Origin of the sequence: Leptotrichia trevisanii DSM 22070 (assembly GCF_000482505.1) — a bacterium.
Taxonomy (GTDB): Bacteria; Fusobacteriota; Fusobacteriia; order Fusobacteriales; family Leptotrichiaceae; genus Leptotrichia; species Leptotrichia trevisanii.
Genome location: NZ_AXVL01000009.1, coordinates 57,672 through 115,342, shown reverse-complemented (window position 1 = coordinate 115,342; position 57,671 = coordinate 57,672). Strand labels below are relative to the sequence as shown.

Annotated in this window: 47 protein-coding genes (1 of these 47 only partly in view); 32 read left to right on the top strand and 15 right to left on the bottom strand. The window is 31.7% G+C overall.

Annotation, left to right across the window (positions count from 1 at the left end; all coding sequences use genetic code 11):
* The first annotated feature begins 413 nt into the window (after positions 1-413).
* Both K324_RS0102875 and nadN read left to right on the top strand, forming a co-directional pair.
* Positions 414-824, top strand: coding sequence for a hypothetical protein (locus tag K324_RS0102875; RefSeq protein ID WP_026747826.1), 411 nt, complete (start codon positions 414-416; stop codon positions 822-824).
* Positions 825-1,013: 189 nt separating this feature from the next.
* A complete protein-coding gene (gene nadN / locus K324_RS0102870; protein ID WP_026747825.1) occupies positions 1,014-2,807 on the top strand; it encodes an NAD nucleotidase in 1,794 nt (597 codons plus the stop codon).
* A gap of 83 nt (positions 2,808-2,890) precedes the next feature.
* Here nadN and K324_RS0102865 read toward each other — a convergent pair whose 3' ends face one another.
* Positions 2,891-3,547 carry a metalloregulator ArsR/SmtB family transcription factor gene (locus K324_RS0102865; protein ID WP_026747824.1) on the bottom strand — a complete coding sequence of 219 codons (657 nt, stop codon included), beginning with the start codon at positions 3,545-3,547 and terminating at the stop codon, positions 2,891-2,893.
* A 301-nt stretch (positions 3,548-3,848) separates the two neighbouring features.
* Between K324_RS0102865 and trxA the strand changes: the two genes are divergently transcribed.
* From trxA to K324_RS0102830, 7 genes are all read left to right on the top strand, one after another.
* Positions 3,849-4,160 carry a thioredoxin gene (gene trxA, locus K324_RS0102860; RefSeq protein WP_026747823.1) on the top strand — a complete coding sequence of 104 codons (312 nt, stop codon included), beginning with the start codon at positions 3,849-3,851 and terminating at the stop codon, positions 4,158-4,160.
* 195 nt (positions 4,161-4,355) lie between these two features.
* Complete coding sequence (trxB, locus tag K324_RS0102855) at positions 4,356-5,291, top strand: thioredoxin-disulfide reductase (RefSeq protein WP_026747822.1); 936 nt, start codon at positions 4,356-4,358, stop codon at positions 5,289-5,291.
* Between the two features lie 619 nt (positions 5,292-5,910).
* On the top strand, positions 5,911-8,103 hold the full coding sequence (locus K324_RS0102850) for an anaerobic ribonucleoside triphosphate reductase (RefSeq protein WP_051354378.1): 2,193 nt from the start codon (positions 5,911-5,913) through the stop codon (positions 8,101-8,103).
* Positions 8,104-8,135: 32 nt separating this feature from the next.
* Positions 8,136-8,660: an anaerobic ribonucleoside-triphosphate reductase activating protein gene (nrdG, locus tag K324_RS0102845; RefSeq protein ID WP_036095023.1), complete on the top strand. Its 525-nt coding sequence runs from the start codon at positions 8,136-8,138 to the stop codon at positions 8,658-8,660.
* A gap of 179 nt (positions 8,661-8,839) precedes the next feature.
* Positions 8,840-9,538, top strand: coding sequence for a 2,3,4,5-tetrahydropyridine-2,6-dicarboxylate N-acetyltransferase (dapD, locus tag K324_RS0102840; RefSeq protein ID WP_026747819.1), 699 nt, complete (start codon positions 8,840-8,842; stop codon positions 9,536-9,538).
* A 216-nt stretch (positions 9,539-9,754) separates the two neighbouring features.
* On the top strand, positions 9,755-10,897 hold the full coding sequence (locus K324_RS0102835; RefSeq protein ID WP_026747818.1) for a tetratricopeptide repeat protein: 1,143 nt from the start codon (positions 9,755-9,757) through the stop codon (positions 10,895-10,897).
* A gap of 90 nt (positions 10,898-10,987) precedes the next feature.
* On the top strand, positions 10,988-12,097 hold the full coding sequence (locus tag K324_RS0102830) for a S66 peptidase family protein (RefSeq protein WP_248615327.1): 1,110 nt from the start codon (positions 10,988-10,990) through the stop codon (positions 12,095-12,097).
* Positions 12,098-12,175: 78 nt separating this feature from the next.
* Here the strand turns inward: K324_RS0102830 and K324_RS0102825 are convergent, their stop codons facing one another.
* On the bottom strand, positions 12,176-12,826 hold the full coding sequence (locus tag K324_RS0102825; protein WP_026747816.1) for an RsiV family protein: 651 nt from the start codon (positions 12,824-12,826) through the stop codon (positions 12,176-12,178).
* 364 nt (positions 12,827-13,190) lie between these two features.
* Between K324_RS0102825 and nifJ the strand changes: the two genes are divergently transcribed.
* The 17 genes from nifJ (at position 13,191) to aroC (ending at position 36,104) form a co-directional block, all read left to right on the top strand.
* The gene (gene nifJ / locus K324_RS0102820; protein ID WP_026747815.1) at positions 13,191-16,754 is read left to right on the top strand and encodes a pyruvate:ferredoxin (flavodoxin) oxidoreductase; all 3,564 of its coding nucleotides are present in this window, start codon (positions 13,191-13,193) and stop codon (positions 16,752-16,754) included.
* A gap of 182 nt (positions 16,755-16,936) precedes the next feature.
* A complete protein-coding gene (recJ, locus tag K324_RS0102815) occupies positions 16,937-19,927 on the top strand; it encodes a single-stranded-DNA-specific exonuclease RecJ (RefSeq protein WP_026747814.1) in 2,991 nt (996 codons plus the stop codon).
* A 195-nt stretch (positions 19,928-20,122) separates the two neighbouring features.
* A complete protein-coding gene (locus K324_RS0102810; RefSeq protein WP_026747813.1) occupies positions 20,123-21,022 on the top strand; it encodes a diacylglycerol/lipid kinase family protein in 900 nt (299 codons plus the stop codon).
* 871 nt (positions 21,023-21,893) lie between these two features.
* Entirely contained in the window at positions 21,894-23,483 is a 1,590-nt protein-coding gene (locus tag K324_RS0102800) for a glycoside hydrolase family 57 protein (RefSeq protein WP_026747812.1), read from the top strand.
* Positions 23,484-24,126: 643 nt separating this feature from the next.
* The gene (gene rlmB / locus K324_RS0102795) at positions 24,127-24,825 is read left to right on the top strand and encodes a 23S rRNA (guanosine(2251)-2'-O)-methyltransferase RlmB (RefSeq protein WP_026747811.1); all 699 of its coding nucleotides are present in this window, start codon (positions 24,127-24,129) and stop codon (positions 24,823-24,825) included.
* A gap of 134 nt (positions 24,826-24,959) precedes the next feature.
* Positions 24,960-25,199 (top strand): type B 50S ribosomal protein L31, encoded by a 240-nt coding sequence (locus K324_RS0102790; protein ID WP_006806019.1) that lies wholly within the window; start codon positions 24,960-24,962, stop codon positions 25,197-25,199.
* Between the two features lie 543 nt (positions 25,200-25,742).
* Positions 25,743-26,063: a putative heavy metal-binding protein gene (locus tag K324_RS0102785; RefSeq protein ID WP_026747810.1), complete on the top strand. Its 321-nt coding sequence runs from the start codon at positions 25,743-25,745 to the stop codon at positions 26,061-26,063.
* A 244-nt stretch (positions 26,064-26,307) separates the two neighbouring features.
* Positions 26,308-27,327, top strand: a complete 1,020-nt coding sequence (gene aroF / locus K324_RS0102780; protein WP_026747809.1) for a 3-deoxy-7-phosphoheptulonate synthase — start codon at positions 26,308-26,310, stop codon at positions 27,325-27,327.
* Between the two features lie 22 nt (positions 27,328-27,349).
* Complete coding sequence (locus K324_RS0102775; RefSeq protein WP_026747808.1) at positions 27,350-28,351, top strand: tetratricopeptide repeat protein; 1,002 nt, start codon at positions 27,350-27,352, stop codon at positions 28,349-28,351.
* A 79-nt stretch (positions 28,352-28,430) separates the two neighbouring features.
* Positions 28,431-29,294, top strand: coding sequence for a prephenate dehydrogenase (locus K324_RS0102770; RefSeq protein WP_026747807.1), 864 nt, complete (start codon positions 28,431-28,433; stop codon positions 29,292-29,294).
* Between the two features lie 25 nt (positions 29,295-29,319).
* Positions 29,320-29,922, top strand: a complete 603-nt coding sequence (locus tag K324_RS0102765; protein WP_026747806.1) for a GNAT family N-acetyltransferase — start codon at positions 29,320-29,322, stop codon at positions 29,920-29,922.
* Positions 29,923-30,061: 139 nt separating this feature from the next.
* The gene (gene aroB, locus K324_RS0102760) at positions 30,062-31,153 is read left to right on the top strand and encodes a 3-dehydroquinate synthase (RefSeq protein ID WP_026747805.1); all 1,092 of its coding nucleotides are present in this window, start codon (positions 30,062-30,064) and stop codon (positions 31,151-31,153) included.
* Positions 31,154-31,248: 95 nt separating this feature from the next.
* Positions 31,249-32,025: a hypothetical protein gene (locus K324_RS0102755; protein WP_026747804.1), complete on the top strand. Its 777-nt coding sequence runs from the start codon at positions 31,249-31,251 to the stop codon at positions 32,023-32,025.
* A 16-nt stretch (positions 32,026-32,041) separates the two neighbouring features.
* Positions 32,042-32,578 (top strand): hypothetical protein, encoded by a 537-nt coding sequence (locus K324_RS0102750; protein WP_026747803.1) that lies wholly within the window; start codon positions 32,042-32,044, stop codon positions 32,576-32,578.
* Between the two features lie 92 nt (positions 32,579-32,670).
* Entirely contained in the window at positions 32,671-33,672 is a 1,002-nt protein-coding gene (locus K324_RS0102745; RefSeq protein WP_026747802.1) for a PDDEXK nuclease domain-containing protein, read from the top strand.
* A 12-nt stretch (positions 33,673-33,684) separates the two neighbouring features.
* The gene (gene aroA, locus K324_RS0102740; protein WP_026747801.1) at positions 33,685-34,980 is read left to right on the top strand and encodes a 3-phosphoshikimate 1-carboxyvinyltransferase; all 1,296 of its coding nucleotides are present in this window, start codon (positions 33,685-33,687) and stop codon (positions 34,978-34,980) included.
* 26 nt (positions 34,981-35,006) lie between these two features.
* The gene (gene aroC / locus K324_RS0102735) at positions 35,007-36,104 is read left to right on the top strand and encodes a chorismate synthase (RefSeq protein WP_026747800.1); all 1,098 of its coding nucleotides are present in this window, start codon (positions 35,007-35,009) and stop codon (positions 36,102-36,104) included.
* Positions 36,105-36,314: 210 nt separating this feature from the next.
* Here aroC and K324_RS0102730 read toward each other — a convergent pair whose 3' ends face one another.
* The 7 genes from K324_RS0102730 to argS all read right to left on the bottom strand — a co-directional run bounded on the left by K324_RS0102730 (position 36,315) and on the right by argS (position 42,047).
* Complete coding sequence (locus tag K324_RS0102730) at positions 36,315-36,782, bottom strand: hypothetical protein (protein ID WP_026747799.1); 468 nt, start codon at positions 36,780-36,782, stop codon at positions 36,315-36,317.
* Positions 36,783-36,799: 17 nt separating this feature from the next.
* Positions 36,800-37,432, bottom strand: a complete 633-nt coding sequence (locus tag K324_RS0102725) for an RNase H1/viroplasmin domain-containing protein (RefSeq protein WP_026747798.1) — start codon at positions 37,430-37,432, stop codon at positions 36,800-36,802.
* A 20-nt stretch (positions 37,433-37,452) separates the two neighbouring features.
* Positions 37,453-38,163: a 3-oxoacyl-ACP reductase FabG gene (gene fabG, locus K324_RS0102720; RefSeq protein ID WP_036095017.1), complete on the bottom strand. Its 711-nt coding sequence runs from the start codon at positions 38,161-38,163 to the stop codon at positions 37,453-37,455.
* 65 nt (positions 38,164-38,228) lie between these two features.
* The gene (locus K324_RS0102715) at positions 38,229-38,723 is read right to left on the bottom strand and encodes a septal ring lytic transglycosylase RlpA family protein (protein ID WP_026747796.1); all 495 of its coding nucleotides are present in this window, start codon (positions 38,721-38,723) and stop codon (positions 38,229-38,231) included.
* Between the two features lie 149 nt (positions 38,724-38,872).
* A complete protein-coding gene (locus tag K324_RS0102710; protein WP_026747795.1) occupies positions 38,873-39,727 on the bottom strand; it encodes a polysaccharide deacetylase family protein in 855 nt (284 codons plus the stop codon).
* Positions 39,728-39,748: 21 nt separating this feature from the next.
* Positions 39,749-40,042, bottom strand: a complete 294-nt coding sequence (locus K324_RS0102705) for a hypothetical protein (RefSeq protein WP_026747794.1) — start codon at positions 40,040-40,042, stop codon at positions 39,749-39,751.
* 280 nt (positions 40,043-40,322) lie between these two features.
* The gene (argS, locus tag K324_RS0102700; RefSeq protein WP_026747793.1) at positions 40,323-42,047 is read right to left on the bottom strand and encodes an arginine--tRNA ligase; all 1,725 of its coding nucleotides are present in this window, start codon (positions 42,045-42,047) and stop codon (positions 40,323-40,325) included.
* A 363-nt stretch (positions 42,048-42,410) separates the two neighbouring features.
* Here argS and K324_RS14180 point away from each other — a divergent pair, with 363 nt between their 5' ends.
* Positions 42,411-44,807, top strand: coding sequence for an autotransporter family protein (locus K324_RS14180; protein ID WP_051354376.1), 2,397 nt, complete (start codon positions 42,411-42,413; stop codon positions 44,805-44,807).
* 309 nt (positions 44,808-45,116) lie between these two features.
* Here K324_RS14180 and K324_RS0102685 read toward each other — a convergent pair whose 3' ends face one another.
* The gene (locus tag K324_RS0102685; protein WP_026747792.1) at positions 45,117-45,716 is read right to left on the bottom strand and encodes a histidine phosphatase family protein; all 600 of its coding nucleotides are present in this window, start codon (positions 45,714-45,716) and stop codon (positions 45,117-45,119) included.
* A gap of 44 nt (positions 45,717-45,760) precedes the next feature.
* The gene (gene cobS / locus K324_RS0102680; protein ID WP_026747791.1) at positions 45,761-46,528 is read right to left on the bottom strand and encodes an adenosylcobinamide-GDP ribazoletransferase; all 768 of its coding nucleotides are present in this window, start codon (positions 46,526-46,528) and stop codon (positions 45,761-45,763) included.
* 178 nt (positions 46,529-46,706) lie between these two features.
* Here cobS and K324_RS0102675 point away from each other — a divergent pair, with 178 nt between their 5' ends.
* From K324_RS0102675 to adhE, 5 genes are all read left to right on the top strand, one after another.
* Positions 46,707-47,177 (top strand): precorrin-2 dehydrogenase/sirohydrochlorin ferrochelatase family protein, encoded by a 471-nt coding sequence (locus K324_RS0102675; protein ID WP_026747790.1) that lies wholly within the window; start codon positions 46,707-46,709, stop codon positions 47,175-47,177.
* A gap of 45 nt (positions 47,178-47,222) precedes the next feature.
* Positions 47,223-48,191 carry a porphobilinogen synthase gene (hemB, locus tag K324_RS0102670; protein ID WP_026747789.1) on the top strand — a complete coding sequence of 323 codons (969 nt, stop codon included), beginning with the start codon at positions 47,223-47,225 and terminating at the stop codon, positions 48,189-48,191.
* 27 nt (positions 48,192-48,218) lie between these two features.
* Positions 48,219-49,577 (top strand): Trk system potassium transporter TrkA, encoded by a 1,359-nt coding sequence (gene trkA / locus K324_RS0102665; protein WP_026747788.1) that lies wholly within the window; start codon positions 48,219-48,221, stop codon positions 49,575-49,577.
* Between the two features lie 9 nt (positions 49,578-49,586).
* A complete protein-coding gene (locus tag K324_RS0102660) occupies positions 49,587-51,032 on the top strand; it encodes a TrkH family potassium uptake protein (RefSeq protein ID WP_026747787.1) in 1,446 nt (481 codons plus the stop codon).
* A gap of 138 nt (positions 51,033-51,170) precedes the next feature.
* On the top strand, positions 51,171-53,798 hold the full coding sequence (gene adhE, locus K324_RS0102655) for a bifunctional acetaldehyde-CoA/alcohol dehydrogenase (protein WP_026747786.1): 2,628 nt from the start codon (positions 51,171-51,173) through the stop codon (positions 53,796-53,798).
* A gap of 72 nt (positions 53,799-53,870) precedes the next feature.
* On the opposite strand, the gene K324_RS0102650 is transcribed toward adhE, so the two are convergent.
* From K324_RS0102650 to ppc, 4 genes are all read right to left on the bottom strand, one after another.
* Positions 53,871-55,223, bottom strand: a complete 1,353-nt coding sequence (locus tag K324_RS0102650) for a HAMP domain-containing sensor histidine kinase (RefSeq protein ID WP_026747785.1) — start codon at positions 55,221-55,223, stop codon at positions 53,871-53,873.
* 37 nt (positions 55,224-55,260) lie between these two features.
* Complete coding sequence (locus K324_RS0102645) at positions 55,261-55,941, bottom strand: response regulator transcription factor (protein WP_026747784.1); 681 nt, start codon at positions 55,939-55,941, stop codon at positions 55,261-55,263.
* Between the two features lie 130 nt (positions 55,942-56,071).
* Entirely contained in the window at positions 56,072-56,389 is a 318-nt protein-coding gene (locus K324_RS0102640) for a PepSY domain-containing protein (RefSeq protein ID WP_026747783.1), read from the bottom strand.
* 160 nt (positions 56,390-56,549) lie between these two features.
* Positions 56,550-57,671: the 3' portion of a phosphoenolpyruvate carboxylase gene (ppc, locus tag K324_RS0102635; protein ID WP_026747782.1), read on the bottom strand. The gene runs 1,680 nt beyond the window's last position; the window shows 1,122 of its 2,802 coding nt (coding positions 1,681-2,802); its start codon lies off the right edge, out of view; its stop codon occupies positions 56,550-56,552.

The window sequence follows — 57,671 nt, the reverse complement described above, 5'->3', positions numbered from 1 at the left end:
CTAAGTATTATTTTTGATTTCACTTAGTTTCATATTGTTCCTCTTTAATATTATAACTTTAATTTTTATAAAGTCAAGCGTTTTTTTGCATTTTTTTGCAAATATTTCATAAAAATAATAAAATATTTTAAATTTTAAATTATTTTATGCTGTTTTTTGCCATTTTAAAATTATTAAACTAAAAAAACATTCCTGCTTTGAAACGTATACTTTAAATTATATTTTAAATATAGTTTTAAAATTTAAAAAAATTAATGTGCATTTTTTTAAAATCAGGTTATAATATAGTGATATCATTTTAAAATCAAACTCAAAAGTTATGAATATGTTATATAAAATTTTATTTTTAGACGATTTGAGTATAGTTTTTAGAATAAATGTGGGATGATAGAAAAAAAGAAAGGATGGTTATTATGAAAAAAGTGGCAATATATTTATTTTTGATGATGAATATAATTTCGTTTGGAAATATAAAAGATCCCTTTAAAGATAAGAAATTTGATGATACTTTTAAAAACGTGCAGGAAATATTCCCGGGAGACTTTCGATGCAGATTTATTATAAAGCAGGTTTTACTCCGTTCATTTCACGAAGATAACAAAAATATGGAAATGATAGATACATTTAATTCTTCTTTAAGCACTTATGGAAGAATAATACAGGAGGAAGGATTATTCGGGAATGAAAAAAATCCCGTAAATGTTACCACAAAATATTATTCCAAATACTGCACAATTCCAAAACAGGAATGGTTAAATAACTTTGGTTCCCCGTCATTAAATAAATATTTTGATTTAATAAAAGAAAATCGTTTGGATAAATAAATTACAATAAAACTACTTTAAAACAGAATTTAAAAGTTATGATTTACTCAAATTTTAAGTCTCTTTAATTTTTAATGATTTGATTTTAAAGAAGTTTAAGTATATTTGAAAAATATTAAATTATTCTTGATTTTTAAAAAAGTTAGGATATAATCATATTGAAAAAATAAAAACTTATAAGGAGGAAACATGAAAAAATTAATTTTATTAGGGTTAGCGGCGGCTATAAGCATATCAGCTATGGGAGCAACTAGAAAAAAAACGGCTTCAAAAAACAGACTTTCAGCTAAAACACTGGAATTAAATTTAATCCACATTAACGATCACCATTCACATCTTGAAGAAGAAAAAATGGACTTAGTTCTTAATGGGAAAAAAGTCACTGTCAACGTTGGTGGAATGCCAAGAATGATTCAAAGAATAACAGATTTAAAAAAATCTAGTAAAAATAATCTGGTATTGCATGCAGGAGATGCTCTTTCTGGAACATTGTATTACACTTTGTTTAAAGGAAAAGCTGATGCGGCACTTATGAATGTAGGACATTTTGACTTGTTCACTTTAGGAAATCATGAATTTGATGATGGTAATACTGTCTTAAAAAATTTCCTTGATGAATTAAAGATACCTGTAGTTTCAGCTAATGTTATTCCTGATAAGGGAAGTATTTTGGAGGGAAAATGGACTCCTTACGTAATTAAAAAAATAGATGGACAGGATGTTGCCATTGTGGGATTAGATGTAGTAGGAAAAACCATTGAATCTTCAAGTCCTGGAAAAGATATAAAATTTCACGATGAAGTTGAAACAGCCAAAAAAATGGTAGCAGAACTTCAGGCAAAAGGAATCAACAAGATAATTTTCCTATCACATGCAGGATATGAAAAAAATCTTGAAATCGCTGAAAAAGTTTCGGGAATAGATGTTATTATTACAGGAGATACTCACTATCTATTGGGAGAAAGCTATAAAGAATATGGATTAAAGCCTGTTGCGGAATATCCTAAAAAAATAATGTCACCGGCAGGGGAGCCTGTATATGTTGCAGAAGCATGGTGTTATTCACATATGGTAGGAAATATGAAAATTAAATTCAACGATAAGGGTGTAGTTACTGAATTAAAGGCGGAACCTACAATAGTTATTGGAGATAACTTGTTTGAAGTTAAAAATGACAAAGGTGAAAAAAGTCAGCTTCAAGGAAAAGAAAAAGAAGATATTATCAAATATGTAAACAGCCGTAAAGATATAAAATTTGTCAAAGAAGATCCTGCTGCCCAAAAAGTGCTCGCAAGATATAAAGCAGAAAAAAATGAGCTGGGTAAAAAGGAAATAGGAAATATAACACAGGAAATCCCTGGTGGATCTGCAAACAGAATACCTAATGATAAAAATCCGGAAGGATCTTTAGCTACAACACTTGTATCTGAAACAGTTCTACACACGCTTAAAAATATGGGAACGGGTAATATTGACATGGTAATATTAAATTCAGGAGGGGTAAGAATATCTTTAACTCCGGGAAAAATTTCCTATGATGATGCTTATACATTACTTCCATTTACTTCAAATACTATTTACATTTTAAAAATGAATGGTGCAGAAATAAAACAAGTCATAGAAGATTCATTGAACTTTGCACTTGACGGAGGATCTTCAGGAGCATTCCCTTATGGAGCAGGAATAAGATTTGAAGCAACTAGGGAAGGAACTTTAGGGACAAGAGTTAAAAAAATTGAAGTGCTAGACGCAAAAACAAATAAATGGGTTCCAATTGATGCCAAAAAAACTTATACTGTAGGAACAAATTCATATATTGCTGCAGGAAAAGATGGATATACAACTTTTGGTAAAATCACCTCAACTCCAGGAAGAGAAGGGACAAATACACATTTAGGTGTTGAAACTTCATTTATAAACTATGTCAAGGAGAAAAAAACAGTTGGAAGGCCTGAATCTTCAAATGTAAAATTTAAATATTAAAAAAATAGAGGCTATCTCAAAAATTTTTTTGAAATAGTCTTTTTATTATAATAGCTCTATTTTATACTAAACCCCATTAGAAATTAGAAGTCACTATACTTCTGCCAATCATAATAACTCTGATTCAGGCTATAAGCATGAAATCCGTTATCATTCAAAAGTTTGGAAGCAAGATTTGCATAGGCACAGTTTCTTCCTCTGCAATAAACGATTATTTCCTTATTTTTTGGTAATTTTTTTAGATTTTCTTCAAGATTTTTCATTGGAATATTTATCGCATTCTCTATATGGCTTGAATTAAATTCATCTGCTGGACGTAAGTCAATTATCAATGTTTCTTTATTTTTTGCCATTTCATAAGCCTGTTCCAGTGTAATTGGACGAATTTTCATACAACTGTCATTAAATTCACTGTGTATTCGCTGAATATCCGAAAGCTGCTGCTCCCCTACCCCAATCAGAAGATACACCAAGTCAATTATCTGCGTATTTGCAATCTCATAAACAACATAATTCCCCTTTTTTTCACAAACAACCAGATTACCATCCTTTAAAACCTGCAAGTGTCTTGAAGTATTAGCAATACTCATTCCTGTTTCATTTGAAATACTTTCCACAGTTTTTGCTCCCTGCACAAGCAAATCCAGTATTTCAATTCTTTTCTCGCTGGACAGGCATTTCCCAATTTTTGACAATCCGGAATACAGGCTATTTTTATAATTTTCACATATTTTATCCATTTAATTCAGCTCCTTTTTACTTTCCGTATTTACACCAAATTTCTTTAAAATTAGATTCGAAAGTTACGATTATTTTAAGCCCCACGTTCATTTAATCTTAACCAATTTAATATTGAAGCAGTTTGAGCACATTTTTAAAATTTTGTAATAAAAATATTGACAATTTATTTTAAATATGATACTATTCAATTGATTAATTGAATAGTTGATTTTATAAAAATAGTATAACATAATTTTTTTAAAAAATAAACTGTAAATTACAAACTTAGTAAAAATAATTAAAGAAAGAGGTTGATGTAAAATGGCATTAAGTTTAAACAAAGATAATTTTGAAAAAAGTATTGCAAATGGAGTGGCTTTAGTAGATTTCTGGGCAGAATGGTGCGGCCCTTGTAAAATGCAGCTTCCTATTATTGAAGAATTTTCAGGGGAAATGGAAGGAAAAGCTACAGTTGGAAAAGTAAACGTGGATGAACAATTGGAACTGGCACAATCTTTTGGAATCCAAAGCATACCTACATTAATTTTATTCAAGGATGGAAAACCTGTTAAAAAATTAGTTGGATTACACTCAAAAGAAGCACTTTATGAAGAAGTAAACCAAGTATTATAAAAGTTAAATAAAATATATTACTTAAAGAAATATTTATAGAAAAAGTCTAGCAGTTGTTTTTCAATTTTGCTAGGCTTTAATATTAAAAAATAAATTTAATTATGATTTTACTCAGTCAATAAATTTTTTTAATTTTAGTGAGATTCAGTCATAATTTATAAAACGAAAAATTGCAAAAAAGGAATGGTGAAAAATATGTATGATTCAGTAATTATAGGATCAGGGCCCGCAGGACTGACAGCCGCAATCTATCTAAGCCGTGCAGGACTAAAAAACATAGTAATAAATGGAATGGAACCTGGAGGACAGCTTACAACTACAACAGAAGTTGAAAACTTTCCAGGATTTCCACAAGGAATTTCAGGCCCACAGCTAGTAGAGGACATAAAGGCTCAATCTAAAAATTTTGGAACTGAATTTCTGCAGGCAGTTGTAAAAGATATTGAAGATGTTGAAAATAATGGCAAAAAAACATTTAAATTACATTTGGATAACGGAAATATCATAGAAACAAAAACAGTAATCTTATCAACAGGAGCAAGTGCAAAATATCTTGGAATTGAAAATGAAAAGGAAAGTATAGGAAAAGGAGTCAGTGCATGTGCCACTTGTGACGGATTTTTCTATCGTGGGAAAGATGTTGTTGTAATCGGTGGTGGAGATACTGCGATGGAAGAAGCTGTATTTCTAACAAAATTTGTGAACAAAGTTACAATCATTAACAGAAGAGATACATTACGTGCTTCTGCTATTATGCAGCAAAGAGCAAGAGATAATGAAAAAATCGAGTGGAAATTAGACTACACCCCCAAAAAAGTGCTAGCTGATGAAAAAGTTACAGGAATAGAGCTTATAAACAACAAGACAGGTGAAACTGAGACTTTATCAACAGATGGAATTTTTGTAGCAATCGGAAGAACTCCAAATACAAAATTTCTTGAAGGAAAAATCGAAATTGACGACAGAGGCTACATTGTAACAAAAGGAAAATCCTCAAAAACAAGCACTAACGGAATTTTCGCAGCGGGTGATGTTCAGGACAACAGATACCAGCAGGCAATAATTGCAGCAGGAAGTGGTGCCATTGCAGGACTTGATGTAGAAGAATATTTAAGGGAAAATAACTTATAATTCTAAAATTTTAAAAAGTAAAATATTAAATATGTACCAACAAACTGGATAATAACAATTGGAAAGTTTTGAGGTACATTTTTTATTTGATGATTTACCTTGCTAAGAATATATTTTAAAACTATTAAAATAATTATTTTTTAATTTAGTTATTTAACTGTTTTAAATGAAATTTATTAACCCAAAAATCTAATACTAAATTCCATTAAAAAATAGAAACTATGTTAAGGACAAGAAGTTGTAATTCTTTGCTAATTAAACATTTGCTGTTTAAATGGGGAATAGTATTAGATTGTATTTGAAAATGTGGAAAAGTTGAGTTGAAAAATTTACAAAATATATGATTAAAGGAAAATAAATAAATTTTTTTTATCAAAAATAATGGGGTAAGAAATGAAAAAATTTTACAAGATTGGCTTTTTATGGAATTATATATATTTTTTATGAAACTTGAAAAACACAAAATATTGTGTTATCATTATGTTATCAAAACTATATATAGTGTTTTTTTGTTAAAATGATGATTGGGTTATTGATAATTAGAAGGGGACTGGGAATTGATGGTTTGTGAATTTTTAAGGATGAGAGAACAAGTGTAGAAAATGAGGGAGGAATAGAAATGCAACCACAATTGACAGAAAATTTAAAAAATATAATAGCAGGGATAGTGAATGTTGAGAGCAATGATACATGCAATGAGAATGCCAATATGTCTTCAATGACACCAGCAGGACAGATGATGAAGTTTGCAAGTGAAGTGTCAAAGATTTACGCTTTGGAAAATTTGGTGTCGCCAAGATTTAAGGAAGCTCATGAAAAGGGGCTTATTCATATTCACGACTTGGATTTTTATTCCAGCAAGACTACGACTTGTTTGCAGTATGACTTGGCGGATATGTTTGAAAAGGGATTTTATACAAAGCATGGATATATTCGTGAAGCACAGAGCATTTCCACTTATGCGACGCTTGCTACCATTATTTTTCAGACAAACCAGAATGAACAGCACGGCGGACAGGCAATACCCGCATTTGATTTCTATATGGCAAAAGGTGTGTTAAAATCGTTTAGACGGCACCTGAGAAGAAGAATTTTGAGCTTTGTTGAAATTAGAAATGGAGTGGAAATTACGCAGGAATATGAAAAAAATGCAAAAGAATTTCTGTTAAAAAATATTTCATCAATTAAGTGTAATGAAAATGAGATAAAACTGCTTGGAGAACATTTTAAAATAAATAAAAATGACTTAATAAAATTATTGGTAGAAGCATATGATGATACTAAAAATGAAACTTATCAGGCAATGGAAGGATTTTTACACAATTTGAACACAATGCACTCACGTGGAGGAAATCAAGTTGTATTTTCTTCGATAAATTATGGAACGGATACTTCTGAGGAAGGACGGATGGTTATTCGTGAGTTGTTGAAGGCAACTTCCAGCGGGCTTGGAAAAAATGAAACTCCAATTTTCCCAATACAGATTTTTAAAGTGAAGGAAGGGCTTAATTACACTGAAAATGACTATAATTTGGCTCAAAGCGATTTTGATGCGGCTTTGGAAAGTGCAAGAAATCAAAAAATTTCCTATGAGAATGATTTTGAAAATAAAAAAATAAATTTTGAAGCACCAAATTTTGATTTATTACTGTTGTCTTGTGAAACTTCGAGCAGAAGACTGTTTCCGAACTTTGTATTTTTGGATTCAGAATTTAATAAGCATGAAAAATGGAGAATGGATGATCCTGAAAGATATAAATATGAAATTGCTACAATGGGCTGCCGAACACGTGTCTTTGAAAATATAAACGGAGAAAAAAGCAGTCTTGGACGTGGGAATTTGTCGTTTACGAGCATAAATTTTCCTAGAATTGCAATTTTAACAAGAAAAAATGTGGAAAATGAGATTGCAGAAATGGAAAAGGCTGGCAAATTTGCAAATGAGGAAGAAAAAAATAATAAAAAAATTGAATTATTGACAGAGGAATTTCAGGAAAAAGTGCTGGAACTGACTTATCTTGCAGGAGAACAGCTTTACGAGCGTTACAATTTCCAGAAAACAGCTCTGGCAAAGCAATTTCCATTTATGAGAAGCAATAACTTGTGGAAGGGGCTTGGTGTAAAGGATGGAAATGAGGAAGTGGGGGAAGCGATAAATACAGGTTCACTTTCGATAGGATTTGTAGGTGGAGCAAATGCGATGTATGCCTTGTTTGACGCAGAACATGGAACAAGTGAAGTTGCTTATAAAACACTTTATGATACGATTGAAAAAATGGGATTTGTTGCAGATGAGTTCAGGGACAAATATCATTTGAACTATTCGATTCTGGCAACTCCTGCTGAAAGTCTGGCTGGAAGATTCCTACGTATTGATAAAGATGAGTTTGGAGTAATTAAAAACGTGACAGACAGGGATTATTATGTAAACTCGTTCCATATTGACGTAAAAAAGGAAATCAGTCTTTTTGATAAAATAAGAAAAGAGGCACCATTTCATAAATTAACAAGAGGTGGACATATCACTTATGTGGAACTGGATGGGGAGGCACGTAAAAATATGGGTGTTATGCTAAAAATTGTAAAAGTGATGAAAGATACTGGAATAGGCTATGGTTCAATAAACCATCCTGTTGACAGATGTAGGGATTGCGGAACGGAAGCGATAATTTATGACAAATGCCCAATTTGTGGAAGCCATAATATTTCCAGAATCAGAAGAATAACAGGTTATCTAACTGGAGATCTGGACAGCTGGAACAGTGCAAAACAGGCTGAAGAGCATGACAGAGTAAAACACGGGGTAAAATAATTTTGAGATTTGTGAGAAAGAGGTAAATTAAAGTGAATAAAGTCAAAGTCAAAACATCAGAAAAAAATTTGAAAAATGATTTTACATTAAGGCTTTTAATGACTTATAAGGAAACAATCGTTGATGGTGTTGGACTTAGATATTCGCTTTATTTTGCCGGCTGCTCTCATGCTTGTCCTGGTTGCCATAATGAGTATTCATGGAATCCGAAGCACGGAAATGTACTGACTTATGAAAAATTGGAAGAAATTGCCAAGGAAATAAATGAAAATACATTACTTGACGGAATCACAATAAGTGGAGGTGATCCACTTTTTAATCCAGTGGATATGTTAAAAGTGCTGAAGTTTTTGAAAAAAAAGACAAAAAAGAATATTTGGCTTTATACAGGTTACACACTTGAACAGGTACGTGAAGATGAACTTAGAAGAAAGTGCCTTGAGTATGTGGATGTTTTGGTGGATGGGCGGTTTGTGAAGGAGCTGTATGATCCAAACTTGAAGTTCAGGGGGAGTAGCAATCAGAGAATTATTAAAAAAGAGGATTTTTTTATTTGATTTTGTTAGGGAGCTTTTATTATGAAAGTTCTTTTTTCTTTTTTACCTACTTAAACTTTTTCAAAATTTATTTAATAGTTGTAAAAATAGAGAAAAGATGATAAAATAGTAAAAATATCAATGTTTAGAAATTTTTATAATTCAGAAGATAAAATTTAAAATCAAAATGGAGGAATAGAATGACAGAATTAGAAAAATCAAAGGAGATTATTCAATATATTGCCGATGCCAAGAAAACGACACCTGTGGAACTTTACACAGATGAAGAAATAAAAAATACCTATTCTTGTAAAGTTATTGGAAAAGAAGGGTTAAAAGTTGTATTCGGCGACTGGGAAGAAATTGAAAAAATTATTAATGAGAATAATCTGTCAAATTATTATTTAAAAAATGACAGAAGAAATTCTGGTGTGCCTATGCTTGATATTAAAAATATTAATGCCAGAATTGAGCCAGGAGTATTTATACGTGATAAAGTTAGCATTGGGGACAGAGCCGTTATTATGATGGGATCAGTTATAAATATTGGTGCTGAAATTGGTGAAGGAACAATGATTGATATGAATGTTGTGCTTGGCGGACGTGCAAAAGTTGGTAAAAATTGCCACATCGGAGCAGGAGCGGTGCTTGCAGGAGTTATTGAGCCGCCTTCAGCAGATCCGGTGGTTATTGAAGATGACGTTGTTGTTGGAGCAAATGCAGTTGTACTGGAAGGTGTGAGAGTAGGAAAAGGTTCAGTTGTTGCGGCTGGGGCTGTTGTTACGGAAAATGTGCCGGAAGGTGTTGTTGTGGCTGGAACACCTGCCAGAATTATAAAAGGTGTGGATGCAAAGACAGCTTCAAAGACAGAATTAGTTGACGCATTGAGAAATATTTAGCATTTTTTTAGAAAAGTGCAAATAAAAAAGACTTTATTAAATTTTTTTACACGACTTTATAAGCAAAATCAAATTTGATGATGGTACAATAATTCAGAAATAATAAATATTACAATATAACTTTAAAATTGAATTTAGAATTAAAAATATTCAGCTTTAGAGATAATTTACTATTGTTTTAGATGTAGTTTATATAAAAATAATTTAGGAGGAAAAATGAAGAAATTATTACTAATAGGAGCAATCTTAGTAACAGGAGCAATTTCATTCGCTGATGCAAAATCAGATTACGAAAGTGCGGTAAAATTAGCAGGGCAAAAAAAAATTACAGAAGCTGTAAAAGTGTTGGAAGGTGTTGCAAAAAGTAATGATGCCGGATATGCACAAAAAGCAAACTTGGAATTGGGAGCATATTATTTGCAAAATAATAATATAACAAAAGCAAAACCTTATTTACAGGCAGCATGGGGAAATGGACAATCTACAAGTCCTGAGGCTGTGGAAGCAGCTAGATTACTATATTTAGTAGGAATCCAGCAAAAAAACAAGACAGAGGCTGAAAAATACATCCTTTGGACAGATCAAAAATCAGGTGGAACAAATGCAGACATCGTATCAAGTCTAATTATTTTCTACTTTGATAACAACGAACAATCAAAAGGAACTGCAAGATATAATAAAGCAGTGCAATCTGCAAATAAAGATTTCGTAGCGGAAGTAAATTACAACATCGGGCAATATTATTTAACAAAAAATAACACAGCTCAAGCTAAATCATATTTACAAAAAGCATACACTGGAGCAACTGATCGTGTAAACGGAGCAGGAATTTTACTAGCTGAAATCGCTGTAAATGAAAAAAATCCAGCTCAAGCTGAAAAATATCTACTGGATATGAACACAGCAGCAAAAGGTAAGAATGGACAAATCTTAGGAATGTTAGGGACTTACTACCTGCAACAAAATAATCCTGCAAAAGCAGAAGAATATTTGGCAAAAACAGTAGCTGTAGAACCTAAAAATGCAAGTGCAAAAATCTTATTATTAGGAATTTATGAAGTACAAAACAACACTGCAAAGGCAAACTCAATTTACAACCAATTAAAATCAGCTACACCAAAAGTTACTAACAAACAAATTGGAACTTACTTTGGAAGCGTAGGGGCATCAGCATTATCTGAAAAATATTTACAAAAAGCAATAACTGAAGATAAAGATAACAGTGCAAAAGTTATTTTAGGACAGGTTTATGCAGGGCAAGGTAAAAAAGCTGAAGCAGTTAAAATTTTACAAGAAGCTGTAAATAACAAAGTAAACGGAGCAGCAGAAGTCTTGAAACAAGTTCAAGCAATGAAATAAATAAAATAAAAAATTGTAAACTACAAAATTATCTGATATAATTAGGCAAGGAATCTTAACTTTTAATGTTGAGGTAAATTGCCTATTTTTTTGAAATTTTTACTAAAAAATTTTAAATCTATAAAAAAGGAAGTGAGGACAATAAATAAAAAAATAGTATTGTTAGGTTTAATAATAAGTAGTTTGGCATTAAATGCGACAAATTATAGAACAGTAAGAGAAGCTGTAAAAACGAACGCTGCTACAAAATCAACAAATAATCAAAACACAAAAAATAACACGGCAAATGAAGTTATCATTCCAAAAGGTTTGAAGCCGGGAGATACAATCGGTTTGATTGCACCTGCAAATTATACTAATGAAAATAGCAATGCGGAAGTTGAGTATTTAACGAGTCGTGGTTTTAATGTTGTATATGGGCAGTCGTTTTATTCGAGATGGTATGGATTTGGAGGGACTGACAGTGTCAGGGCAAAAGATATAAATGATATGTTTGCAAATCCAAATATCAATGCAATTTTCGCTGTGCGTGGTGGATATGGTGGAATCAGAATTGTAGATAAATTAAATTATGATATAATCAAAAAAAATCCAAAAATTATTTCAGGATTTAGTGATAATACGACATTATTATTGGCAATCAATGAAAAAACAGGGCTTGTAACATTTCACGGGCCTATGGCAGATAATTTGAAAAATATTCCTCCAGTTACGGAAAATGCTTTTAATAAAGCCTTTACAAGTAATGAATCCTATAATCTGTTAGGATTTGATGATACATATACAATTATGAAAAGTGGGCGTGGGAGCGGGAAAATTACTGGTGGAAATTTATCATTGGTAGTTGCGACACTTGGAACGGATCACGAGATTAACACAGATGGAAAAATATTATTTCTTGAAGAAACAAACGAAGCAAGTTATCGTGTGGACAGAATGTTAAAGCAATTAAAGCTGGCTGGAAAATTTGATAAATTACAGGGAATCATACTGGGGGATTTTAAGAATCCAAAACAGTCAGATCCGACAGATATGACGATTGATGAAGTTTTTTATGATAATTTTGGAAAATTAAATGTTCCGATTGTAAAAAATTTCAAATCTGGGCACGTGCGTCCATTTATTGCTATACCAATTGGAGCAAAGGCAGTAATGGATACTTACAAGCGTGAGATTATGATAGAAAAGGCTACAAAATAGAACAAATAAAAATACACTATCTAATAAAGCAAAATTTATTTTTTAGTGTATTTTTTATTATTATTTTTTTGATTTAGATTATTTTAAGATTCCAATTAAATCTGTCAACAGGAATGGAATAAATACTTCACCATCAGCAAAATTTGAAGCCTCACCTTTATTGTAGAATAATACTAAAGAGTCATTTTGTAGATAGAAGTTCTGATTTTTTGCAATTGCATCAAAGTTATCTATTTGCGGCAATCCGAATTGTTTGAATCTGTTATTAATAACTCCTTTTAACTCTTCATTAAATCCGTTTGTGAACAAATCTTTAAGCTGTAATGGTCTTCCATTTTTTAAGTTATATGAAATTGCATTATAAAGTTTTGTTTTTTGCCCTGTATCAGTGTCTATAAGATTAATTGTGAATAAGACACTTAAATATGTGCTGTTGCTGGCTGTAACTTCATAAGTACCAGTATAACTAATGTGTTTTGTAGATTTATAGCCTGAAATAAACTTGTTCATAGTTGCGTTCATATTTTTAATGACATCTGAATTTCCACCTAAAAATGTTGGATAGGAAATTCTTGATTTTCCTAAAACTTTTGTTCTTTGGGCAGTTTTCACAATACTTTTAGATGTTGGGGAAAATCCTTGGAATGTAAAAGTTGTGTCAATTTTTTCTTTTGCAAATGACAGATTAAATAAAACCAATGTCATAAAGAGCAATGTTAATTTTCTCATTTTTATAATCACCTCAGAAATTTTGTTTTTTATTTTTTCACTAAAAAATTGAATTTTATTTCTAATCTCAATTTTGAAGTTATTTTAATATATTATATACTATATTTGATAAATAAGCAAACTTTTTTCACCATATATTTTGATTTTTCTGACGCAGGGGTATCAGACACCATGCCCTTAAAATTATAGAGGAAACATTTATTAATAGCAATTTGTTTTATAAAAATAAAAAATAATAGAAAGAAAAGTTAAAAAAGAATTGCAAAATTGTACTAGAAAATATATAATTATATATATGTAATTGAAATTTTATAATGAAGCAAAAAATGAAAAAATTATAAGATTTCTTAATTTGGAGGGAAAAATGACAAAAAATATGAAAACAATGGATGGTAACCAGGCTGCTGCTCATATAGCATATGCGTTTACAGAGGTTGCGGGAATTTATCCGATTACTCCGTCGTCAACTATGTCAGAGCTTGTAGATCAATGGGCATCATACGGAAAGGAAAATTTATTTGGAATGCCGGTAAAGGTTGTGGAAATGCAATCAGAAGCTGGAGCTGCAGGGATTGTACACGGATCGCTTCAGACAGGGGCTTTGACTACGACGTTTACTGCTTCTCAAGGATTGTTATTAAAAATACCTAATATGTATAAAATATCTGGGGAATTGCTGCCAGGGGTAATGCATGTTGCGGCAAGGGCAATTTCTACACAGGCGTTATCAATATTTGGAGATCATCAGGATATTTATGCGGCTAGAATGACAGGATGGGCTATGCTTTCGACAAGTTCGGTTCAGGAAGTTATGGATCTGGCTGGAATTGCACATTTGGCGGCAATTAAGTCGAGAGTACCTATTATGCACTTTTTTGATGGATTTAGGACTTCGCATGAGATAAATAAGATAGAAGTTATGGATTATGAATTTTTGGAGAGTCTGCTTGATAAAAAAGCTGTGCAGGAATTTAGAGAAAGAGCCTTAAATCCAGAAAATCCTGTAACAAGAGGAACAGCTCAAAATGATGATATTTATTTTCAGGCAAGAGAAGCCCAAAATAAATTTTATGAAGCTGTACCTGATATTGTAAATGACTATATGAAAAAGATTAGTGAAAAGACTGGACGGAATTATGCACCTTTTGTTTATTATGGCTCAGAGACTGCTGAAAGAGTTATTATTGCAATGGGTTCTGTAAATGAAACAATCAAGGAGGTTGTGGATTATCTTAATAAAAATGGCGAAAATGTGGGAGCATTGAATGTTCATTTATATCGTCCATTTTCTAGCAAGTATTTTTTTGATGCAATGCCGAAAAGCGTTAAAAAGATTGCTGTGCTTGACAGGACAAAGGAGCCTGGAGCATTGGGAGAGCCATTATATATGGATGTAAAGGCACTTTACTATGGAAGGGAAAATGCACCTGAAATTGTTGGTGGAAGATATGGATTGTCATCAAAGGATACATCTCCTGAACAAATTGTGGCAGTATTTAAAAATCTTGCACAAAAGGAACCTAAAAACAACTTTACAATCGGAATTATTGATGATGTTACATTTACATCTCTGGCACTGGAAGATGAAGTGTTTACTGGAAATGAGGATGTGAAAGGTTGCCTGTTTTTTGGACTTGGTTCGGATGGGACAGTTGGGGCAAATAAAAATTCGATAAAAATTATTGGAGATAAGACAGACTTGTATGCACAAGGTTATTTCGCATACGATTCTAAAAAATCAGGGGGAGTAACACGTTCGCATTTGAGATTTAGCAAAAAGCCGATACGTTCGACTTATCTGGTAAAAAAACCTAATTTTGTTGCCTGTTCAGTGCCTGCGTATCTGGGAAAGTACGATATGATTTCAGGCTTGCGGGAAGGTGGAATATTTTTACTGAATACAATATGGGATAAGGAAAAATTAATAAAATATGTTCCGAATGAGATAAAAAGGGAACTGGCACGTAAAAAAGCTAAATTTTATCTTATAAATGCAACAGAAATCGCAAAGGAAATTGGGCTTGGAAATAGAACAAACACTATTATGCAGTCTGCCTTTTTCTATTTGTCTGAGGTAATTCCTCATGATGAGGCAAAGGAATATATGAAAGAATATGCTGAAAAAAGTTATGGAAGAAAAGGACAGGATATTGTGCAGAAAAACTGGGATGCGATTGACAGGGGAATTGAAGGGCTGGACGAAGTTGAAGTATTACCAGAATGGGCAGATCTTGAAGTTGATGAAAAAATCATTGACGATGCAAAGCCTGAATTTGTAAAAAAGGTTGCTGATCCGATTAACCATATGAAAGGTGAAGAATTGCCAGTTTCAACATTTTTAGGACGTGAAGACGGAACATTTGAACATGGAACTACACATTATGAAAAAAGGGGGATTGCTGATGAAGTGCCAGAATGGCAGCCCGATATGTGTATTCAGTGTAACCAATGTGCTTATGTGTGCCCACACGCTGTAATTCGTCCTTTCTTGATTGACGAGGAAGAAATGGCAAAAGCTCCAGAAGGAATGCCGACAATAAAGGCATTGGGACGTGGAATGAACGACTTGAACTATAAAATTCAAGTATCACCACTGGACTGTACAGGATGTAGTGCCTGTGTAGATGTATGTCCTGCTCCTCGTGGAAAAGCCATCATTATGAAACCAATTCAATCTCAAATTGAAAGAAACGAAATTGAATACACAGATTACTTATTTAACAATGTTTCATACAAAGATAAAATTTTAGGGAAAAATACTGTAAAAGGCTCACAATTTGCAAAACCACTGTTTGAATTTTCGGGAGCGTGTGCAGGCTGTGGAGAAACACCTTATATTAAATTGGTAACACAGTTATTCGGAGAACGTATGATTGTGGCAAATGCGACAGGATGTTCTTCAATTTATGGAGCGTCTGCACCGTCAACACCTTATACAACTGCTGAAAGCGGCTGCGGGCCTGCATGGGCTTCTTCATTGTTTGAAGACAATGCTGAATATGGATACGGGATGTTTCAGGCTGTAAACACAATTCGGCACAGAATTTTAAAAAGAATGGATGAAATAAAGGCTGATGTTTCAACGGAACTTTCTGATTTGTTCATTTTATTTGCAGAAAACTTTGATGATGGGGACAAAACAACAGAAATACGTGATGAACTGGTAGCTTTAATGGAAAAGGAAAATTCTGGGAATACAAACGAAAAAGTAAAAAGTAATATAGCTGAAATATTGGAATTGAAACAGTATCTAATCAAAAAATCTATCTGGATGTTTGGTGGAGATGGTTGGGCTTACGACATTGGATTTGGCGGGCTTGATCACGTGCTGGCTTCTGGAGATGATGTTAATATTCTTGTACTTGATACTGAAGTTTACTCAAATACAGGAGGACAGGCTTCAAAATCTTCAAGAGCAGGAGCAGTTGCAAAATTTGCAGCATCAGGAAAACCAGCAAAGAAAAAAGACTTAGCCGCAATACTGATGACTTACGGAAATATCTATGTTGCCAAAGTGTCAATGGGTGCAAATCAGAACCAGACACTAAAAGCAATAAGAGAAGCCGAGGCTTATCCAGGGCCATCAATAATAATTGCTTATTCACCTTGTATAGAGCATGGAATAAAAGCTGGCATGGGTAAATTCCAGACGGAAGAAAAATTGGCAACAGAAGTAGGATATTGGCCAATTTTCAGATACGATCCAAGACTCGCTGAAAAAGGGAAAAATCCGCTGCAGTTAGATACACGAAATCCCGCTTGGGACAAGTACGAAGATTTCCTGCTGGGAGAACGAAGATATGCAACCCTAGCCGCAGAGTTCCCTGAAAAAGCAAAAGAATTACTGGAAGCAAACCTAAAGAATGCCAAAGACAACTGGAATTACTACAAACGAATGGCAGCAATGGATTATTCAGTAGAAGAATAAAATTATAATTTACAATTAAAATAAAATTTAATTTTTATAAAAAGAAATTCCCCTTTATTTTAGGGGTTTTTCTTATTTTTTGGAAAAAATTGAAATAACTAGCATTTATTTTGGTAAAAAAATGTGGTAAAATTATTAAGTATAAAAAATAAAAAGGGGAAAATATAAAAGAGGAGAAAACTATGAGAAATACTAAATGGGCAACAAAAACTATTCCTAATCCACGACAGGAGAGGGAATACATTGAAAAGGACAACAATCAAAAAAGTGATGAAAAAACAAAAAAATTGAAAAAAACTAAGACTAAAAAACAGAACTTTGAAAATACAAATTTGAGTTCGGTAATTGATAATGATATTTTGAAAATACTTTATTCAAGGGGGATAACGACAGAAAAGGAAGTAAGGGAGTTCTTAAATCCGAAACTTGAAAATATTCAGAATCCTTATGGATTGCAGGATATGGAAAAGACAATTTTGGAAATTGAAAAGGCAATAAAGGAACAGAAAAATATTTGGATATACGGGGATTATGATGTGGATGGGATTACTTCGACATCTATTTTGTATATGGCGTTAAAGGAGCTTGGGGCGGAAAATGTGAATTATTATATTCCGATTCGGGATGAAGGGTATGGGCTGAATAATGAGGCATTGAAGAAAATAAAGGAATCTGGGGCGGACTTGGTAATTACTGTGGATTGTGGAATCACGGCGTTTCCTGAAGTGGAGTTTGCAAATTCTATAAACTTGCCGATAATTATTACGGATCATCACAATTTACATGGGGATAAAGTTCCAGACGCTATTACGGTTGTGAATCCAAAACGTCCTGAAAATGAATTTTCCTTTGAATTTCTAGCGGGAGTTGGGACTATTTTTATGGTAATTCTTTGTTTTTATGAAAGAATTGGGAAAAAGGCAAAAGCATATAAATATCTAGATTTAGTAGCAATTGGTACAGTTGCCGATATTGTGCCGCTGGTGGAAGAAAACAGGATTTTGACAAAATTTGGGCTGGAGCAGCTTAGCCGTTCTAAAAATAAGGGGCTTAGATTTTTACTGTATAAATTATTTAGTATGCAAAATTCAGATTTTAATGAGAAAACTGAGTATAATTCGTATGATGTGGGTTTTATCATAGCACCTGTCTTTAATGCGGCTGGAAGGCTTAAAGATGCAAAAATGGTGGTAAAATTGCTAATTTCGGATAATGACAGGGAAATTGAGATAATCGTAAAGGAATTGATTAATAAAAATTTTGAGCGTAAAGAGTTACAGAATGAAATCGTGGAAAAAGTAGAAAAACACATTGAAGAAAGTGATTTGAAGGAAGATTATGTGATAGTAGACTATTCGCCTGAATATCATCACGGTGTAATTGGTATAGCGGCTTCCAAAATTGTGGATAAATATTACAAGCCTGCGATTATCATTGAAGTGAAGGAAGATGAAGGAATAGCGGTTGGATCGTGCCGAAGCATTGGGAACTTTAATATTTTGGAAGCATTGCAGTCAATGCCTGAACTTTTTGTAAAGTTTGGGGGACATTCTGGAGCGGCTGGATTTACGATTGGAATAAAAAATTTGGAATTATTTAAGAAAAAAATAAATAAATTTGCAAAAACAAAATTAAGGGAAGAGGATTTTGTAAAAATAATAGAAATTGACAAGCAAATCCCAATTCAAAAGGTTTCCTACGAATTTTTCCAAATAATAGAACTGTTAAAGCCATTTGGTTTTGGAAATCCAATGCCGACTTTTAGGACAAATAACGTACTTTTTGAAAATATAAAGTTCATTGGAGAAAATAAAAATCATATAATGTTTGACATAAAGCAAAAAGGATTTTTTAATAAAAATGCTGTCTGGTTTAATTCTGGCGAATATTTTAAAGAGCTGAACGAGAATTTGTTTTACGATATTGTTTATAAATTAAAGACAGAAATGTTTCAAGACAGATATTACACAAAAGTGTATGTTGAGGATGTGAAAGTATCGCAGTTGAAGGATGACACTTTGTCTTATTATCATTCGCTTTTTAACACATCTTTTCCGATGAAGTCAGTATTTTACACAAATATTGAGCTGGAAATGGAAAAGAAAATTACAATGAAAATGGAATTTGATCAGGTTTCACTTTTTCAAGGAAGAAAGTTCGTTGGACGGCTTGATTACAGTGTTTCCAACTTGTTAATTCTGTTAAGTCGTTATTATAACTGGAATTTTAGTGTAAAAATTGAGGATGTGAAGCAGGTTTCAAACCATAATATCGTAAATATATTGATAAAAAGGGATTATAATTTCAAGTGTTATGATCACACGCAAATTGGCGTTTTTAAGAAAATAAAAGAATTTCTTATTGGAAAAATGGAGTATAATTCACAGACTAAAGGATTGCTGGCACAGTTTTTTAAGCAAAATAAAAACTTGATTATAAAAAATATTTTTGACGAAAATGAAAAATATAAATACAAAATGTCAAATTTTGAAAACTTTTTACTGACAGTTGGAATTTATTATAAAAAAATGACTGATAAAAAAAGTCAAATTGTAATAAGTTCAGATAAAAAGCCAATTTTTAACAATTTTATAAAATCATATTTTGATATAAATGAAGAATATTCTGAAAATGACTATCCGTTTACATTGTTTTATAATTACAAAGATATAGAAGAGCTGAAAAATATTATAAAAACTGATTTTTCAATGCAAAATGAAATCAATTATGAAATTGAGGAAAATAGCCAAAATCTTGAAGTTAATGAAGAGCCAAAACAGCTGGAATACAAGAAAGTTGAAAAAATAGAGTTTAAAAATAATGAGAATGTGGAAAACTCAGAAAATATTGTGGAAAATCAGCAGGAAAAACTTGAAAATTCAAGTCAAATTGAAAAGCAGGAAGTAGAAAAAAGATTTTGCATAATTGTAAATTCTGATGATTTTATGATAAAAACGGATAATTTAGGCAAAAATAATATTGAGGAAATAAATTCTCAAATTGAAGTACCGCAAAATATAACATTTTTGGAAAATTCTACGAAAAAGGAAAGAAAAAATGCAAAAAATATTTTTGTGGGATATTTGCCAATTGAGGAAAAAATTAAGTTGAAAAAGTTGCTTTTGAATGGGGAAAAGATTTACTCTGATTATTCGGTTAATGAGATTTTGTAAAAATAAAGATGACATAAATATTTAAGTAGCAGGAAATCTTGATTTCTTATCAAAAATCGGATAAAAAAAGTATTGTAAGATAAGACATATATGACAAGAATATACAAAAAAGAAAAGATAAAATCAAGAAACATAATATGAATAAGATTTTATAAACTTTTTCAAACAATATATTTTAAAAAAATAGGAGAATGTATGAAAAAATTAAAAAAGGCTATTTTGGTTTACAATCCAAAATCTGGTAATGCCAATACAATTTTAAATAATTTTGACTTAATTACGACAAAATTGCTGGAAAAAGAGATTACTTTGACACTTTACAGCATAAATGAAGATTATGACTTATTTACGAAAATTTTACAAAATGAAAAATATGACATTTTGATTTTATCAGGCGGAGATGGAACGTTAAGCCGTTGTTTAAGCGAACTTTATTGTAAAAATATCGAATTTCCAGAAGTTGCAATATTTCCGACAGGAACATCAAACGACTTTGCAAAAGCATTGAAAATAGAAGAAAATATCGAAAACTGGATAGAGAAAATTACTAAAAAAACTGCTAAAAACATTGATTTTGGAATAATCAATGGAAAAACTGTGTTCTTGTCTTCGTATGCTGGCGGATTATTTACCAAAATTTCCTACAATACAGACAAGACACTGAAAAAGACATTTGGGAAAGTTGCCTATTACATAAATGGACTTGGAGAACTTACAAATATAAAGACTTTTGACTTGGATATTGTGCTGGATGGAAATGAGAAAGTGAAGGAAAAGGCTATTTTGTATGCAATTCTGAATGGAAAAAGTGTCGGTGGATTTGAAAATGTAATTGATGAAGCCAGTATGAATGATGGATTTATGGATATTCTAATTGTAAAAAACATTGACAACCCGCTGGATATTCCAAAAATCCTAATCGACTTAATGAACAGCAACCTAACAAACAACGATTACATCCGAACTTTACAAGCCAAAAAATGCAAAATAAAAAAAGTTACAGAAGAAATTGACGTAAGCATTGATGGAGAAGAAGGGGAAAATGTGGATGTAACAATTGAATTTATTAGTGGAAAATTAAAAGTTTTTTGTTAAAAAAATTTGCAATATAAGTGAACTTTACTAAAAAAAATAAAACAATCAATTGAAATTTGGGAATTATAAAGGTATAATATAATAAATGAAAAATTGTATAGGAGTTGGTTTTTGTGAAGAAATTGATTTTGATTGTAATACTTGGAATGATAGTAGTGAGTTGTGAACTTTTTGATAAAAAAAGATGGGAAAGAATAAATCGAGAAGTGCTGAAAGAGGTGTGAGATGTTATAGAGAGAATGGGTATTATCAATGTTGGGATAGATATGGAAATCGAACTTACTAATGTGTGATTTTGGGGATTTTGCTTTCTTTTTGTTTTTTGAAAATTTGAGGATTGAATTTTTAACAAAAAAATGATATAATAATCTTGAATGAAAAAACCTGTTCAGGTTAGTGTAAAATTAAAAATGTGAAAAAAAGGCTTTATTCTTTGTTGAATAGGGCTTTTTTTTGTGATATAATTGTCTGTCAAGGAACGCAACCTTGATTACACTTTCTTGAACAGGGGGTGGTAATAATGGCAAATTGGGATTTGACTGTTTTGGCAGTTATAATCACATTGTTTTTGATTTTTAGCAGTCAAAAATAGCAGTTGAATTCTTGTCTTATTGTCCTCACCTTTTGCCTGCCAGTTGAATTTAGCTGGCAGGTTTTTTATAATTTTAAAATTATGTTGCTAATGAAATAAAATAGATTGATATTAGAAAATTTTGTTACAAGGTTAAAAATTAAAATGTGAAATGTCAGGTTATAATAAAAAAAGATAGTTTAAAATTTCAGTAAACTTTCTCTAAAAAAATTTTGAATTTCTGGGAAAATGTGGTATAAATATAATATATAAAAATTTATAAAGTATGGAGGAAGAATTATGAATGGATATTTGAGTCTTGTCTTGCATGCACATTTACCATATGTGAGACACCCAGAATATAAAGAATTTTTAGAAGAAGATTGGTTATATGAAGCGATTACAGAAACGTATGTTCCTCTACTAGAAATGTTTGAAAATCTGACAAGGGATAACATTCCTTGGAATATGACAATCACAATGTCTGGGACACTTGTGAATATGATGAATGACAGTTTATTACGTGAAAGATATATTCATCATATAGATAAATTGATTGAATTTTGTGAGAAAGAAGTGGAAAGACTTAGTCCATATCCTGATATGTTAAATGTTGCAAAACATAACTTATGGTTCAACACAAGAGCAAAACAAGTATTTGAAGAAAAATACAACAGAGATTTAGTGGGGGCATTTAGAAAATTCCAAGATCAGGGGAATTTGGAAATTATTCCAGTTACTGCGACACACGGATTTCTGCCAGTTATGAAAGATTATCCAGAAGCAGTAAATGCTCAAGTCTTTATGGCTAAAAAAGATTACATCAAAAACTTTGGAAGAGAACCAAAAGGAATCTGGCTAGCAGAATGTGCTTATTATCCAGGACAAGATAAATATTTGGAAAAACATGGGATAAGATACTTTTTAGTTGATGCACATGGAATTATGCACAGTGATCCACGTCCAGTTTATGGTATTTATTCGCCAGTCTATACAAAAAACTATGTAGCGGCATTTGCCAGAGATCTGGAATCTTCTGAACAAGTTTGGAGTTCTGAGTCTGGTTATCCGGGAGACGGACTTTATCGTGAGTTTCACAAGGATGCTGGATATGAGCTGGATTATGAGCTTGTAAAACCATATTTACATAGTGATGGAGTACGAAGAAATATCGGAGTAAAATATCACGCAATAACTGACAAAAAAGGAACTTATAAAGCAGTTTACAATCCAGAAGCAGCAGCAGCCAGAGCTAAAGAACACGCTTACAACTTTGTCTTCAACCGTTCAAAACAAATAGAATTTTTGGCTTCAAAAATGAAATACAGAAAACCAATTGTAGTATCGCCATATGATGCTGAATTATACGGACACTGGTGGTATGAAGGGCCAATATTCCTAGAGTGGGTATTCAGAGCAACAGCAGAATCTAATTTTTCTACAATAACACCATACAAATATTTAGAACTATATCCGACAAATCAAATAGTTGACGTAAGCATGTCAAGCTGGGGAGCAAATGGTTATTATGATGTTTGGATAGATGGCTCAAATGACTATGCCTACAGACATTTACATAAAGCCGCACAAAAAATGATAGAACTAGCAAACGGAAGAGAACCATACAATGAATTAGAATACAGAGCATTAAATCAAGCCGCAAGAGAATTATTAATGGCACAGACTTCCTGCTGGGAATTTATAATGTACACGGGAACAATGGTTGGTTATGCTCACAAAAAAATAAGTGATCACGTTCATAGATTATTCAAAATTTACGAAGATTTTAAAAACGGAAGATTAGATGAAGGATGGATAAATGAAATCGAAAGCAGAGATAATATCTTTCCTGAAATTGAATATAGAATGTATAGAAGTGATTGGTTATAATTTAAAATAATAAAAATTAATATAATTTGAGGAGTGTTTTTTATAATTTTTATAAGAACATTCCTTTTTAATATTAATTAAATTGATAAATATTTTTTGTTTGTTGCTTTTAAATGAAAATTATTATAAAATATATTCAAAAGTTTAAATATTTATCTAAATTATTTTATTTAAATTTACTTAGGTTATTTTAGTTAATAATTGTTTTTTATTTATTTTAAATGTTTTTTCTTTTTTTTTAACGTAAAGGGGATCAGTCGCCATCCCCTTTACAATCCTGGCTCGTCTAAGCATTTTTTTGAAATAAAAACTAAACTCGCTTTTTAATAAGAGTTTTTATCAACTCTTTAAATAATAGCAATTTCAATATTTTGAAAAAGCTCAGACAGTAGTTTTCATTCCAAAAAAATCACGACAAATTTTTTAAGTTTTATAATTTACAGCGGTTTTATGAAATTAGAATGTATTTTGAAAAGTACAAAAAATCAAACAAAATTTCGTTAAAGAAAAAACATATAAATACAAATAAGAAAAATAATTGTTAATCAAAATAATTTTGAAATAAAAAAGTAATAAATAGAAAAACAGTATTAGAAAAAATCATTTATTTTAATATTAATAATAGAAAGAGGGAGAAAAAAGAATGGAGAAGATAATAGGGATAAATCCAGTGATTGAAGTGTTGAAATCGGATAAAAATATTGAGAAACTGGAGGTTTATAAGAAAATAAAAAAGGAAACAATTAAGGAAATATTGAATCTGGCATGTAGAAGGAATATAAAGATTTTTTATACAGATAGACGGACTGAAAATTCACAGGGAGTTGTGGCACTTGTTTCAGAATTCGATTATTATGTTGATTTTACTGCATTTTTGGAAAAACTTTTGAAAAAGGAAAAATCTATAGTTGTTGTGCTGGATCAGGTTCAGGATCCGAGAAATTTTGGAGCGATTATAAGAAGTGCGGAGTGTTTTGGAGTGGATGGGATTATTATTCAGGACAGAAACAGCGTGAAAGTTACGGAAACAGTTGTAAAATCATCGACAGGAGCGATCGAGCATGTGGATATTGTAAAAGTTACAAATATTTCTGATACGATTGACAAATTGAAAAAATATGGATATACAGTTTATGGTGCAGAAGCTGATGGACAGAATCATTACTATGAGGAAAATTATCCAGAAAAAGCATGCCTTGTGCTTGGAAGCGAAGGGAATGGAATGCGGAAAAAAGTGAAGGAACATTGTGACAAAATTGTAAAAATACACTTGAAGGGGGAAATAAACTCGCTGAATGTATCTGTGGCTGGGGGAATAATATTGGCGGAGATGTCAAAGTAGAAAAATTTTTTATTAATAAGCGGTTGGAGTAAAAAAATCCAATTTTAGATACTTGAAAATTAAGAAAAAATATGGTATTATTATATGAAATATTGAAAATAATCATAGTTATAAATAGAAAGGAGCATAGATACATGAAAAAAGATTTACATCCATCATACGGATTTGTAGTATTTGAAGATACAAGTAACGGAGAAAAATTCTTAGGAAAATCAACTAAAACTTCTAAAGAAACAACAACTTTTGAAGGGCAGGAATACCCAGTAATAAAAGTTGCAACAAGTTCAACTTCTCACCCATTCTATACTGGAAAATCTAAATTTGTTGATGAAACTGGAAGAGTTGATAAATTTAAGAAAAAATACAACTTATAATTTTAAAGATATTGGAAACAGGGATGAGTTATTATTATTCTCTGTTTTTTATTTTATATTATTATTTTTTAATAAATTTTAATAGTTGACAATGTATTTAATATTTGTTATTATATATAAAATAATTAGTAGGATAGTAGGATAGAAGGAAATTTAATTTTATTGAAAAATAAAGATACAAACGTAATTTAGTAGTTTAGGAAAATTAGTAGTGTTGAAGATTTGAAGGATTTACAAAAAAATAGAGATTTATAGTTAATTGATTTTAAAAATATTTTGAAAAATTTAGGTAATTTTGAAATTAATTAAGTATAATGCTGGATGTAGAGGTTTGAAATATAATAATTGCTTAAAATAATTTTTGTAATTTTAATTTGTTTAGGTAAGTTTTATAAATTTTGGCTGTGTAAATAAACTATTAAAGTATCGTAAAATGTAGAAATAAATATTGTGTATAAATATTATCCTCTCCTAAAGTTATTTTAAGAGAGTTTTTTTTTACAAAAATTTATCTAAAGAAAAAAAAGAAAAGAGGTAGAAAAAATGGTTATTACAACTACAAATGAAATTCAGGACAAGAAAGTTGTGGAATATAAAGGGATTGTCTTTGGAGAGGTTATTTCAGGAATTAATATGTTTAAGGATATGGGGGCAAGTTTGAGAAATATCTTTGGGGGAAGATCTAAAGGGTATGAGGATGAACTTCTTTCAGCGAGAACGAATGCTTTGGAGGAAATGAAAACTAGGGCTGCGGCTTTGGGAGCAAATGCCATTATTGGTGTGAAAATGGACTATGAAGTGCTGGGAGCAGATAATGGAATGCTTATGGTAACTTGTAGCGGGACGGCTGTAATTGTAGGATAATTTGAAAATTGTACAGTAAAATTGTTTTGTAATAAATGATAAAAATTAAAAATATAGGCGATTGAAAAGTAATAATATAAAAACCTGACTAGATGCAGTGTTGCTATCTAAAATATTAAAATTTCATTGTAAAAATACTGGAGAAAAATGGTAGAAATTAGAACTGTAAAAACATTGTGATTATTAGGAATTTTAGACTTTTACAAATGGCTAAAAAATTAAAAATAGAACAGGAGAAAAAATGATGATTATTAAAGTAGATGGTGGAATAAATGAGAAAATCTTGGAAAAATTGATAAATAGATTGGAAACAGAAAATAATGTGAGCGTTAAATTGATTGCTGGCAAAGAATATTCGATTTTGGGATTAGTTGGGGATATTAGTACAATTGATATAAAACATATTCAGTCGCTAGATTATGTGCTGGATGTGCAAAGGGTTCAAGAGCCGTATAAGAGAGCAAGTAGAAAATTTAAACCTGAGGACACTATTGTAAAAGTAGGAAATGTGGAAATTGGTGGAAATAATCTTGTGATGATGGCAGGGCCTTGTTCTGTGGAAAATGAAAAACAGATAATTGATACGGCAAAAGCTGTCAAAGCGGCTGGAGCGAATATTTTAAGAGGTGGAGTTGTAAAACCGAGAACATCGCCTTATGCGTTTCAAGGACTTGGAATGGAGGGTATTGAACTTATGAAAAAAGCAAAAGAGGAAACAGGACTTCCAATAATTTGTGAAGTTATGTCAATCGCTCAATTGCACGAATTTGGCCCACATCTTGATATGATTCAATTAGGTGCGAGAAATATGCAAAACTTTGATTTGTTGAAGGAAGTTGGAAAAACAGATATTCCAGTATTGTTAAAAAGAGGATTGAGTGCAACAATAGAAGAATGGTTAATGTCGGCAGAATATATTTTGGCTGGTGGAAATGAAAACGTAGTTCTTTGTGAAAGAGGAATCAGGACTTATGAAACAGCGTACAGAAATGTATTGGACTTGAATGCAGTACCTATGATTAAAAAATTGACACATTTGCCAATAATTGTAGATTCAGCTCATGCAACTGGAAAATACTGGATGGTAAAACCGCTTGCAATGGCAGGAATTGCCGCTGGAGCAGATGGACTTATGGTAGAAGTGCATCCTGAACCGGACAAGGCATTGTCAGATGGGCCGCAGTCATTGAAATTTGAAGTGTTTGACGATTTAATGCAGGATGTGGAGAAAATTGCGAATGTGTTGGGGAAAAGTTTTAAATAAATTTATTAGAAGGTTGTAAAAAATGAAAAGAAAATGGCTATTATTACTAATTTTAATTTTTTCGATTAATTCTTTTTCTAAAGAAACTTATACTAAAGAAGAAAAACAATATTTAAAACAAATTGAAAAAGGAGATAAGGATTCACTATTAAAATTAAGTGATTATTATTTTCGAAATAGAAAATTTGAAGAATCTGAGAAATTATTATTAAAATATGAAAAAGAAAATAATAACTTAGGAAATAGTAGAGAAATAAAAGAAAAAATTATTTCATTCTATAGATATTGGAGAGATTCAATAGTGCGTTCAGTTTTAAAAGTAAATAGAGAGAAAACTAAAGAATTAGAAGAGAAAATTATTGAACGGTATAATGACTTAATAAAATCTAATGATGTAAAAGCATTGAATGATTTAGGAGAATTTTATATTTGGATAAAACAGGATGAAGAAGGAAATAAGTTATTGAAAGAAGCTGCTGATAAAGGATATAAGCCAGCTCAAGAAGCTTTAGAAAGGCAAAAGAAGGATAAAAGTTTTGGGGAACAAAAATTACAAGAATATGAAAATAATTATAAGGAAACAGGTGATGTTAGAGATTTGAGAATATTAGCATATTCTTATGTGAGTTTGAAAAAATATGACTTAGCAGAAAAAACTTATTTACAGTTAATCGAATTAGAAGACTATCAACCCGATTATGCTTCATTAGCCCAAATGTATGATTATAAAACTCAAAATTATGAAAATGCCATAAAGTATTATAAATTGGCAATACAAAAAATATCTAATAAAAAACAAAAGTTTGATGCACGGGATTATTGGATTAGAATAGGAGATATGTATTTTTTACAAGGTAATTTTATTGAAGCTGAAAAGGCATATAAAAACTCTATGGCGTTTAAACATTCAACTGATGGTAAAACATACGAACGAAATATGTTAATAGAAATTTATAAGTCACAAGGAAGAACGGAAGAAATGAAAAAATTGGAAAAGCAAAATAAAAGCTGGTGGAATAATTAAAATTTTGATATTTTTCATATAATATTTAAATTGAAGTAGCTGTTTATAAGAAAATTTGTAAAAAGGGGTGTTTACAATTTTGAAAAAAATAGAAAATTTAACAGTAACAATAGTCGGACTCGGAGTAATCGGAGCAGCTTTTGCACAAAGTTTTAAGGAAATGGGCATTAAGACTGTTTATGGGATTGATATTGATGAGGAAACGATAAAAAAAGCAGAAGAGAAAAATATGATAAATAAAGGATTTCTGGAAACTAGGGAGCCTTTGGAAAAGTCGGATTTTGTAGTTATTACTCTTTATCCGAATTTGATGAAGTCGTTTTTTGTGAATAATATTGATTATTTTAAGGAAAATGCGATAATTACTGATGTTGTTGGAATTAAAGAGAAAATTATCAAGGATATTGATCCAATTATTGAGAAGAGTGGAAGAAATATTGACTTTGTTTTTGGACATCCTATGGCGGGACGTGAGAAACGCGGGATTGATTTTGCAGACAATCGAGTGTTTAAAGATGCAAATTATATAATTATTAAGGATGAAAAAAATAAAAAGGAAAATCTGGAACTGTTGTCAGAAATTGTGAAGCGAATGGGATTTAAAAAAGTCAGTTTTCTTACAGCACAGGAACATGATGAAATTATTGCATTTACGAGCCAGCTTACCCACGCAATTGCAGTTTCGCTCGTAAACAGCGATAGTGAAAAGTACGATACAAACCGGTTTATTGGGGATTCTTACCGAGATTTGACAAGAATTGCAAAGATAAATGAAGATTTGTGGGCAGAACTTTTTATGGGGAATAAAAAAAATCTTTTGAAAATGATACAGCAGTTTGAAAGGGAGCTGGATGTAATAAAAGATGCCTTGAACAATAATGATTTAGGAACTTTAAAGGAAAAATTCATAATTTCTACGAAGCGTAGAGAAAAAATTGATTAAGGGAACTTAATTTGGGAGGAATAAAATGGAAAATAACCCTGAAAAGAAAAAATATTTAAAAACATTGGTTGGTGATAATGTTTATCTTTCGCCAATTTCTCTTGATGATGTTGAAGAATATACTGAAATGATAAATAATATAGAAGTTTCAGTAGGACTAGGATGTGTTGTTTATACAAATATTATGGATTTTGAAAGTGAAAAAGAATTATTAAATTCAATCAAAAAAGAGAAAATATTTGCTGTCAGATTATTGGAAAATGATGAACTTTTGGGAAATGTAGGTTTTAAATCAGTAGGAGAGATACATAGAACAGCTGAAATGGGAATTATGCTTGGAAATCCAAAATATCAGCGAAAAGGTTATGGAATGGAAGCTATAAACTTGCTACTTGATTACGGCTTTTCATTTTTAAATCTGAGAAATATATCGTTAAATGTATTTGAATATAATGAGGTTGCTTATAATTTATATAAAAAAATTGGCTTTAAGGAAGTAGGAAGGCTTCGAAAAGCTGTAGAAATTCTGGATGAAACTTATGATATAATTATAATGGATATGTTAAAAGAAGAGTTTCAGTCGATTTATATAAAAAGGGAACTTAAAAAAAGATATAATTTAAAATAAAAATTTATATAGTAAAATCATTTTAAATGTTTGAATTTAGTGGTTTTGCTATATTTTAATATACAAATAATTCGTTTTAAGAATTTATTTACATATTTTGATTAATAATTATTTATCAAAAGAGAGGATGGAGAAAATTATGGAAATATTGAATGTTGGATTGGGGGAAAATTCTTATGATATTGTAATTGGAAAGAATTTTTTTGAGAAATTTCCTGAATATATTGAAAAGATTTATAATGGCAAAAAATTATTTGTGATTACTGATTCTAATGTGGATAAGATTTATAAAAATGAATATGAGAAAATGTTTAAAGGGTTTGACTATACGATTTATGTGCTAGAAGCAGGAGAGAAAAATAAGCATATTGGAATAATGCCTGAAATTTATTCAGCAATGGTAAATGCAGGGCTTACAAGAAAGGATATGGTTGTTGCATTTGGTGGCGGAGTTGTTGGAGATATTGCCGGATTTGCGGCTGCCAGTTATATGCGTGGGATTGGATTTATACAGATACCGACGACGATTGTTTCACAGGTTGACAGCAGTGTTGGCGGAAAAGTCGGTGTTGACTTGCCGGAGGGAAAAAATCTTGTTGGAGCGTTTCATCAACCTAAGCTTGTTTTAATTGATAATTATTTTTTGAATACATTGACGGACAGATATTTTTATGATGGATTTGCAGAAATTGTGAAATATGGATGTATTTATGATAAGAAGTTTTTCGACAGACTTGTGGAAATAGTGGAAACAGTTGAAGTTTCTTATGATGATGAAAATTATAAACAGAAATTGCGTGAACATTTGATGAAATATGTGAATGAGATTGTTTACCGTTCATGTGAGATAAAAAAGGAAGTTGTGGAAAAAGATGAGAAGGAAAGTAATTTGAGAATGATATTGAATTTTGGACATACTATCGGACATGCAATAGAGCAGTTTACAAATTATGAGAAATATTCACATGGGGAAGCAATTTCTGCTGGAATGGTGGACATTACAAAAATTGGGGAGAAAAAAGGGTTTACTAAAAAAGATGAATTTTTAAAAATTGAGAAATTGTTGAAGGCATTGAATTTACCGACTGAGATTGAATATCCGAAAGACAGGATTTCTGAAATTATGAAAAGGGATAAAAAAAGTACGAGTGATGGAATTAGTTTTGTAATTCTGAAGGAAATTGGGGAAGTTGAAATTAGAAAGATAGGGGAAAAGGAGATTTTTGAGTAAATTTTAGGTTGTGAAAATGAAAGTGGTTAAGTAAAGAAACTGAAAAGATCAGACGCTGTCTGACTTAATTTGAAATATTAGAGGAGTGAAAAAATATGTTACAGGAAAATTTCAAAAAAGTGGAAAAGGCGAACTGGTTAAAAATAATTTTTAATTCGGCAAAATTTTTAATTTCTTTGCTGGTATTAAATATAGGAGTAGTTTTATTATTTACAGTCGAGATTAGCAGAAATTTTTATATTTCTACTGTTATGATTTTTATAGTTTTATTAATTATATTGGCTATAGTAGATTTCTTTGTGTTTTCATATTATAAAAAGAAATATCCAAACATTTATTTTTATGATGATGGTTTTAGCGTAGGAAAAAATGAAAAAAATTATTATAAAAATTTGAAATACTTTTTTTCAAAAGAAGTGTATATGGTAGGAAATACATTTTCAGCCATTTTTTTCAAATCTAACGAAGGAAAGTGGGAAAAAATTAATGCAGGGGGGTATAAAAAAGATGCTTTTGATTTATTTCAAGAAGATTTTGTAAAACAGAATTATCCAAGTGCGTTAGAAAATATTGAAAATGGTAGAAATGAGGAATTTCCATTTAGAAAATCACATAAATTAAGTTTCAGTTTTTTCTCAGATAAGAAGCAAATTGAGAATTTTGATAATTTAAAGAAAATAAAAGTTTCGAAAGAAAATATTACATTTGATGATGAAGTTTATGAATGGGAAAATTATAAGGTTGGAGTGACAGACGGTGTAATTTATGTGAAAGATTTAAAAGATGCTATTATTTTAGCTTTTGGAAACGAAATGGAGATTTTCTGTGAAAATCTGTTAGTCTTTTTAATAGAAAAACTGAATAAAAATTAGATGAAAGGGATTATTTATGAAGAGATATTTGAATGGAATCTTATTTTCGGGGTTAAGTTCTATTGTTGCAGCTATGATTTGCTTAGGATTTTCGATGATTTTTTTAGGATATAAAATAATTTCTATAATTATATTTTTTATAGTTTTTTTTGGTTGGATATTTGGAATAAAAATAAAAAAGAAAGAGACAGAGAATAAAAATATTGTCAAACCTATGCGTCAAAGTAAATTTGGAGCAAATGCTAAAAATGAAAATTTACTAAATCCAAAATATGAAACTTTGCCAATGAGGGATATTACAAAAGGAATTCCTGTAATTACAATTTTTTCCATGATTGCAGTATACTTTGTTGATGTAGTTTTGGTAGCTTATTATTTGAAAAAAGAACAAAAGTTACCATTTTTAGAAGGCTTATCTTATTCGTGGATGGGAGTTTTTAAAATAAGTAGTGAAATATATAAAGATTGGGCTTGGATAATTTTAGTTGCGATTGTATCTATAGTTGCTTTTATAAAGGCTGAGAAAAAGGAACAGATGAGTAAGGAGAATTAACTAGAAAGCGAGATTTTTGAGACAGTTTCTCGGAAATTTAGCAGACAGTGTCTGATGAATTTAAAAAGTGATTTATAAAAGGGGGAGAAATAATGAAAAAGAGAGAAATTGAAAATATGGAAATAGTGAAAAATGTAATTGATTTGTTGGAAAATGCAAGAAAAAAAGTTGTTACAACTGTTAATCAGACGATGGTTTTGACGTATTTTGAGATAGGAAGAATGATAGTCGAGGAAGAGCAGAAAGGTGAAAATAGGGCAGAATATGGAAAGAAAATTTTGAAAATATTATCTAAAAAGTTGACTGAAAAATACAAAAAAGGATTTTCATTAACAAATTTGAAACAAATAAGGAGTTTTTATTTAGTTTATTCTGAAAAAGGTCAGACACTGTCTGACCAATTCAAACTGAGCTGGTCGCATTACGTGAAATTAAGTAGAATTTCAAATCCTGATGAAAGGAAATTTTATGAAATTGAGGCTGTGAAAAACAATTGGAGTTTAAGAGAACTAGAAAGACAGTTTGATAGTGCGTTGTATACGAGGTTGAGTTTAAGTAGAGATAAGAAGAAAGTTTTGGAACTTTCGCAAAAAGGACAGATTATAGAAAAGCCACAGGATTTGATAAAGGATCCTTATATACTTGAATTTATAGGATTACCAGAACAGTCCAGTTATTCAGAAAGTGAACTGGAAGAAAAATTAATAAGTAAATTAGAAAATTTTTTATTGGAACTTGGGAATGGCTTTACATTTGTAGGTAGACAGAAACGAATATCTTTTGATGAACAGCATTTTTACATTGATTTAGTTTTTTATAACAGACTTTTGAAATGCTTTGTCCTAATTGATTTGAAAATTGGTAAATTAAAACATCAGGATATAGGGCAAATGCAGATGTATGTAAATTATTATGACAGAGAAATGAAATTAGATGATGAAAATAAAACAATTGGAATAGTACTGTGTCAGGAAAAAAATCAATCTTTGGTGGAATACACGTTGCCAGAAGATAATGAGCAAATTTTTGCAAGTACATATAAAACAGTTTTGCCAAGTAAAGAGGAATTGATTAAAATTCTTGAGGAAGAATAGGAGGATTAAATTATGAAAATAAAAATAAAACCAAGCATATTAAACGGTACAATAGAAATTCCGCCATCTAAAAGTTATTCACACAGAGCGGTAATTGCAGCTGCATTAGCTGAAGGCGGGAAGAAGTCAAAGATTGATAATTTGAAGTTTTCAGTAGACATTACAACAACAACGGATATTATGGAAAACTGGGGAGCGAAAATCAATCGAGAGGAAAGTTCTCTTGAAATTATTGGAAATGGCGGAAAAGTCGTTCCAAAAGATAAGTATATGCAATGCAATGAGTCGGGATCTACAATTAGATTTCTAATACCTGTTGGAATTACAAGTGAAAATGAACTGATTTTCGATGGAAAAGGGAAACTTGTGGATAGGCCGCTGGATTCTTATTATAGGATTTTTAGTGAGCAGGGAATTTTTTATAAGAATGAGAATGGAAAATTGCCGCTTACAGTAAATGGAAAATTGAAGGCAGGGAATTATGAAATTGATGGGAATATAAGTTCACAGTTTATTACGGGACTTTTGTATGCCTTGCCACTCTTGGACGGAGATTCAAAGCTGACTATTAATAAGAATCTGGAGTCAAAGGGATATATTGATTTGACATTGGAAATATTGAAACTGGCAGGAATTGAGATTGTGAACAATGACTATAAGAGTTTTGATATAAAGGGAAATCAGATTTATAGGCCGTTTGATTATACTGTTGAGGGGGATTATTCGCAAGTGGCGTTTTGGATTGTGGCTGGAATAATTTCTGCAAATAAGGATAATGAAGTGAAATGTCTGCATGTGAATAAAAATTCGTTGCAAGGTGACAGAGAAATTATTGAGATTGTTCAAAGAATGGGAGCAAAACTTGAGATTTCTGATGATTACGTGATTGTTAAGCCATCTAAAACGAAAGGAACTGTGATTGATATTTCACAATGTCCTGATATTGGGCCAATTTTGACAGTATTAGGGGCCTTGAGTGAAGGGGAAACTAGAATTATTAATGGAGAAAGGCTTAGAATAAAGGAGTCAGATAGGATAACTTCGATAAAGACTGAGCTGAATAAATTGGGGGCAAATGTATCCGAAGAAGGAGATAGCCTGATTATTAAAGGTGTAGATAGATTTAATGGTGGAGTGACTGTAAGTGTTTGGAATGATCATAGAATTGCAATGTCCCTTGCGATTGCTTCGACAAGATGTGAAAAGGAAATAATTTTGGAAGAGGCTGAAAGTGTCAGAAAATCTTATCCGCATTTCTGGGATGATTTTGTGAAAATGGGTGGAGAGATTGAGGTTATTGAGAAGTAGAATCAGAAATTATAAGGAGCAGAAAAATGGGAGCAAATTTTGGAAAAAACTATAAAATATCAATTTTTGGTGAATCGCATGGTAGTGCATTAGGAATAAATATTGACGGAATTCCCGCAGGAACAAAACTGGATTTGGAATTTATCTCACAGGAAATGAGAAGAAGAGCACCTGGAAGATCGAAATTGACAACACCTAGAGTGGAAAAGGATGAATTTGAGATTTTGAGCGGATTTTTTGATGGAAAAACGACAGGAACACCGCTTGCAATGATTATTCGAAATTCAAATCAGCGTTCAAAGGATTACAGTGAATTGAAAAAAAAGCCAAGACCAGGGCATGCAGATTGGAGCGGATTTAACAGATATAGCGGATTTAATGATATTCGTGGAAGTGGACATTTTTCAGGACGAATAACGGCTTCATTGGTATTTGCTGGAGCGATTGCGAAACAGATTTTGAAGGAGCAGGGGATTTTAATTGCAGCACATATCAAATCGGTAAAGGATATTGAAGATAGGGATTTTGTGGAAAGTGATATTACAGAGGAAAATATTGATAAACTTAGAAATATGATTTTGCCTGTCTTGAACGAGGAAATTGTGGAAAAAATTGAGGAAGCTATGGAAAAGACGAGGGAAGATAAGGATTCGCTTGGCGGAATCGTGGAACTGATGGTTACAGGACTTCCGGCGGGAATAGGAGATCCGTATTTTGAGTCAATGGAAAGTGAGCTTTCGAGAATGATTTTTTCGGTGCCAGCTACAAAAGGAATAGAATTTGGAGTAGGTTTTGGAATTACGGAAATGACAGGATATGAGGCAAATGATGAAATGTATTATGATGAAAATGGGGATATAAAATCATTTACAAATAACAATGGTGGAATTATAGGCGGAATAACAACTGGAATGCCAATTTCATTTAAAGTGGCAATAAAACCGACAGCTTCGATTGAAAAAGCACAAAAAACCGTAAATCTTGAAACAAAGCAAAACGATATTCTAGAAGTGCGAGGAAGACACGATCCAATAATAGTTCCCAGAGTGGTACCAGTATTGGAGGCGGCTACGGCGATTGTGATTTTGGATAGGATTTTGGAAGGTAAAAAGAGAGAATTGTAAAAATGATTTCAATATTTTTTATACCAATTTCTTTTATATTAGGCTATCTTGTATGTTGTGGTAATAAAAAAATATTTGATTGATTAAAAAAAATTTTAAGATATTGAAAAATGAGATTGAGGAGCAGTTATAAAAAATTTTTTTAATAAAAATAAGCAAGAGGTTGGAATATTAGCCCCTTGCTTTTAACTTTTTACAATTTATTAAAAATTAATTTCCAGTTTCTTGATTAAAGAAAGAACCAGGATTGTTTAAATTTGACGAATCATTAGTAGTAGTTGTCTCAGAATTTTCTTGAGTTGTGCTTGTACTTGATGGTGTAGTACCAAAATCTGATGCGTGTAATTTATATTCAGGTATTTGGTAATTAAGTATTTTTTTTATTGTTAAAACACCATTTTTAGATACAGTTCCTTTTACATCAAAAGTAACAATGTCAGAATCCTCTACACCATATTTTTGTTTCATAAAATCGTAAATCCTGTCCATTAATCCAGAATTATCTTTTACTGTGAAAGTAAGAGTTTTGTTTGGAAATACTAGATTATCTTTTATATACGTAAATGTATTTGTTGCCCTCGTATAATCGCCTTTGTAAGTTTTATCTGTAATTTTGGACTTAGAAAATCCAATAACAGATATTGTCAACATCATTATTACTAATAATATTTTTTTCATTAAAGCCTCCTTTTGTATTATTTGTGAAAACCTAAATCAGCGGGATTAACATCTCCAGAGATTTTTTTTATGGTTCCACCTTTTTTTTCAAATTCATTTCTCATAAAAGTAACTTTTTTTATAAGTTCAATTGTGTCATTTTCCAGATTGGAACTATTATATCGCCCTTTTGTCCAGTAGTCGATAACTAGCGAGCTATCTCCACAAATAATTTTTGTATCATATTTTTTTGCATAAACGAAAGCTGTATAAATACCAACTAATTCACCAAAGTTATTTGTTCTGGTGTCAGCGACATAATAATTTCCAAATTCATTTATATTTTTTTCATTCATAATTTTATAAAGCAGCGAATTACTGTCAAAATCAGTTAATCTGACTTCCACACCATTACCACGTCCTGTTCCCGCATCAAAGTAAATTGCATCACGTTCCAGCTCGGAGTACAGTTCTGTCAAATCAGTCTTTTCTTTTTTTTTATAATTTGCTCCAGAATTTAACCACTCCTGTGCTTCCAAAAGAGTTTTAAATGATTTATAACGGGCTTTTTTACCGCTTACTTTTTTTTGACAATCTGTCCAGTTTTCAAGTATTCCATTTTCATTTGTATCTAAAATGAAATAAGCATAGAATTTTTTATTTTTTGACATTTTTAAATAAATTTATTAAATTATAAATTTAATCCTCCGTCAACTCTTAAAACTTGTCCCGTAACAAATTTAGACATATCACTTGCCAGATACAATGCAGCATTTGCAACGTCCTGAGCATCTCCCATTTTTCTAAGAGGTGTGTTTGCAAGTACAGTTTCTACAACTTTTTCTGGTAACACATGAGTCATATTTGTTTCGATGAATCCTGGTGCAATTGCATTTGATCTAAGATTTTTTCTACCAAATTCCTTTGCCCAAGTTTTTGCCATGGCGATAACTCCACCTTTTGTAGCAGCATAGTTAGTTTGTCCTGCATTCCCATCAACTCCTACAACAGAAGCCATATTGATTACACTTGAGGCTTTACTTTTTAACAGTAGTGAAACGAATCCCTGCATTACATTGTAGACACCTTTTAAGTTAATATCAATTACTAAATCCCAGTCAGCTTCCTTCATTCTTTGAAGTAATGCATCTCTTGTAATTCCTGCATTATTTACAAGAATGTCCAATTTTCCATATTTTTCCTTGATTTCACTTGCAATTTCCTTTATGTTTTCCCTGTCAGTAACGTTTAATTTTACGTGTGAAATATTTTCGTGGCTATAATCGGGATCAATCAAATCTCCAGAAATAACAGTAGCCCCATTTTCTGCAAATTTTAGTGCAATTTCCTTCCCGATACCTCTTGAACCACCTGTAATTAATGCAATTTTACCATTTAACACTATATTTTCCACCTTTCGTCTTTTATTTCAAAATTTATAATTATAATTCCAAAATAATTAAATAATTATTTTAAAGAATTTAAAACTTCAAGTTTTACTTTTGTAATTCCCTTTCCAGGATTTTCGATTTTTGAAAAAGCCCCATAACTTAAATCAATTACACGTCCTTTTGTAAAAGGGCCTCTATCGTTAATTTTTACAATAACTTCTTTTCCATTGTTCAAATTTGTAACTTTTACTTTTGTACCAAATGGAAGAGATCTGTGTGCTGCCACCATTTCGTGTCTGTTATGTCTTTCACCGCTAGCTGTTCTGCTTCCATGTAATCCTTTGCCATAGTATGAAGCAACTCCAGTTTGTGAATGTTTAGAATGTCCTGAATTTGAAGTTTTTTCTTTTGTAGAAGTTTGGTTTGGTTTTGCAACGTATAAGCCAGCACCATTATCAACAGCTTTTATCATTTCATTTTTTATGTAAATTATATTGGTATTAGTATTTGTTTCAGCAACTAATGATAGTGATACTACTAAACCTGTAAGCATAGTAACTATTTTTTTCATTAATTTTCTCCTTAAATAATAAAATTTTCATAACATTGAAACTGAATAGTCTTGTTATGGTGTTTACACTTAAAAAGATTAATTTTGAAAGCTAAACACTTCTACATTATAGCATATTTTTAATGTTTAATTACTTATTTTTTACTTAGTTATTTTAGTTCAGGCTGTTTTACGTGTTGAATTTTAGGACTGTTTACGTCTAAAGTTTCAAATGTATATCCTGCTTTTCTATATCCGTCAATAATTCGTTGCAGAGCTTGAACAGTAGTTTTCTTGGCATTTGTATCGTGCATTAGGACATTTATGTCAGGATGATTTGTGCAGACACCGTATTTAACCAGTTTTTCTACAGGGACATTGTTTCCAGAAGCATCTGTTGAATCACAGTTCCAGTCAAAATATACATATCCTTCTCTTGTCATTCTGTTAATTATAGCCGTTTTTAGAGCTTTAGATGCTTTTGCATTACTTGAACCACCTGGGAATCTTGTGATTTTTACATCTAATCCTGTTGTTGATTTTACAGCATCTCTTATTTTATAAAGATCTTTAAAGAAACTTTCCTCATTTGCATAAACTTCCTTATATTCATGTGAATAAGTATGCAACCCAAGTACATGTCCATGATCAATTATTTTTTTATAATCATTATAATTTTTTCCGATTCCAATTATAAAGAATGTCGCTTTTATATTATTTTTTTTCAAAATTTCAAGTATTTGATCAGTGTGTCCTGAAGGACCGTCATCGAATGTCAAATAAACGGTTTTTATTTTTTTGTCAGCTTTAAGTTTTTCATATTGAGCTTTCATATCTGTATTTTTTTTCGTAAGAGCAGTAAGTTCTTCAGCTTTTTTTGTTTTTTCATCAGTTAATTTTTTTACACTTGATTTTAAGTTGTGATGTTCCATAAATTTTGCAGTTGTTCCAAAAATTTTTATTCCTGAGTATAAAAATCCTGCCATAGCAAGTAATATACCAACAATTGATAATACTTTTTTCATTTTTTTACCTCTCATTTATTATTATTTGTATTTGTTTACTAATGCTTCTGTTTTCTTGTAAGTGTCCTCGCTGTGTTTAATACTGTTATTAAGGGCGTTCACTTCCTTTTCCAGCTTTTGTTTATTTTCCTTAAGTGCAGGTATATTTTTTTCAAATTCTGCCTTTTTTTCAATTAGGACAAAATGTGAAAGTGCCACAAGCAATGCTGAAATAATAAACAAAATAAGTGCAGTTTTTGCTAATTTTTTGCTACTTTCATCACTATGATCATTTCTATAATCATAAAGAAATTGTTGTTGTTGTTTCTTTGCCATTGTTCTCCTCTTTTCTATAATTTATTTTTTTAAATTTACTAACTTATTTTATTTGTCTTTTTAAATCTAAAAAGTTACAAAAGACAAAAGCCCTCTTAAAAAAGAGGGCCATAAAAGGGGGGGTTAATTGAGGTTTCAGATCTTTTAATCGATCTGAATATAGTATACACTATAATCATTAAACCACCATTAAATCAAAATTGTTTTTTGATTAATTTGTTTCTCTTTTTTAGTTAAGATAGCTTTATTGCTATTTTATAAAGGGTTAAAACTATAAATTTTACATCCTGTTTACTGTATTTATTCCAAGAAGGCTAAGCCCTTCCTTTAATACAAATGCCGTTTTTTCCGCCAGTAAAATTCGTGCGTCCATAACTTTTTTATCTTCTTCCTTCAAAATAGAGCTTGAATTATAGAAGTTATTAAATAACTTGGCTGTGTCAAATAAATAATCGGCAATTATGTTTGGACGATAGCTTTCATAAGATTTTACTACTGTCTGCGGGAATCTCAGCAGCTCAACTGCCAGTTCACGCTCAATGCCGCTCATATTTTCCAAAATAATATCTTTATTTTCCACACTAATATTTTCTTCCTTCAATTTTCTGAAAATAGACATAATCCGTACGTAAGTATATTGCAGATAAGGCCCTGTGTTACCTTCGAAGCTAAGTACCTTGTCCCAGGTGAATGTTATATCAGAAGTTCTGTTCTGGCTCAAATCAAAGTATTTTATAGCTCCGCTTCCCACAATTTCAGCAATTTTCTCTTTTTCATCTTCTGGAATATTAGGATTTTTTTCATCAATTATCTTTTTAACTTGAGTTTTTGCCTCATCCAGCAAGTCAACAAGCCTTATTATGTTTCCACTTCTGGAAGAAAAAATCATTCCGTCACCAAATCTCATAATTCCAAACACGACATGAGTTTTTTTGTAATTATAAGGTTCACCCAGCAATTCTCCAATTTCAAAAACTTGCTTAAAGTGATTCTGTTGTCTGTCATCAGTCAGATAAACAGCCTCATCTACATTTAATTCATCTTTTCTAAATTTCATTGTAGCTAAATCAGAAGTCGTGTACAAGAAACTTCCGTCTTTTTTTTGGACAATCGCAGGTGGCAGTTTGTCATTTTCAAAAAATACGACTAATGCTCCCTGATCTTCCCTTGCGATACCTTTTTTCTTTAATTCATCAAGAACAGAGGGCATCATATCGTTATAAAATGATTCACCATAATAATAGTCAAAATTTACATCAAGCCTGTCATAAACTTTGTTGTATTCCTTTAGTGAAATATCAATAAATTCCTTCCACAATTTCTGATTATCCTCATCTCCAAGCTGCAACTTTTTCAGCTCTTCACGTGCTTCGTCCTCCAAAACAGGATTTTTTTTTGATTCTTCAGAAAACAGCACATAAATTCTTTCCAGTTCTCCAATCGGATCTTTTGCATAAGCTTTTCTGTCCAGCCAATTCTTATAGGCCACAATAAGCTTTCCAAACTGCGTCCCCCAATCACCAATATGGTTATCAGCAAGCGTATGAAATCCCAAAAACTGTAAAATTCTTTTTATGGAATCCCCAATAATCGTGCTCCTCAAATGTCCGATGTGCATTCTCTTGGCAATATTGGGAGAGGAATAGTCGATAATTACAGTTTTGTCTGTATTTAAGAAGGAAAAATCATATTTTTCATTTTCCACTTTTTTTATTTCTTCATTTAAAAAGCTATTTTTCAAATAAATATTGATAAATCCCGGCCCCGCAATTTCCAGCTTTTCGATAATATCATTTTCTGCAAAATTATCTACAAGTGTATTTGCAATCTCTCGTGGATTTTTTCCAATTAATTTTGAACTAACCATCGCAAAATTCGTCTGAAAATCCCCAAATTCCTTTTTCGTGGAATTTTGAATATCGACTTTTTCTGTATAATCAGCACCAAAAATATTATTTATATTTTCTGAAAACAATTTTTTTAATTTAATTGTCAATAATTCCATTATTTTAAAATCTTTATCCTTTCCTTTCACAAAATTTACGTTAATTAAGGGATAACGCATAATCCTTTTTTTCTAAAAAATATTTCCTTGCATATTATATAATAAATTTAATAAAATTTGAAGTATTTATTTATTATTTGGGTAAATAAAAAATATTAAAATTTTTAAATTGACTAATTTTATTTTTTTGTGTTCGATAGCTGTTTATTAACTATATTCAAACAAAAACTATAAAATATATGTTAGTAATTTTAACATATTATTAAAATGAAAATTTGACATAAAAAATAAAAAGTGTTATCATATTACGAGTTTTATATATAAATTTAATGTTTTGAGAAAAAATAGACAAGGAGAGAGAGTATGCTGTTTAAAGAAACGGAAAGATTTTTAAAAAGAATTTTAAAGAAAAAATACAAATATACAAAAATGCTGTTAATAACATTTTTAATGACAGGTGGACTGGGGATGGCAGTGCCAATAACCCCAAATGCAAATGGAGAATACATTGTAAATTCAGGCACAGGAGATGGGGAAATTAATATAAATGGTAATGCTAGGCGAATTTTTAAAATAGATGATGGAAAAAAACTTACTTATACTGGAAATGGAGAAGTACAGTCTACAACTATGACAACACCTTACACAGCGAGGCCATTAATAACAATTTCTGGTTCAAATACAGAGTTTTCTGGAACTGGTATAACAAATAAGGCGGAGTTTTTGAGTGAAGATAACATCGTTTTGTATTCAGTAACAGATACAACAGGAACTTATATTAATGGTACAAATCAGAAAGTAACATTTAAAGATATAAAAATTCCTGCTTTAAACGGTTCAGGAGTATCAGTAATAAAAGTAGAAGCTAAGAATGGATATAACGTAAGAGGGGCAGAACTTAATTTGATAGGAACGACAGGAGATGATGAAAATTCTGGAATCACTGCAAATGATAATTGGGTAGTAGAAGTTGAAGGAGATACAGTTAATAATAAGTATTCTGAATTAACAATCAATGCAACAGGAAATACAGCTATAACTGGATTAATGCATAAAGAAGGAAAATCCATCATAAATGTAAATTTAGAAAATGAAGCTAGATGGTCACTAACCAAAAATTACACAAATGGTTCAACAACAACAACGATTAATTCATTAAATATTGGAAATGAGGGTATCTTAGATGCAACTTTTTATCCAACAGAAGCAGATAATGAAACTGGTAAGTATACTATAAAATTAACTTCTGATGGAATTAATAATGATGGAACATTAATGAATGCTGGAGAAATAAATTTTTATAACGGTTCTTATAAAGATGTTTTGACAATTGAAGGAAATTATCGTGGAAATAATGGAAATATAATAATGAATACTATTTGGAATGCTCCAGGAGATGAAAATGGTGGGAATTCTGAATCAGATTTAATGTATATAACTGGAAATGCAACAGGAAATACTAAAGTTATTCCAGCTTCTTATGATGATGAAGCAAAACAAAATATTTTAGACGGAAATGTTCAGCAACTATCACAACGGATAAATAGTGTCCCAGTTGTAAAAGTAGCTGGAAATTCTACACCAACTGCATTTACTGGAACTGCAAAAACAGCTGGAGCGGCAGAGGCTCAACTTACCAGCAGACAAGTCAATGGTATCTGGGAATATTATTGGACTATTGCACCTCTTGGTAGATCTGGAGCCACTACTGGAGTGGTTGGTGGAGCTGGAAGTGCTATAAGTGCTGGTGGTTCAGGTTCGAGTCATCCAATCTATATTATGGCACAGCCGGTGTCAGCTTATGTGTTAATGCCGAAAGTGAATATGGAAATGGGGTATTCTTCTGTTGGAACTTTACATGAAAGAAGAGGAGAGAATCGAATATTAGATCTGGAAAATATGACGGCTGGTAAAGGACAGTTGTGGACAAGAGTTTACGGTAGCGGTGTGAGTGAAAAAGGTAAGGAAAGATTTGAGCATGAAAGTAATCTTTATGGAGTGCAGCTGGGGCATGACTTTAAAATAAATAAGGATAAAAATGGAAATAATCACTTATTAGGCGGATATATTTCATATAACAGGGCAAGTTCAGATTTTTTTGACAGATACCGTGCAGAAAATGGAAGAATTTCCGATGATAAATATACAGGGAAAGGAAAGGCGGAAAGCATCTCATTGGGAATCACAAAAACAAAATATACAGAAAATGGTTCATATTATGATTTGGTGGGACAAGTTTCATATTTACAAAATAAATATAAATCAAGAGATGATTACGATGCAAAACAGAGAGGATATGGACTATTATTTTCAGGAGAAATTGGAAAATCATTTGGAATTGGGAAAGATGGGACATGGGCAATTGAGCCGCAGGCACAGTTAATATATCAATATTTGAACACAAAATCATTTAATGACGGGTTGAGAAAGGTAAGTCAGGATAACAGAAATGGGTTGCGTGGAAGAACAGGGATTAAACTTTCTTATAACGGAAATTCGGATGAAGGGCGAACGAATACATATTATGTTGTAGCAAATGTCTGGCATGATTTTACAAAATATGAAAATAAATACACAAACATAGGTTCTGACAAAGTAACTGAGAAACTTGGCACAACTTGGGGAGAAGTAGGTTTAGGAGCACAAGCACCATTAGGACAAAAAAGTAATTTATACATTGACACAAGATATGAACAGTCGTTTGGTAATTCAAGACGTTCTGGATATAGAGGAACAATTGGATTTAAACATACTTTTTAATTAAAAAAACTTAGTTGATTTAAAGTAAGTTATGTGATATAATAATTCCGTAAAACTAACTAACATTTGGAGATAAAAAAAGAGAGTGGTGCAACACTCTCTTTTCCTTTTACAGGAATTTTTCAATTAAGTATCTCAATACTTCCAGTAAAATTAGTAAAAGAATTTTGATAGTTTCTTTTACTCTCATCTTTATTCACCTCCTAACATTCGGAGTTAATATATTATAACATAAATTTTAATTGATTAAAATTATTTTTTAATAAATTCAGATAAACATAAAAATAAAGATATAAAAAAATTAATATTTTATTTATTAATATAATTAAAATAAACAAATCCATCATTCATAACCGTCATCTTCGTAATGCTCCCATTATCCAGCTTGAATTGCCAATAGCCGTCAAGATTATTGAATAAATAATAGCTGATTAAGGATTGAATAACACCAGCATGAGCTACGACAAGTATTTTTTTATTTTTATGTTCATTCTTTATTTTATTAATTTCTGTTACACTTCGTTTTTGCAAATCAGAAAGGCTTTCTCCCCCTTCTGTCTTGAAATGCCGCCAGTTATTCTTCATTTCATATACGTAATGCGGGAATTCATTTTCAATTTCCTTATAAGTTTTGCCTTCAATATTTCCAAAGTTCAACTCTCTTAGTTCCTCTGAAAAATATGTTTTTATATTTTTATTAATTTTTAGTAATTCCAGACTTTCACGGCATCTTTTTAAGTCGCTCGAAAATACTATGTCAATTTTTTCATTCATTTTTTCCAGTTTTTTTTTCGTATCTTTTAGCTGATTTATTCCAGTTTCATTCAAACTTGGGTTTGAATGTCCATAATATAAATGTTTTTTGTTGTAGTCTGTTTCACCGTGTCTTATAAATAATATTTCTGTCATTTTATTTTCTCTTTCCTTTTTATTCCAAATCTTATTTTATTTAGTTATCTCAGAATAATTCCTAGAAATAACACTAAAATTGAAGTTAATTCGAGAGAGGCTCCCATTGTGTCGCCAGTTATCCCTCCGATTTTTTTTCGTACGTCTAACATAAGCAGAATTATAAACAAAAGTGCGATAAATACAGTAACAGTTCCATTTGTCCCAATTATAAGAAATACTAGGATATTTGTTAAAACAAGTGAAAAAACTGCTTCAAAAATACCATTTTCAGAGATTATGGCGTTGCTCATCCCAGATTTTCTGGCATAGTCGGAAAGTCCAGCGTTTACTGATGTTGAAAGCCTTGCAACAATTGGGAAAATTATTAGATATTTTGGATTTGTTGTGATTATTTCGGAAATTATGGTAATTTTTGTGATAAAATATAAAATTAATACAACAGTTCCATTTGTCCCGATTCTTGAATCTTTCATAATTTCCAGCATTCTTTCTTTCCTGCCATAGCTGAAAAGTCCGTCAAAAGTGTCAGCAAGCCCGTCAATATGAATTATTCCGACAATTAGAATTTCTACAATTATTAAGAATATAGCGATTATTATTTTGCTACAAAAAATGTTTTTTAAATAAGTTATAATTAAAAAATTTGTAAAATATAGAATTAATCCAATAATTAATCCAACTAAAGGGAAAAATTTGATTGATTTTCCCAGTTTTTTCTCGCTGTAGCTGACTTTTAGCGGGGTTGGGATACGAGTCATAAATTGGATTAGAATAATAAATTGTTCAAAAAAATTTTTTATGTATTTCATAAGGATCTCCATTTTTTGTTTTTTATAAAATTTTCTATATTTTATCATTTTTGTAAAAAAAAATCACGCAATTTCTATATTTTTAGCGAAAAAAATATTATGTTTTAAATCTCTTGTTTTTATAGTTATAATATGGTATTCTATTGTCATCAGACAGAAAGTGAAAGGAGCATTAAAAATGTGGTTTCCATTGTTTATACATTTCAAGAATAAAAAAGTTCTTGTAATTGGCGGAGGGAAAATTGCAGCCAAGAAAATCAGGAAAATTTTAGAATATGGAGCGGATATTACGGTTGTGACTGAGGATGTTGCGGAAAAGGGGCTGTTACAGCTGGAAAATATTAAAATTGAAAGTAATAGGAAAATCGAAAATGATAAAAGTGAAATTGAAAAACTTGTAAAGGGGTATTTTTTGGTGATTGCGGCTACGGACGATGAAGAATTGAACGAAAATGTGGCAAGAATCTGTGATTCCAATGGGATACTGATTAATAATGTATCTTCAAAGATTAAGATGAATGCAATGTTTGGAGGAATTGTGAAAAATGATGAGTTTCAGATTGCAGTTTCTACAGGCGGGAAAAATTGTAGGCGTTCACGTGCCATGAAAAGTGAGATTCAGAAAATTCTTGATAAAATAGAAAAATAAGTATTCAAATTTGGAAATAATAAAATGAAAAAAGGTGAAGTGGAAATGTTTAAAAGACACAGGAAATTACGAAGAAATGAAGTTATAAGAAATCTTGTGAAAGATGTGTATGTTGCAAAGGAGGACTTGATTTATCCGATTTTTATTGAGGAAGGAGAAAATATTAAAAGTGAGATTCCTTCAATGCCAGGGATCTTTAGATATTCGATTGACAGAATTTCTGAGGAGCTGGATGAGCTGGTAAAATTGGGAATAAATTCGATTTTACTTTTTGGGATTCCGAAAAATAAGGATGCTTGTGCGACAGAGGCGTATAATGAGAATGGTGTGATTCAGAATGCAATTCGATTTATAAAGGAAAAATATGATAATTTCCTTGTAATTTGCGATATTTGCTGTTGTGAGTACACAAATCATGGACACTGCGGAATACTTGACGGGAATGGATATGTAAAAAATGATGAAACATTGGAAGTCTTGGCAAAAATAGCACTTTCATATGCAGAAGCGGGAGCTGACATTGTGGCACCTTCTGATATGATGGACGGACGTGTGGAAAAAATTTGTGAAGTTCTGGCTGAAAATAATTTTGAAACTGTTCCGGTAATGGCGTATTCGGTAAAGTATTCGTCAGCATTTTACGGGCCTTTCAGAGATGCAGCGGATTCGGCTCCTCAATTTGGCGACAGAAAATCTTATCAGATGAATTTTCAGTATTCAAAGGATGCAATAGATGAAGTTGCCGAAGATTTACGGCAGGGGGCGGATATTATAATTGTAAAGCCTGCGATGGCATATCTTGATGTAATAAAAAAGGTAAGTGATAAATTTGAAGTTCCAATTGTGGCTTATAGTGTTTCGGGCGAGTATTCGATGGTAAAGGCGGCGGCTCAAAATGGCTGGATTGATGAAATGAAAATCGTGATGGAGCAGATATATGCGATGAAAAGGGCTGGAGCAAATGCCATTATTACTTATTATGCAAAAGAAGTTGCAAAATATCTGGAAAAATAAAAAATAAAAAAAGAGAGAGTATAGAGTATGAAAATAGTTATAGCGGGAGCTGGTGTCGTTGGGGAATCACTTTGTAGCGAATTATCCGAAGTGGGAAACGACGTAATTTTAATAGAAAAAGAGGAAAAAGTATTAAATAAACTTGTGGAAAATTATGATATAACGGGAATGGTTGGGAATGGAGCTTCGTACGAAACTTTGCTTGAAGCTGGAACAGACAGTGCCGATATTTTTATTGCGGCAACAGAATCGGATGAATTAAATATAATTTCTTCAATTATTGCCAAAAAAATTGGAGCAAAATTTACAATAGCAAGGGTAAGAAATCCTGAGTACAGTTCAAATATGCAGTTTGTAAGGGAAAATTTAGGAATATCGCTTATGCTAAATCCTGAAATGGAGTCTGCAAAAAATATTGCAAATAAGCTGCTATTTCCAGTGGCATTGAGTGTGGAGAATTTTTTTGGGCAGAAAGCCAGCTTTATTTCAATAAGAGTGGAAAAACATAGCTTTTTAAATGGAATACAGTTAAAGAAGCTGGAATTTGATCCGAAAGACAAGGTAATAATTTGCACTGTAAAAAGAGGAGAGGAAATTTTCATACCAAGTGGAGATTTTACAATTTTGGAAAATGATATTATCTATATTGCTGGTTCCATAGATTCGGTGCGTAAATTTTATGATAGAATTGAGCAGAGCAACTTGAAGATAAACTCGACGATGCTTATTGGTGGCGGGACAATTACTCATTATCTGATTGGAAAATTACTGGAAAATAAAAATAAAGTCAAGGTTATTGAAAATGAACGGGAACGGGCCGAAAAATTAAGTGAAGCATATTCAAAGGCCATTGTAATACGAGGAGATGAAGCTGATCAGGAATTTTTGATTCAGGAAGGTATAAAAAATTATGATGCTGTTGTAATTCTTACAGACAGTGATGAGGAAAATGCTGTTATTTCAATGTTTGCAAATTCTATAACAAATGCCAAGTTAATTACGAAAATGAACAGGACATTACTGCTTCCAATATTGGAAAACAGCACCGGTACATCAACTGTTGTACCGAAAAAAGTTATTTCTGATATGATAATCAGCGTTGTAAGAACAAGGACTGATATGCGGGGCTCTACAATGAGTTTGTTATATAGACTTGAAAATCAGGTGGAATTTATCACTTTTGAAATTAATGAAAACAGCACTGCCATTGATGTACCGTTAAAGGAATTGAAGATAAGAAAAGGGACATTGATTGCAAGTATATTAAGAGATGGGAAAATGATTTTCCCAGGTGGAAATGATATGATAAAAAATAACGATAGTGTAATGATAGTTTCAACAATTCCTTCAATAGAAGATTTTGACGACATACTTGAGCGAGTTTAAGGAGTAAAAATGAATAAAAAAATGATAGGTTACATAATTGGAAAAATACTTATACTTGAAGCTGGATTAATGGTTTTACCCCTAATCATAAGTTTTTTATACAATGAAAGTACAAAATATAAAATTGCTTATGGTTCTGTAATATTACTTCTTTTGGCAACTGGTTTTCTGCTTTCAATGAAACTTCCCAGAGACGAACGTATTCAGGGGAGAGAAGGCTATATCATCGTTTCATTGTCCTGGATTCTGATGTCCATGTTTGGAGCATTGCCATTTGTAATTACAAAGGAAATACCTTCATTTGTAGATGCCTTTTTTGAGATTGTGAGCGGTTTTACGACAACAGGTTCAAGTATAATAACAGATCTTGGCAAAATTAGCCATTCTAATTTATTTTGGCGAAGTTTTACCCATTTTGTGGGGGGAATGGGGGTATTGGTTCTGGCACTTGCGATTTTTCCAAGTTCTGCAACTTCAGTCCATGTAATGAAAGCCGAAGTCCCAGGGCCGACATTTGGGAAACTGGTTTCAAAATTGTCAACAACGGCGAGAATGCTTTATAAAATTTATATTGTCATGACAATAGCTGTAATAATTTTATTGATGCTAGGAGGAGTAAATTTATTTGAATCTTCGCTTCTTGCATTTGGTACGGCTGGAACAGGTGGCTTTGGAGTAAGAAACGGAAGCATATTGCCATACAATAATCCATATGTTGAAATTGTTTTAGGAATTGGAATGCTTGTTTTTGGAGTAAACTTCAATATTTATTATTTTATTTTAATTGGGAAAGTAAAAGATGTCTTTAAAAATGAGGAATTAAAATATTATTTGCTAATAGTTTTTGGAGCAATCGCATTAATAGTTTTCAATATATATCAGACATACGGTTCAATCTGGAACTGTATAAGAGATGTATTTTTTTCTGTTTCATCAGTTATAACAACAACGGGATATTCCACAGCCGATTTTGGGAAATGGCCATTATTTTCACAAGTTATACTGTTAATTTTAATGTTTTTTGGAGGTTGTGCAGGTTCTACAGCTGGAGGGCTGAAAATATCAAGAGTAGTGCTGATGTTAAAAATCTATTTTGCAGAAATAGTCCAAATGATAAGCCCAAACCGTGTAGTTACAGTAAAATACGACGACAAGGCAGTAAATGTGAAAATGCAGAAAAGTATCGCAGTGTATTTTCTGGTATACGCTCTCGTTTTTGGAGGAATTTTACTAATGATTTCCTATTCAGTGGACGATTTTATGACAGCATTCAGTGCTGTTGCAGCCACATTCAATAATATCGGCCCAGGACTAGGAAAAGTAGGCCCGACATTTAGCTTTGCTGAACTGAATAATTTTTCAAAAGTAATTCTTAGCTTTGGGATGCTTGCAGGAAGGCTGGAAATTTTCCCGATGTTAATATTATTTTCCCCAACAGCATGGAAATTAAAATAAAAAATTATCTTACTTTGTTATACAAATATAAATTAAAATGAGAAAGTGAAAAAAAAAACTTGAGTTTTTTAACAAAATAGAGTATTATATAATTTGTAAGGAATGTAACAAAATTATGCTTTATTTATAGGAGGAAAAATGGCAGTAGTTAAAGATTTGGAAAGTTTGAAGGAACTTATTCAAAGAGTTAGAAAGGCTCAGGAAGAATTTGCAACATTTGATCAGGAAAGAGTCGACAAGATTTTTAGAAAAGTAGCTCAAAAAATGAATGATGAAAGAATTACACTGGCAAATCTGGCAGTAGCAGAAACTGGAATGGGGATTGTGGAAGACAAGGTTATAAAAAATCACTTTGCTTCTGAATACATTTACAATAAATACAAAGACGAAAAAACTTGTGGCGTGCTGGAAGACGACAGATCCTACGGAGTCAAAAAAATTGCAACTCCAATAGGGATTATCGCAGGGATTGTACCAACAACAAATCCAACTTCAACAGCAATGTTCAAAACATTAATATCATTAAAAACAAGAAACGCAATAATATTTTCACCACACCCAAGAGCAAAACAGGCAACAATTGAAACAGCTAAAATTGCATTGGAAACAGCGGTAAAATATGGAGCACCAAAAGATATAATTGGATGGATTGACGAGCCAAGCGTGGAGTTATCGAGAGAACTTATGGCAAGTGCTGACTTGATACTTGCGACAGGTGGGCCAGGAATGGTTAAGGCTGCTTATTCATCAGGAACTCCTGCAATTGGAGTTGGAGCTGGAAATACGCCAGTTGTAATTGATAAATCGGCAGATATAAAAATGACTGCAAACTACATTTTGATGTCAAAAACATTTGACAATGGGGTAATCTGTGCAACAGAGCAGTCTGTAATTATAGATAAGGAAATTTATGACAGAGTTAGAAGTGAATTTTTAAACAGAGGAGCTTATATCCTTAACGAAGAAGAATTAAATAAAGTAAGAGAAATATTATTTATAAATGGAAACTTGAATGCTGAAGTAGTTGGAAAAAGTGCATATGTTATCGCAGGTATGGCAGGATTTGAAATTCCAAAAAGTTCAAAAGTGTTAATTGGAGAAGTGGAATCTACTGGAATGGAAGAACCTTTTGCACATGAAAAATTATCACCAGTGCTTGCAATGTATAAATCGGAAGATTTTGAAGATGGACTTAAGATAGCTGATGAGTTAGTAAGACTTGGAGGATTGGGACATACTTCATCACTATACATTAATTTAGCAGAAAAAGAAAAAATAGATAAATTTGGAAGACTGATGAAAACAGGACGTACATTAATTAATATGCCAGCATCACTTGGAGCAATCGGAGATGTATTTAACTTTAAATTGGAGCCATCATTAACACTTGGATGTGGTTCATGGGGAGGAAATTCTGTGTCAGAAAACGTAGGAGTAAAACATTTATTAAATGTAAAAACAATTGCAGAAAGAAGAGAAAATATGTTATGGTTCAAAGTTCCTGAAAAAATTTATTTCAAATACGGATCACTTCCGACAGCTTTAGAAGAGTTAAAAGGAAGCCACAAAAAAGCATTTATCGTAACAGATAAAGTATTGGCAGAATTAGGATATGCAGAACACATTACAAAAGTATTGGATGAGATAAATATTGATTATAGAATATTCTCGGAAGTAAAAGAAGATCCAACATTGAGTTCAGCTCAGGCTGGGGCAAAAGCAATGCTTGAATATAATCCTGATGTTGTTATCGCTCTTGGTGGAGGATCTGCAATGGATGCCGCTAAAATTATGTGGGTATTGTACGAACATCCTGAATTAAGATTTAGAGATTTGGCAATGAGATTTATGGATATTAGAAAGAGAATCGTTGAATTTCCTGAAATGGGTAAAAAGGCTAAATTTATAGCAGTTGCGACATCAGCTGGAACTGGTTCGGAAGTAACACCGTTCTCAGTAATTACAGATGATGAAACTGGAATCAAATATCCTCTTGCAGATTACGCATTGACACCGCATGTAGCAATTAACGATCCTGAACTTATGCTTACAATGCCAAAAGGGCTTACAGTAGCTTCTGGAATTGACGTATTTACACATGCTCTTGAGTCTTATGTTTCAATTATGGCAACAGAATATACAAAACCATATTCAAAGGAAGCAGCTAGACTTGTATTCAAATACTTGCCGGAATCAGTGGATTTAGGTGCAAAAGCAATCAAGGCTAAGGAAAAAATGGCAAATGCCTCTTGTCTTGCAGGAATGGCTTTCGCAAATGCCTTCTTAGGGATAAATCACTCACTTGCACACAAACTTGGAGGAAAATTCCACGTGCCACACGGTATCGCAAATGCTATGCTTCTTGAAGAAGTTATCCGTTTCAATGCAGTTGAAGCTCCAACAAAGATGGGACTATTCCCTCAATATAGATATCCTGACGCAATGCAGAGATACGCTGAAATGAACGATTATCTAGGATTTGGTGGAAATACTAAAGAAGAAAAAGTAGAAAATTTAATTAAGGGAATTAATGAATTAAATAAAAAAATAGGAATTCCAGCAAGCATTAAGGAATGGGGAGTGCCTGAAAAAGACTTCTTGGAAGCAGTAGACGAAATGTCGCTAGATGCCTTCGATGACCAATGTACGCCAGCTAACCCAAGATATCCGCTAATGGAAGAATTAAGAGAAATTTACTTGAAATCTTACTATGGAAAAGAATGGGAAAATGAAAAGGAAAGAGTGGCAAAAATTTTAGGTTTCTAATTAAAATTTTTGATATAAAATAAAGTGAAAAAATAAGGGATTTTCTCGAAATAGAGATTATCCCTTTTAAAATTAATTAATTCTTATAAATTTAACAACAAATTTTGTCCCTTCATTCAGTTCGCTTTCAACTCCAATACTTGCGTTATGTTGCTCAATAATTTTAGAAACTAGGAAAAGCCCTAGCCCAAAACCTTTGTTTATCTTTTTGTTTCGTGAACCGTTTACTTGGTAAAATCTGCCCCAGATAAGTTTTTTATCATCTTCGGAGATTCCAATTCCGTTGTCTTCAATTTCCAAAATACAGCTTTCATTTTCTGAATACAGCTTTACGCTTATTTTGTCCTTCGTAAATTTCATTGCATTACTAAGCAAATTGTCAAGCAGCCTTTCCATCATTACTTTATCAGCGTTTATAAATATGTTTTGTTCAACAGCTTTTGAAATTTTTATATTTTTTTTACCCAGCAGATTTTTACAGTCTTCCAGTATTTTTTCCACTGTTTCTGAAAAATTTATTTTTTGTAATTCAATTACTGTCTGTTTTTCTATTTTGGAAAGTTCCATTATTTGATTTATTAGCTTGGACATTCTTTTGGCTTGACGCTGAATAACAGAAAAGGAATCTTTTGCCTCTTCTAAAGTATCTGCATATTCCATTGAATACTGGCTTTCTGTAAGTATGACGCTTATAGGTGTACGAAGCTCATGTGAAACATCTGAACTGAACTGTTTTTCACGTATGTAAGAATTTTCAAGCGAGTTTAGCATTTCATTAAAGGCATTTGCCATCTTGTGTATTTCATCTTTTCCTTCATCAATTTCAATTCTTTTAGAAAAATCACCGTTTTTTTGAATTTCTGAAGCTGTACCTGATATTTTGGCTACGGGATTTAAGGCTTTTTTTATAATTTTATATCCGCCATAAATTATTATTAGCAGTAATAACGGACTTGAAATTAAAATTATTAAAAGCATTCTATTTACTTCATTTGTCAACTTGCTTACTGGGATAATTCCCCTGATCCATTCCCCTTCGGGAGCGTTTATTTTTTTGTCAAAATAATAGTATTTCTCTCCATTTTTTTCATAAGTTCTGACTGTGTTTTCTGCAAAATTTAACGTCAAGTCAAAGCCTCTTGGCGACATTCCAGCCATTTCTATCCCGGCACTATTATACTTCACAAAATAAATCCCGTCATCAAAGTCATCAAACTCATCAGGATTGGAAATCATCTCGGAAGCCATCTCAACTACTGATTCCATAAGCTCCCTCTGATTCAAATCCCCGGTCATCTTGTCTGCAATAGTAAAAGATACGGATAGCATAACCGATATTAAAATTACGATAAAAGCAGTGTACCAGAGGGTTATTTTTACAGTTACAGAGAGATTTTCCCAAATTTTATTTATCTTATTTTTCAATGTTTTCAGCTATTCCTTCCATTTAACTTTTATTAGTTTAATTTTGTAGACTCGAGTATATAATGTATCCGAGTCCTCTTTTTGTAAAAATTATCTGTTTTCCATCTGCTATATTTATTTTTTTTCTAATATTTTTTATCAGAACGTCAACTATATTAGAATCCCCTTCATAATCATAGCTCCAAACATGCTGCTTAATCTGCTCCTTGCTCAAAATCCTGTTTTTATTCTGCATAAGATATTCCAGAACCTCGTATTCCTTTCCTGTTAATTCTATCTGTTTTCCATCCCTTGTTACTGACTTTTCAGAAGTATTCAGAACCAAATTTCCTGTCACAAGTTTATTTGAACTGTTGCCGTATTTTCTTCTCACAACTGCCCTGATTCTTGCCATAAGCTCATTAAAGTCAAATGGTTTCACAATATAGTCGTCTGCTCCCAAATCTAGCCCTGTTACCTTGTCATCTGGGCTGTTTCTCGCAGTAAGTACAAGAATAGCGGTGTGATTTCCTTTATCTCTAAGTTTTTTTATAACTTCAAAGCCATTTACTTTCGGCATCATAATATCCAGAATTACCAGATCGTATTCGCTGTATTTTAAATAATCCAAGGTTTCTTCTCCATCAAAAACACTGTCTACACTGTAACCATTTTTTTTAAGATATTTTGTAACGATATTATTCAAGTCTATTTCATCTTCTGCCAGCAAAATTTTCATTTTAAATATTCCTTTCAACTGTATTTTTTTTTGAGTATATCATAAATTTAATAAATAAAAAAGAGAGTAAATTGAAAATAATACCATCTCAATTAAGCCCTCTGCAAGAATATATTTTAATTTGTTTCTATTAATCTCTCTCTGCTTTCCATTTTACAATTGTACCAGTTACTGCATCAATGTCGAATTCATATTCCCATCCGTTGTAGTAAATTTCACCTTCATAAACCATTTTTCCATTTTCTCTGTCAAGATGGATTTCCTTCACGTGAGAACTGTTTGCTCCTGGTATTTTTTTCAATGCGATTTTTGTTGCTTTGTTTACTCCAATGTAGCTACTTGAAGCAATGTGTCTGTTGTATTTGTGTTTGCTTTTTGCATTTGCAGTTATTGACATTCCTAGTATCATAATTGATAATAGTGTGATACTTAAAATTTTCTTTTTCATGGCTTTTCTCCTTTAATATTCGTTTTTGTTATTCTTTATCTTGAATACATTATAGAACAGTTTTATGAATATAAAATGAATGAAGAAAAATTTTTTGAAAATCTTTTCAGAAAAAAAGGAATAATCCTAATTTTTGATTAGAAAAATTCCTCTATTTATATTATCCGCTATTACGAAGTCCTGTTGCCAGTCCGTTTATTGAAATGTGAATAGCTTTTCTCAATTCTTCTGAATCATCCCCAGCTCTTGAACGTTTTATTAATTCAATTTGCAAATAGTTCATTGAGTCAAAATATGGCAGACGATTTCGCAAGCTGCTTGCCAGTTCTGGATTATCTGCCAGCAAAACATTGTTTCCTGTGATTTTTTTCAAAATGTCAATTGTTAAAACCCATTCCTTTTCAATTTCGTTAAAGATTTTTTGTGCAGTTTCCTGATCACTTGCCAGTTTTACATATTCGGAAAAAATTGATAAATCTGTTTTTGATAAAACCATGTCAACATTTGAAATTGTTGAACGGAAAAATGGCCATTGTTTGTACATATTTTGCAGAATTTCCAGTTTTTTACTATCATTGTCAATCCATTTTGTAAATGCTGTTCCAACACCGTACCAGCCTGGCAGCATTATTCTGGCTTGGGACCATGAGAATACCCATGGGATTGCTCTCAGGCTTTCCAGCGATTGTGTCTTTTTACGTGAGGATGGCCTTGATCCGATATTTAACCCTGCAATAAAGTTTATTGGCGTAACTTCAAAGAAAAAGTCTGAAAATCCGTCTGTATTGTAAACTAAGTCACGGTAGGCATAATAGCTTAATTCTGAAACATTTTCTATTATTTTTTCATATTCTTCCCAGTTTGCATCTTCCACTGTCAATGCAGTTGACTCAAGAGCTGCTGAAACTAATGCTTCCAAGTTTTTCAGTCCTAAATCTGGATTTCCGTATTTAGCACCGATTACTTCCCCTTGCTCCGTAAGTCTGATAGTTCCGTCTGTACTTCCTTCAGGCTGTGCTAAGATGGCTTCATAGCTTGGCCCTCCACCACGTCCGACTGTTCCACCACGTCCATGGAAGAATGAGATTTCCACATCAAATTCACGTCCGATTGCAGTCAGTTCTTTTTGTGCCTTGTATAAGGACCAGCTTGAACTTAGGTATCCACCGTCTTTGTTGCTGTCTGAATATCCTAGCATAACTTCCTGTTTTCGTCCTTTTTTATCCATCCATTTTTTCACTAATGGCAAGTTAAACCATTTTCTCAAAATATCAGGAGCTGC

Bases quoted from the DNA above. Each gene is read 5' to 3' on its own strand.
- K324_RS0102685 (WP_026747792.1), bottom strand. From the start codon at position 45,716: ATGACAGAAATATTATTTATAAGACACGGTGAAACAGACTACAACAAA.
- trkA (WP_026747788.1), top strand. From the start codon at position 48,219: ATGAAAATAGTTATAGCGGGAGCTGGTGTCGTTGGGGAATCACTTTGT.
- nadN (WP_026747825.1), top strand. From the start codon at position 1,014: ATGAAAAAATTAATTTTATTAGGGTTAGCGGCGGCTATAAGCATATCA.
- K324_RS0102835 (WP_026747818.1), top strand. From the start codon at position 9,755: ATGAAGAAATTATTACTAATAGGAGCAATCTTAGTAACAGGAGCAATT.
- K324_RS0102790 (WP_006806019.1), top strand. From the start codon at position 24,960: ATGAAAAAAGATTTACATCCATCATACGGATTTGTAGTATTTGAAGAT.
- adhE (WP_026747786.1), top strand. From the start codon at position 51,171: ATGGCAGTAGTTAAAGATTTGGAAAGTTTGAAGGAACTTATTCAAAGA.
- trxA (WP_026747823.1), top strand. From the start codon at position 3,849: ATGGCATTAAGTTTAAACAAAGATAATTTTGAAAAAAGTATTGCAAAT.
- aroF (WP_026747809.1), top strand. From the start codon at position 26,308: ATGATTATTAAAGTAGATGGTGGAATAAATGAGAAAATCTTGGAAAAA.
- rlmB (WP_026747811.1), top strand. From the start codon at position 24,127: ATGGAGAAGATAATAGGGATAAATCCAGTGATTGAAGTGTTGAAATCG.
- K324_RS0102640 (WP_026747783.1), bottom strand. From the start codon at position 56,389: ATGAAAAAGAAAATTTTAAGTATCACACTATTATCAATTATGATACTA.
- aroC (WP_026747800.1), top strand. From the start codon at position 35,007: ATGGGAGCAAATTTTGGAAAAAACTATAAAATATCAATTTTTGGTGAA.
- nifJ (WP_026747815.1), top strand. From the start codon at position 13,191: ATGACAAAAAATATGAAAACAATGGATGGTAACCAGGCTGCTGCTCAT.
- K324_RS0102775 (WP_026747808.1), top strand. From the start codon at position 27,350: ATGAAAAGAAAATGGCTATTATTACTAATTTTAATTTTTTCGATTAAT.
- K324_RS0102850 (WP_051354378.1), top strand. From the start codon at position 5,911: ATGCAACCACAATTGACAGAAAATTTAAAAAATATAATAGCAGGGATA.
- K324_RS0102800 (WP_026747812.1), top strand. From the start codon at position 21,894: ATGAATGGATATTTGAGTCTTGTCTTGCATGCACATTTACCATATGTG.
- K324_RS0102725 (WP_026747798.1), bottom strand. From the start codon at position 37,432: ATGTCAAAAAATAAAAAATTCTATGCTTATTTCATTTTAGATACAAAT.
- K324_RS0102875 (WP_026747826.1), top strand. From the start codon at position 414: ATGAAAAAAGTGGCAATATATTTATTTTTGATGATGAATATAATTTCG.
- K324_RS0102755 (WP_026747804.1), top strand. From the start codon at position 31,249: ATGTTACAGGAAAATTTCAAAAAAGTGGAAAAGGCGAACTGGTTAAAA.
- K324_RS0102710 (WP_026747795.1), bottom strand. From the start codon at position 39,727: ATGAAAAAAGTATTATCAATTGTTGGTATATTACTTGCTATGGCAGGA.
- argS (WP_026747793.1), bottom strand. From the start codon at position 42,047: ATGGAATTATTGACAATTAAATTAAAAAAATTGTTTTCAGAAAATATA.
- cobS (WP_026747791.1), bottom strand. From the start codon at position 46,528: ATGAAATACATAAAAAATTTTTTTGAACAATTTATTATTCTAATCCAA.
- K324_RS14180 (WP_051354376.1), top strand. From the start codon at position 42,411: ATGCTGTTTAAAGAAACGGAAAGATTTTTAAAAAGAATTTTAAAGAAA.
- K324_RS0102865 (WP_026747824.1), bottom strand. From the start codon at position 3,547: ATGGATAAAATATGTGAAAATTATAAAAATAGCCTGTATTCCGGATTG.
- aroA (WP_026747801.1), top strand. From the start codon at position 33,685: ATGAAAATAAAAATAAAACCAAGCATATTAAACGGTACAATAGAAATT.
- recJ (WP_026747814.1), top strand. From the start codon at position 16,937: ATGAGAAATACTAAATGGGCAACAAAAACTATTCCTAATCCACGACAG.
- K324_RS0102660 (WP_026747787.1), top strand. From the start codon at position 49,587: ATGAATAAAAAAATGATAGGTTACATAATTGGAAAAATACTTATACTT.
- trxB (WP_026747822.1), top strand. From the start codon at position 4,356: ATGTATGATTCAGTAATTATAGGATCAGGGCCCGCAGGACTGACAGCC.
- K324_RS0102730 (WP_026747799.1), bottom strand. From the start codon at position 36,782: ATGAAAAAAATATTATTAGTAATAATGATGTTGACAATATCTGTTATT.
- K324_RS0102715 (WP_026747796.1), bottom strand. From the start codon at position 38,723: ATGAAAAAAATAGTTACTATGCTTACAGGTTTAGTAGTATCACTATCA.
- K324_RS0102810 (WP_026747813.1), top strand. From the start codon at position 20,123: ATGAAAAAATTAAAAAAGGCTATTTTGGTTTACAATCCAAAATCTGGT.
- K324_RS0102825 (WP_026747816.1), bottom strand. From the start codon at position 12,826: ATGAGAAAATTAACATTGCTCTTTATGACATTGGTTTTATTTAATCTG.
- K324_RS0102745 (WP_026747802.1), top strand. From the start codon at position 32,671: ATGAAAAAGAGAGAAATTGAAAATATGGAAATAGTGAAAAATGTAATT.
- K324_RS0102750 (WP_026747803.1), top strand. From the start codon at position 32,042: ATGAAGAGATATTTGAATGGAATCTTATTTTCGGGGTTAAGTTCTATT.
- K324_RS0102765 (WP_026747806.1), top strand. From the start codon at position 29,320: ATGGAAAATAACCCTGAAAAGAAAAAATATTTAAAAACATTGGTTGGT.
- K324_RS0102705 (WP_026747794.1), bottom strand. From the start codon at position 40,042: ATGGCAAAGAAACAACAACAACAATTTCTTTATGATTATAGAAATGAT.
- K324_RS0102785 (WP_026747810.1), top strand. From the start codon at position 25,743: ATGGTTATTACAACTACAAATGAAATTCAGGACAAGAAAGTTGTGGAA.
- dapD (WP_026747819.1), top strand. From the start codon at position 8,840: ATGACAGAATTAGAAAAATCAAAGGAGATTATTCAATATATTGCCGAT.
- aroB (WP_026747805.1), top strand. From the start codon at position 30,062: ATGGAAATATTGAATGTTGGATTGGGGGAAAATTCTTATGATATTGTA.
- K324_RS0102645 (WP_026747784.1), bottom strand. From the start codon at position 55,941: ATGAAAATTTTGCTGGCAGAAGATGAAATAGACTTGAATAATATCGTT.
- K324_RS0102675 (WP_026747790.1), top strand. From the start codon at position 46,707: ATGTGGTTTCCATTGTTTATACATTTCAAGAATAAAAAAGTTCTTGTA.
- hemB (WP_026747789.1), top strand. From the start codon at position 47,223: ATGTTTAAAAGACACAGGAAATTACGAAGAAATGAAGTTATAAGAAAT.